Below are 57,671 nucleotides of genomic sequence, written 5' to 3'. Positions count from 1 at the left end.
GTCTACAGACGGCGCGGTAGGTACGGATATAAAAGGAATGCTTACTATAAAAGCTGCGTATCGGGCAATGTCATGCAGCGTTCCCGAACCGAGCGCAATTACCGCTCCTGCGGATTTTATTTTTAGCTCAATCGTCAATTGAACAACTGAAGCTTCATCTGCAATTACATCCCCTTGACCATTCGGCTTGATCCATACATATCCTGCATTTATGCCTGCAACTGCGATCCATTGCTGAAGCTTAGATCCATAGCCCGCCTCCCAGGTTATTGAATCAGCCACAATGACCACGCTTTCATAGCCTGACGATTTCAAATAAGGAATGATTTGTTCAATAGCACCATGCTCCAGCACAACCGCTCCCCTGCTGATGGCCGTAACGTCTGCCCCTTCCATGCTTCTAGCTGTTTCATCCCAAGTATTCCATCCCATTTGCTGCTAACCGCCTCCTTCTCTAGCGCTCTCCTTTTCATTCTGAGAGGCAACACCTCGAGTGTCAACTTGTATACGTATAACAGCAGGCAATTGTCTCACAATGTCCATCTTTTCTTCACGAACCTGTTTCAAATATCGAATCAGTTGCCCTGATTCCAATTACAGGCCATTATGGAATCGTGAAACTGGTTAATTTCAATCATTAGGTATATGATGAACTTAAATTTCAAGTTGAAAGGCGGAAATACATTGACTGCTAACCTATTCTCCCGGCCTCATCTGGCCGATTGCATACCTGATCTCGTGGCCTTTGCACGAGGGGAAAAGAAAGCTACATTGTTCATAAAAGGCGGTACGCTCGTCAACGTCGTTTCCGGCGAGATTTTGCCCGAAACGTCTGTTGCTGTAGTTGGTACACGCATTGCATATGTTGGTCCTTATGTCGAGGGAATGATCGGCAAAGAAACACAAGTGATCGAAGCGAACGGCCGCTACATAGCGCCAGGCTTGCTGGACGGGCACTGCCATATCGAGAGCAGCTTATTGTCTGTTACTCAATTCGCCAATGCGGTGCTGCCGCTTGGAACGACAGGCGGATTCTTTGATCCGCATGAAATTTCCAACGTCCTTGGTCTTCCTGGTTTGCGGATTATGCTGGATGAAGCGCGGCAAACACCTATGGCTGCCTACATGCAAGTCGCTTCCTGCGTACCTGCCACTTCTTCCGAATTCGAAACCTCGGGAGCTGAATTCGGCCCAGAAGAAGTAGCCGAAGCTTTGAGCTGGGGACCCGATATGATCGCTCTTGGCGAAGTGATGAACTTCCCGGGCGTCGTGTTCGGCGATCCGAAGATGATCGGCGAAATTCAAGCTGCGCTGCGTGCAGGCAAACTGGTCGACGGCCACTATACTTGGCCTTCCCAAGACCCGCGGCTATCCGCTTATGCTGCTGCAGGGGTAACGGGTTGTCATGAAAGCATTACGAAAGAGGATGCTGCCGCCAGGGTCAGACTCGGCATTTATGCTAAGCTGCGCCGCGGTTCAGCTTGGCATGACGTGGAGGCGACGATTAAGGCGCATACCGAGATGGGACTAGATTCCCGCCGGATGCTGCTCGTATCCGACGACCGCATTTGTGATTCCTTGAAAGAAGAAGGCCATATGAACTTTATTGTCCGCCATGCCATTCAACAAGGCGTAAAACCGGTAACAGCCTTCCAGATGGCGACATTGAATACAGCTGAACGGTTTGGCGTAGCCCGTGATGTCGGTTCGGTCACACCAGGCTCGATTGCGGACATTATTTTGCTAGATGGAAATCTTGCAGAAGTGAACGTCGTTATGACGATTGCGCGCGGACAAGTTGTTGCGGAGAATGGTCAAATGACGATCGAGCTCGCTCCGTTCGAATATCCCGCATATGCCGTCAACTCGGTGAAGCTCGAGAAAAAACTGAGCGCAGCTGACTTTGTCATTAAAGCTCCGGTTGCATCCGGTACTGCCAAGGTTCGCGTTGCCGAAGTTATCGAGAACAATGTAGAGACAAAAGAAATTGTCGTCGACGTTCTAGTGAAGGACAGCAAGCTGGATATTAAGCCGGAAAGCGGCTTGTCCAAAATGGCGCTGTTCGAACGCCACGGCAAAACGGGAGGCTCCGCATTTGGCGTTGTCGGGGGTGTCGGCTTCAATCGCCCTGCCGCTATTTCCATGACCGTTGCGCATGACAGCCATAACGTGCTTGTCATCGGCAATGACGACGAGCTTATGTCTAAGGCCGCTAATTCTGTAATCGGCATGCAAGGCGGAATCGCTGTAGCAACAGAGGACGGAATTGTAGAGTTTCCGCTTCGCTTGGCTGGTCTTATGTCGACAGAGCCTTATGAGACAGTCGTACAGCAAATGAAGGACATAAGCGGTGCGCTGGTTCACGCAGGCTGCACGATGAATTACGCGTTCATGACGTTGTCCCTCCTTGCACTGGTCGTCATCCCGACCTTGCATATTTCGGACACCGGATTGATCCGGGTATCGGAGTCCGGCTTCGAGCGGGTGTCGCTGTTTGTGGAGTAAGTAATGAGAAAGCCGAATCACGGTTGTCCGTGATTCGGCTTTTGTCGTTTATAGTTTATTTTAACAATGCAATTGCCTCTTCGATCATTTCGTTATTATTGTTCTTTAAGTTTAATTCAATCATTTTACGACATCTTTCTTTTTCATTGTCTGACAGACGATCAATTACGTTTTCTAGTAACAACAACGATTGCATACTCGCCTCCAGGCTATCAACACCAATAAAACTAGTTATTGTTTCTATATGAGAGATATAATCAAGACTCTCTAACGCATACAGTAATGTCCCTCTGCTTCCCTTAGTTTTCGGATGATTTAAAACCTCTATTATCGGTTCAACTGCTGCATAATTACCGATATCAGCAAGAGTTAAAGCGATGTCATTCCTTAATATTTTATTTTCAGTTAATCTCAAGTGCTTTATTAGTATGTTCAAATACGATGCATCTTTCGTTTTACTGACGTATTGAATGATCCGCATGGCTTCTTTAATTTTGCCTTCAGTAATTAAATGATCTAGTCGTTGAATATCCATTTCACCATTCCCTTTGCTTTGACTTACTGAATTACGCCAACATCATCCATCAGTGTAGTTGTCCGTGATGTATTGAATGTACAAGAAACCATTCCTTGTATGAACGTTGAGATATCCGTCCATTTTATCAAGAAATGGTTTCTATATGGGGAAATATCCTTTTTTACTGCTTATACCGTTAGTTTGCTCAAGCTCGTACGTAATGCCATATACAGCGGATGTGGCGGAACTGGGCCAAGCTTCTCTTTATCTATGAGTTGATAATCGTACAGCATACCTTCGTATACAAACTCGAACTGAGCATGCTCTTTAAAATCATTTGGTGTAACCAGTCCCGAGGGACGATCCCAGAGCGGTACACCGCTGCTCTTAAGAGCCTCTGCAACGAATTGGGAGCAAAAATAAGCGCTGTCCGATTTAATCTCCCGCTGCAGCAACACACCGAGCAAACCAATCAAATGATAGCGGTAAGCATCCTGATTCCGCTGAAAGTGACGGATGCAGGCTACCGAGTTAGCATGCTGTTGCTCTGTGACCGGAAGACGAAGCAGCAAGCAGCGTGTATTTGGAAAATGGCGAAAGGTGCCTCTATATATATCTTCACGAACAAAGCCGCCTATAAAAGGATTATGGGCCTCTTTGCGTCCAAAGCTGAAAACTTCATTCAATTCGTCGTCAAATGCAAGGGATGCATGGTTATAAGGTGCTTTTGTAAAACCTTTAATCAATCTCGTAAACGCCGTGCCGGTATCGGTCAGCAGCACATAGATGCTGCGCTGGGAAGGCTTTTTCATTTTCCCGTTCATGCCAATCACCTCAATGGAAGTTCTTGAGATGAATATACCAGTGGCGCTTGTCCGCGAATAGTACTAACTCTGTCTGGTACTGCCGGGTTATGTGGGATTAGGATGGAGAAATTTTAGCAGCGAGAGCCCTGCGCTATTAACGTGAGTTATCACTTCTAACAGAAATTCTCCATGTAGTAGTGAATTGACCAACTATAAAAAAACCACATGGAGTCGTTGAACTGAACTGTAACCCGTAAGATGGACACTTTGAAAAAAGTGACCTCTTTCGGGTTTTTGTGTTTTAATCATACTAACGACATTATTCGGGGAATGAACATCATGAGGAAAATCGGAACAGGATTTAGTGAAGCGGAGATTAGGTTGTTGGAATCGAATCCGAACGTAAGCCGCGTATCAGGCAGGAACATTTCGTATGCTCCAAGCTTTAAACTCGCAGCAGTGCAAGCTAATCAAGCGGGAGAGCCGCCAATGGAGATTTTCTTGAAAGCAGGCTTTAATATGGAACTCATCGGGCAGAGAACACCTACAGAGAGCCTCTATCGCTGGAGAGAAACCTACGCTAAGTACGGTGAGGATGGCTTGCTAGAAGAGCGCAGAGGCATCGGAAGCACAGGCAGACGATCGAAGAGTGAACTGTCAGCAGAAGAGAAACTGAAACAAGCTGAAACTCGGATTAAACTCCTCGAAGCGGAGAATGAACTTTTAAAAAAGCTAGAAGCGCTCGAAAGGCGAAGCAGTAAGGAGTTGGAGCCTTCCGAGCGCTTCCAGCTCATTAACCAGACGATTCGCAAGCATGACTTACGACGTTTAACACGCTACTTATGTGAGATTGCTGAAGTAAGTACGAGCGGCTATTATCGTTGGTGCAGCGTTGAAGAAATACGTCAACTGCATGAGATAGCCGATCAAAACGACTTCGAGCTAATTAAGGAGCATTTTGTAGCTTTGAACGGTAAAGTAGGCGCATTGGTCATTAAAATGCGGCTAGAGAACCTGCATGGTATTGTCATGAATCATAAAAAGATTCGTCGTATCATGGGTAAGTTCGGGTTAGTAGCTACGATCCGTCAAGCCAATCCCTATCGCAAAATGGCGAAAGCTACGCAAGAACATCGTACATGTCCTAATCTTTTGGAGCGCAAATTCGATCAAGGAGAACCAGAGAAAGTCCTCCTTACCGACATCACATATATGCGCTATGGCAGTGGTCAGTGGGCGTATCTTTCTTGTGTGAAGGATGGTGCTACGAAGCAGATTTTGGCCCACTATCTCTCTTCTTCTTTGGAGTTATCATTGGTTGAACGGACAATGACTCGCTTGCTCAAACGACTGGACGGCAATATTCATCCTGATGCCATCTTCCATTCCGACCAGGGTATGCACTATACACACCCTAAAAACCGGCTCCTCATTGCTGAAATCGGGTTTAAACAGTCAATGTCTCGTAAAGGAAACTGCTGGGATAATGCATCAATGGAAACGTTCTTTGGTCATATGAAGGACGAACTTAACTACAGGGACTGCACATCTCTTCATGAATTACGTCTAAAAGTCAATGAGTACGTCAACTACTACAATTCAGAACGCTATCAGTGGACATTAAAAAAGATGACTCCTGACGAATACAGAAGTCATCATCTCCTAGCTGCTTAAGACTATGTTAACCGTTTTTTATACAGTGTCCATAAATGGGGTTACAGTTCATTCCTCGCATGGTAATTTATAAAATGTAGTTTACTTTTTCTTATCAGTAAAATAAAAAAATGAAACAAGAGCTGCTATACCGATCAAACTAAAAAATACCTTATCCTCTTGACTCAAATTAAATTCACTAGAAGAGCCAAAATAAATAACAAAAATAACGATATTTATGGAGGCAATCGAAAAAAAAATTTGATTTCTGTTGAATTTTGAAAAGATGACCATCCGAAACAATGCTCCTGCGTTGGCTATTATTATTATAAGTATTAGAATTTCAGTAGTCAAAAAACTCCCCCTTTTAGTAATCGCCGCGCTTGTCGTAAGCTCCTGTTGCAACCATAAAATTTAAAAGCGCATTATTGATGTCTTCTAATTCTGACTTTGTTAGATTATGAGTTAAGTTCCCATTATTATAACTGTATTTTAAATCACCAGATGCTACCATTTCCCTAATTAAATTAGAAGCAAAATAATACCTTAAAGTTATTTGCTCTCGTCGATTTGATACCATTAGACCAGGGGATACAAGATCCTCAACTAGCCATGAAATATCACCATCTGCTATATATTTTCCAACCTCGATAGTTTGGAAAATAAAAGATCCATAACCTGCTGCTTTGCCCAGAGCGTTCTTTATCTTTGAGGAACTTATCCCTCCAAGTAAATCCACTACGTCTAAACCAGTTGATACTTTCAAAAGTTCTTTTGCTCTTTTCATGTCTTTTTTGCTGATATCTGTAAAATACTTATCTCTAAATGTATCATTCAATGCCTTTGCCCCAAAATCAATCATTGAATAGAAAGGCATATAACCGAGTGCAAACTGTGCGGTATCTAGAAACCGAACTGAAGCCGCATAGCTGTACTCCTTCTTTTCCTTGTCATACCAAATCACAGGTTTGTTACCGCTAGGATCACTATAAATCAACGGATTATTATGCACATAGGTATAAAGATTCAAACTCAGCGGATTATTAATCTCCCCTTCATACGTATCCTCATTAATAAACCTTCCTATACTTGGATCATAGTGCCGAGCACGAAGATAATACAACTTACTTTCTTCATCATAGACCTCGCCTGTGTACTTAAAGGGATTAGACATATTCTCTGTCTGAGAGAGTATATTGCCCCAGATATCATAATTATACGTATTAATAGCATTTCCGCTGCCATCCGTTATTTTTATTACATCACCATGGCCATTATAAGAGTAATAACCTTTCTTATTAGCAACATAGTCATGCCGATAGAGCAATTCATTTCCCCAGACATTCCTTGCTTTTGTATTTCCATTAGCATCTAGTTCCTCTATTATATGCCCATTTAAATATACATACCGGCTTAACTTTCCATTTACCGTTTTTGTTGCTCGCAATCCATCACCGTAATACGTATACGAAGCTTGCTTATTTCCCGAAGCATAGGTTTTGAGCATATTAAGCGGATTATACGTGTAAGCCGATTCTTCCATATCTAATCCAGGTAAATCCCCTGAAGCAGTAAGACGATTCCCGCGTTCATCGTACGTATAGGTACGTTCACCTTCAGGTGTGCTCTCATCTTTGATACGGTTTAGTCCATCATAATGAAAAGTCAGATTCGATCCATTTCGATTAATGTTCGATATATTACTGAATCCATCGTGACTAAAGATTTCACTCCAATTCGAAGTGTTGTTAGTCGTTGAACTTTGGACATACGAAGTGAGCTCGCCAAATGAGTTCATCTTCCGTGTCTGCACAAGACCATTAGGATAAGTTAATTTATTCGTATTCTCATTAAGGGCAATCGTATAGTCATACTGAACGACCCCCATATTCGGAGACGTTACCGAAACAATACGATCCAACACATCATAATTATACGAAACTAACTCGCCATCCGGGTACTTAAGAGATTTCATACGATCGTAATTATCATATTGCATATCATAATTACGATTTGCCACCGTTTGACGATTTAATCGGTTCCACTCATCATAGTTATATCCTTGATTTTCCCCTTCCCCATTAGCTATCCCTGCAAGCAACCTAGTGATTGGATTATAGCTGTACTGCTGCCAATAAACTTCTGTACCGCTCGCATTCAAGACAGACTGGCGGTTTACTTCATCGTAAGGAGTATACGTATATTTATGGGTTTGATTCATTTTATCGGTATACGAATCCAACAATCCCGTATTCGTATACTGATATTTATCTTGCTTACCTTCAGCATTGGTTTTGAGCAATTGCCAGCCTACTTGATTGTATTCGCTTTGTTTTTGCAATTGATCATTCGTATACGTAGCAATCACTTGACCAAAGCGGTTGTACACATAACGGTTGACATTATTCTCATGATCTTTCAGATATATCAGATTGCCGGCACTATCATATTTATATTGTGTTGTTTGTGTCTCTCCATTAGCGCTTACTTGCATTTGCGATAAAGCTCCCAGTGGAGTATATGCATATCTGGTTGTTCTCGTTTTTACTCCGTTGGTCTCCACCTGCTTAGTCGTTCTTCCTGTCTTGTCTTGGTAAGTCCATGTTTCTTTTCCATCAGGAGAAACTACCTTCGTCGTATTTTGCAAATAAGACGATGAGCCATCTACTTTGGATGCACGATTGGCATAATAGTAATTAGTAGAACCCAGTGGATCAGTCGATTTTTTAATCTGACCATTATTCCCGTATTCATACTTGACTTCCTTGGCAATATCCCCATAGGGTTGCGAAGATTTTATCAATGTCCCCGAAGAATTAATAGTATTTTTCAAGACGGTTCTAGTTTGAGAACCAATAGACTGGGTCTGTAATTCTATAGCACCGTAAGGTGTATAGGTTGTAGATACTTTTTTCCCATCTGGCAGCTCTTCCACAATTAATCGCTGCGCGTCATTATAGCTGTAGCCTTTTGTACGAGCAGCCCCAGGATTAGATGGAGATGGTGTGTAGGTTTCTGAAATCATACGATTATTCAGATCATATTGATACGTAGCCATACTTCCATCCGGAAATGTCTGTTTAATCAACCGATCCCGATTATCGTAATTATAAGATACGATAAGTGGCACAGCAGCTTGCCCCTTGCTTAGTGTTACATACGTTTTCTCTTCAATGACATGCAGATTATCTGTATCATACCGCAAGTCAACTATCGATTCCAAAGGCTGACTTCCGTATTGGCTTCCCGAGCTTACTGTACGAATTCGTGTAGGCTGCTTATTTGCATTGTACAAAGAATACTCCGTCACTACTTGATCCTCTTGCACCAGTGCCGGGTTGTTAGGATCGCGATAATACCCTTTTTGCACTGAGCTTGACAGGGTACCGTCTGCCTGATAAGCATAAGTAGTTTCACTCTTTGTTAATCCGTCTGAGGCGGTTTGTTTCTGTACACTGACTTGATGAAAAGGCCCTCCATAAGTAGTCTCTACTTTATTGCCGTACGGGTCCTCTTGATAAATGACAGCGCCATATGCGTCATATTCTGTCCGGTAAAGTGTTGCGTATTGAGCTAATTGACCGGGCAAATTGCGATCATTGCCATACCATAAAAAGTTATTCATACCTGCAGGTTTATCTGATAAGTCAAATTGTTTGGATAAGTAAGGTTTATTTTTATTAGTATCATACTGAAAAGTTTGTATTTCCAGACCTGATCCCCTATAATCCACTCCATCATCTACATTCTGTATTCCATTACTTAAAATTCCTGGCTCCTTATACTCATAGTTAGTTACAAATAGTCCTCCACTGATAGGGCTATATTCACTAGAGAGGACTTCGCTATAATCTCCAAAATGATACTTAATGCCTGTCCGTACTGTTTTTGGCCGAAAACCATTACTGTTTTTCAATCGGAAATTCTCTACTCCACCGGTTTTTGGTGCTGTTGATATTTCTAGTGCCCCATTTGTATTAACGGTTACATCTTGAATCAGCAGCTTTTGCTCGCCTGTGTTCGTTTTATATTTATAATAGACATTCGAAACCTGATGATATCCTACATAAGATAGCATCCAAGGATCCATATATAGCCTTGTTGTCCCTCTTCTTAGCTCACTATCAGAATCATTATTCTCGTGGAACCAAGCCCAGTAATAGTTTTGATATTTAAACTGAGTAGTTAATCCCGTTGTATCCGTTACCTCGTTTAGTAATAAATAAGGAATTGAACCATGAGTCGCCTTATTACGATCGACAACGGATCTGGCCTCTGCTCCATTATAATAATCCAGAATCGGCACTCCATTAGAAGTCGTATAATAATAGTCATCCTCAAAGTTGTAATCTGCAAGCCTTGTAATATCAGGCGTATAGTACGAATAATCCTTTAATGTCTTATTATTATCAACCACATCAATAACTGCATTCAATTGAAGATACGGTGAGGATTGATCCACATAATTGTACGCATTAAAAGTAGACATATCATATGTTCTAACTTGTGATACAGCATCATTCTTATAAGTTAAATCATATTTAATTTCGTGTGTCTTGACACCCAGCCTATCTCTTACAATAAATCCGGAATAACCGGAATACGTAGGTTTTATTAATTCAATTGTTCTGCCAACAGAATCGGTAATAAGTATTTTATCGCTGCTATATGAGTAAGTAATCGTGTCTCCCCACAAATTACTTTTTGAAACCAGCTTACCGGATTGGTCAAATTTAAAGGTGATTTTGTCATCCACTACTAAATCATAAGTGCCATTACCAATATTGTATTTAACATTACTATAAGGATGGTTATAAGGAGTAGTTCCACCATGGAATTCATATGAAGTTCCGTCATCCAAGGTAAAAGTAATATAATCGTAGTAATTACTATAAGAGCGGTAGTAATAATTCACATTGGTATTTGTTTCAGCAGATCCTGTCAACGCCTGAATAGATCCTTGCTGCATTTTTGGAATATTCAAAGACCACCCTACAGCAAGAAAAGTAGGATCTTTATGAATATCATAAATATACGTAATAGGCGTATTTCCCAAACAATCAGGCAATCCACTCTCATACAAAACATTATAAGGATTACATAAAGAACTTGCACTCATATTGCCGTCGTGTGTCGGCAGCATAATCTTGGCATTTAAAGAACTATAGGATCGAGTAATAGAGAAGTCGAGACCATTACGTCCTGGCAAATATAAATCAACTTCGCGTTGATTACTTGTCTTGTATATAGGATCGACGTTTGAACTGGTATCAGCACTGTAGTGAAAAGGATTATTAGACTCATCAAATCGATAAGGGTTACTCGCATTTTTCGCAAATTGTTTTGAGGTTAAAGCTCCATATGTAGCACCTGTAACCGTTTCGTCGTACTCTTTGAGCATAGTGTCAATTACTTCATTTGCTTCAACTTGCACATTCATTTTTTCTAACGTTTCTTCCCGATTATTATCAAGATCATATTGGTTCATTACTACCGGAGTCCAATTTCTTAAACTTTCCCGATCATTCTCAGTTAAAGTAGCAATAATGGATGAGATCTCAGATCCATCCCACTCCAGCATTGAAAGTAATTCATTTGTTTCCAATAGAGGGCTTAATTCAGAATAATAGAAAGCTGCTAATTTCTTCATGGTAATAGAGTAATACTCTCTGATATAAGTAACATCATCATCAGAAAATCTGCCCCATTTATAAACTGAGTCTGTTACCGTAGTTTCATCATCCAATATTTCGGGAAGGTATACGGATTTATTTACAGATTGTGAAATGTTGTTGTTGCTGGAAGCAGCATAGGCAAACAAGCCTTTACTATCTGAAAAAACGGTTAAAGCCATGCTTACAATTAAGATTAAACTTACGATTCTTTTCACTTCGTTGTTCTCTCCCTTATTATTTATGTTAGTTAATGCGAATCAGCTTAAAATCGTCTACTTGGATATCTGCTGAAGATGTTGCTGCTGTTGTTGATGTAACGTGAAGATGAATCCTTGCCCTTGCCGCATCGATTGGGGCTGTTAACGCCCCCTGAATATCTAACCAGCCATTCGTTGTCTGATTCAATTCGAATGGCGTAGCGCTTCCCAAAAACATTCCTGAGGCACTATAATAGTGAACTGCGACTTGGAATCTGGCATTCGATAAAGCAGCAATATTTATTTTCCCGCTGAGATTGTACTTTTTATTAGATAATAGATATACCTCTTGGTAAATATTGAAATAACCCAATGGGCCCATTCCATTAACTGCTAGTCTCTGACTTCTCCCACCTGTAGAGGGATTTTCAACGGATTCATAGGCAGCCAAACCTGCTGATGCATCAAACTTGGCCCAACCGTCTGCCGCACCGTTGGTTCCCGTGTATTCATCAAACCCTCCGTTATTGAATACATTCGCTTCAGTTCCTAGTGAAAGTGAAACACTATCCATATAAATATCAACTGAAGAATTAGCTGCAATCGCAGTTGCATGCAAATGAATTCTTGCTTTTACCCCATTCGCAGGAGTCTTTAATATACCGCTCACACTGAGCCAGCCATTAGTTCGATTGTTATATTCAACCGGAGCGTCCGCACCAACAAATTCCCCCAAAGAATTGTAATAATGAACAGCGACTTGGAATCTGGCATTAGTAAGGGTAGCTATATTAATCATTGCATTAAACGCATAATTACTGTTCTGATTTAACCGAACATCCTGATAAACATTCAAGTACCCTGTGGCACTCATATTATAAGCAGTTAGTTGTTGACTATTAGCCCCTGATACAGCAAGTGTCTGGTTTACATTGAACACTCCCCCAACTCCAGAAGCATCAAATTTGACCCATCCGTCAGCAACCCCTGTCGTCCCTGTATTCTTCTCAAAGCTGCCATTGACAATAATGTTTTTTTTAACTGCAGCTATTTGTTTGGTTACCTTCTTCAGTAAATTCCCATTTGAATCATAAATATAATCCGTTTGATAAGTGAGTGCTCCTACCAGCCTTATAGTCTTTACTAGTCGGTTCTGTGCATCATAGTAATAAGTAGTTTCATCACCATTTGCATAGGCTACTGAATTTGTAAAAACCATGCCGTTTAGTAATAAAATCATTAATAAGACTTTGAGAAAATAATTCTTGATTTTATACGGCTGTTTTATAAAAATTAAAATCCACTCCTTTATAATTCTGTACTCGCATTATTACTGTGTAATACCGAAGTTTATTTTCAAACGGACTATAATCAAGATAGAAACATGACTATTTAATGAAAGCATACGTATTGTTCTAAGTATCTCTTCTTTTATTTCATTTTTCGACCACTAAGTAATACTATATAATACATATGCCATCCATTTCAGTAAGATAAAATGTCGAATTAACATTTATTTTGTCGAATTATGAAATTTAGACAAAAGAAAACTTTATTCACTTAAATTTATAAATCAAATTTAATTATTTCGATCTAGATCTTAATAATCATGAAAATTATTAAAACATTGACAGACAGTAATAATATCAAGTTAACTATTATTAATTATTGTTATTCATCTTTAAATTACTTTATAGGAGGAAAAAATGAAAAATAAGGTTGCGCTAATGTTTTTTATTATACTTATATTGTTCTCAGCCCCAACAATCACAACAGCAGCCTCAGTTAATGGAGAGTCATCTAGCATTAACGGCAGTTTTGAAATTGATTCAAATGGCAATAATCTTCCTGACTTCTGGGAGCTTGTTTGGAGAAATGGCACTAGTTTCAATCCGTATGCTAGTTTGGCTCCATATGAGCCGATGATAAAAAAGCATCACTATAGACTCTATAGCGGCACAGGCGATAAAAATGGATACCACTACGTTCTATCCGATCCGATACCAGTGAAAGCTGGAAATACTTACAATTTAAATGCCTTACTGCGCTACACCATTCCAGAAGGACGAGCTACTATGAGCATTGTAGAGGGAGATAAAACTGGACAGAACGTGGGAGAAATTCATTATGTGTACAAAAATGGAGGGGGGAAGTGGCACTCCAAGAGCGAACAGTTCGTCACCAATCCAACAACTGATTTCATTCGAATTCGATTTGAAGTAGGTGGTGAAATTGGTGGTTATCTTGATATTGATCAGGTTAGCCTGACACCAGAAAACACACCAAATGACCTGCCAGATATTAATGGTAATTTTGAGAATGATTCTAATAATAACAGCCTACCGGATTTTTGGGAGAGTAGTTGGAGATATGGTACTAATCAAGACTCATATGCTACGCTGATCCCCTATACTCCTGTTGGAGGAAATAACTATTACAGATTGTATAATGGCCTAGATGATGTCAATTCCTATCAATATGTAATTTCTGATCTAATACAAGTAAAGCCAGGAACACCTTACCAATTAAATGCTATGTTAAGATACACTTTACCTTATGGACGATCTGCTATGAGTATTATCCAAATTGATAAAGCTGGACAAAACATTGGAGAAACCCATTACGTATATAAAAATGGTGGTTGGAAGTGGCACTCCAAGAATGAGCAATTTGTAACCAAACCAAATGCAGATACGGTTCGGATACGTTTTGAAGTCGGTGGAGAAGTTGGGGCCTATCTTGATGTTGATCAGGTAAGTCTGCTAGAAATTGATTTAAATAAGGATTTTGAAAATGATATTAATTTAAATACCCTTCCTGACTTCTGGGAAGCGGTCTGGCATACCGGCTCTAGTCAATACAATTATGCCACTATAGCACAATTCGTACCGAAACAAGGGAAAAATCACTATCGGCTTTACAATGGTGTTGGTGATATAAATTCATATCAGTTTACTTCATCTAAATCAATACCTGTTATAGGAGGCTCAGCCTATCAGTTTGCAGCCTGGTTAAGATACACCCTGCCAACTGGATATGCAAAATTAAAAATAACTCAGTTCGATTCAAACGGAGCAGTGCTGGATGAAAGCATACAGCAATTTAATAAAGGAAATTGGACATGGAAATATAAAGAGTTATTCTTTGTTACCCGTCCAAATGCGACTGCAGTAAAGGTTCAATTTGGAGTAGGCGGTGAGGAGCAAGCCTATTTAGATATTGATCAAATCGAATTTAAACTCATAAACACGACTGGTAACCTAGATTTTCTAAATAAAAGAGTCCAATATTTCTACGATATCAATGGCAGACTATCCAAGGTATTATATCCGAACGGAGTTGTCCTTGAATATGAATATGATGCTAATGGAAACCTGATTAAAGTAAAGAAAACAAATAATTGAACAGCAGAGGTCAGTTACAGCTGAATCAGAGCCTACAAAATATACACTAAAAGAAAAGTGATGTGCACCCATTAAATTAGAAAATAGCTCCCTTGGTTTATTTGGCTGCCCCCTTAGAATAGACATTGGAATAAACCCCTGGTTTTATCCGATGAAATTCTAGGGGGTGCTTTTTTATGGCAAAGAAGGGACAAACGTATAAACATTATCCAGGGAGCTTAAAGCGTGAAGCCATTCGACTACGGGTTGAGGAGAATTGGACGTATCGTGCGATTAAGAAACAATTAGGCATCTATGAAGCGAATCGAGTGAAAACATGGATGGCTACCTATCGCAAGAAAGGTGATCGCGTGTTTGAAGATCGCAGAGGAGCGCCTTCTTCGCCAAGAGACGGAACAAAGTCGCTATGTGAAGCGATTAGAAATAGAGAATGTGGGGCTAAAAAAGTGGTTGGCGATCTTGAATCAGGAGGTGTCTGGGGAAAGCGGCTCGTTGTAGAATCGTTTGTTGGAACCTATACCATCAAAGGAATGTGTACGTTCTTAGCTGTTTCCCGTAGCGGATGATATCGTGCTCGCAAGTGCATGGCGATTATCGTCGTATCCAAGCTCAGAGGGATGGCTTGTGAATCATAAGAAGGTGCTTCGACTCATGCAGGAAATGAATTTGAAATCGATCATTCGGCGTAAAATTTAGGCAAAGCCCCACGGAGAAGGACTTCCTCCGCTTGTCGCAGAGAACCTGTTGAGCCAAAACAGAAGTGGGTCACGGACATCACCCAGTATGCGGTCGGAGAAACCTGGCTTTACCTCTCGGCGATTAAATATGTCAGTATACGTCCCATGCATACCGCAACATGCTGAACCAGGTTAGCGCCAAAATCAGCATGTCCAGACGCGGCAATTGTTACTACAACGCCGCTATGGAGAGCTTCTTCTCTCATTTGAAAGCAGAAGCTCTCTAATCCCTATTCTATCGGTTCATTGGAAGATGCTCAAGAGCGAATCCATGCCTTTATACACAGGTCTTGACCAATTCGATAAAATTCTAAAGGGGGGCATTTAAATTATTTTTTTGTATTGCAACTTTTTTGATATTATTCCACCTATACAAGATAGTATTATAATAGATAAATCAAAACATATATTTATATAGAACATATGGGTTTCATAATTGTTAATACCAGTCATTGTACCAACAATATTATACAGGCTGATTAAGACACCGACTATTATACTATTTATTAACTTGTTCTTGTTGCTACTGAATGTATTTGTACAATATCCTGCACAGAGTATTACAATCGAAATTAAAAACAAATCGAGCACTAATTCGGCTATTGGACTAAGCAAAAGAACTAATTCAAATTTAATAGTAACAAGGAAATATGTAAATGCTAATGGAAAAATAAAACTTCCTATAAAATAAACAATTACACCAATTAAAATTGCTTTAATATCAATTTTATTTTTCATATACGGATACCTTTCTTTTGTAATAATGATAAAAAAGCAACCACATGGAGGAAATATACTCTCATGTGGTTGAGCACACTTAAATCAATGAATCAATGTAATAGCCTGTCGTCTCCCAGTAAAATTCATTCTGTATTAACATGCAAGCAATATCTTTCATTGGTTCACCGTATTTTTTTTGTAGTGAACTTAAAACATCATCGAAAGTATTTCCTTCAAATACAAATGAGGAGTATGAGTAGGAATCAGGTAAATAAATAGGATTCCCCACCATACCTGCAATCAATAAACAATCTGCTCTAACTTCCTCTCTAGTTTCAGGAAATTTCAAAAAAGCAAACCAATCTACCTCGCTTTGCAACTCAATTAGATTCGAACTAATATTCAATAAATCCCCATTAGAACCCATTAGTCCTACGTGTCCATATCTTTCAAAATGCTCTTTGGGGTCATCACAATAAATTGTAGACCAATCTAATGAGTTATCTTCACTTCTTTTTTTACTCCATTCTAATTTCAATTTCCTTTTTAGATTTTCGATTTTCTCAAATGTTGAATTATTATTATTAAAAATTGCGGTAAACTTCACTCCCATTCTACATGCTCCTTTCTAAAAATATTCCATTCCTATACCAATGTCACCAATATTCCATATATACATCCCATCTCTTGTCCAAACCTGCATTTCCATATAATCGTAGAGAGGAACTTTATTTCTTTGAGCTTGCACTAGCCCATAAAAGAGCATATCAAAAGCCTCAAACTCCGAAACATTCTCATATTTTCTTGCATCTAATATAACTGTACCCGCTTGTTTTAATCCACTTGCAAGTTGTCCTGCTCCGGTCGTTAAATTCAATTTGTCACCATTTAACGTTTTCAGTTCCGTTACTACTCCGTCCACTTTGTAATCAGGATTTTTATATGGTTTACCTGTAGCAGGGTCATTCCCTGTTTTTTTCGCTAAATGAGTAACATCTTGTCCCGTCCATGACAATATAGTTGCGACTCTAGTCTCATCTAAGTTCGGTCCTGCGCCTTTTTGATAAGAAACAGTACCTACTTGATCATCATCGACTATTGCATCGTCCCAATCAGTAAAACTCATTCCAAGAGAATCAAACATTTCTTCTACTGATATATCACCATCTAATCGTGCTTCAAGTATATTAGCTATCTCAATGCTACCATATCTTTGTAAAAAGCTTGCCCAAGTAAGGTCTAACCCTTTTTTAGCTTTGTGCCCAGATGGGTCAGAGTATAGTAATGGATTATTCATTACATACGTATACAAATTCAAACTAAGCGGATTATTAATCTCCCCTTCATACGTATCCTCATTAATAAACCTACCTATACTAGGATCATAGTACCGAGCACGAAGATAGTACAATTTGCTTTCTTCATCATAAACTTCCCCTGTGTACTTAAAGGGATTGGACATATTCTCTGTCTGAGATAGAATATTGCCCCAGATATCATAATTATACGTATTAATAGCATTCCCGCTACCATCCGTTATTTTTATAACATCACCATGCCCATTATAAGAATAATAACCTTTCTTATTAGCAACATAGTCATGCCGATAGAGCAATTCATTCCCCCAGACATTCCTTGCTTTCGTATTCCCATTGGCATCTAGTTCCTCTATGATATGCCCATTTAAATATACATACCGGCTTAACTTTCCATTTACCGTTTTTGTTGCTCGCAATCCATCACCGTAATACGTATACGAAGCTTGCTTATCTCCCGAAGAATAAGTTTTGAGCATATTAAGCGGATTATAGGTGTAAGCTGATTCTTCCATATCTAATCCAGGTAAATCCCCTGATGCAGTAAGACGATTCCCCCGCTCATCGTACGAATAGGTACGTTCACCTTCAGGTGTGCTCTCGTCTTTAATACGGTTCAGTCCATCATAATGAAATGTCAGATTCGAACCATTTCGATTAATGTTCGATATATTACTAAAACCATCGTGACTAAAAATTTCACTCCAATTCGAAGTGTTGTTAGTCGTTGAATTTTGACCATAAGAGGTAAGCTCACCAAAGGAGTTCACCTTCCGTGTCTGTACAAGACCATTAGGATAAGTTAATTTACTCGTATTCTCATTAAGTGAAATCGTGTAGTCATACTGAACGACTCCCATATTCGGAGACGTAACCGAAAGAATGCGATCCAATACATCATAATTATATGAAACTAACTCGCCATCCGGGTACTTGAGAGATTTCATACGATCGTAATTATCATATTGTATATCATAATTACGATTTGCCACCGTTTGACGATTTAATCGATTCCACTCGTCATAGTTATATCCTTGATTTTCTCCTTCGCTATTCGATACCCCTGCAAGCAACCTAGTGATTGGATTGTAGCTGTACTGCTGCCAATAAACTTCTGTACCGCTCGCATTCAAAACAGACTGCCGGTTCACTTCATCATAAGGAGTGTACGTATATTTATGGGTTTGATTCATTTTATCGGTGTACGAGTCCAACAATCCCGTGTTCGTATACTGATATTTATCTTGCTTACCTTCAGCATTGGTTTTAAGTAATTGCCAGCCTACTTGATTGTATTCGCTTTGTTTCTGCAATTGATCATTCGTATACGTAGCAATCACTTGACCTAAGCGGTTGTAAACATAACGATTGACATTATTCTCATGATCCTTCAGATATATCAGATTGCCAGTACTATCATATTTATATTGTGTCGTTTGTGTCTCTCCATTAGCACTTACTTGCATTTGCGATAAAGCTCCCAGTGGAGTATATGCATACCTGGTTGTTCTTGTTTTTACTCCGTTGGTCTCCACCTGCTTAAGCGTTCTTCCTGTCTTGTCTTGGAAAGTCCACATTTCTTTTCCATCAGGAGAAACTACCTTCGTCGTATTTTGCAAATAAGACGATGAGCCATCTACTTTGGATGCCATATTAGCATAATAATAATTAGTAGAACCTAGTGGATCGGTCGTTTGTTTAATTTGACCATTACTGCTGTAATCATACTTTATTTGCTTAGCAGGATCCCCATAGGGTTGTGAGAAATATATCAATTTCCCTGTAGAATTCGTAATATTTTTTATGTTTACCCTTGTTTGAGAACCGATAGACTGAGTCTGTGTTTCAACATCACCGTAAGGAGTATAATTTGTATATAATTTTTTCCCGTCTGGCCACTCTTCCACAATTAATCGTTGCGCATCATTATAGCTATAGCTTTTAGTACGAGCAGCTCCAGGATTAGATGGAGATGGTGTATAGGTTTCGGAAATCATACGATTATTCAGATCATACTGATACGTGGCTGTGCTTCCATCCGGAAATGTCTGTTTACTCAATCGATCCCGGTTGTCGTAATTATAAGAGACAATAAGCGGCACAGCAGCTTGCCCCTTACTCAGTGTTACATGCGTTTTCTCTTCAATGACATGCAGATTATCCGCATCATACCGTAAGTCAACTATCGATTCCAAAGGCTGACTTCCGTATTGGCTTCCCGAGCTTACTGTACGAACTCTTGTAGGCTGCTTATTCGCATTATACAAAGAATACTCCGTCACTACTTGATCCTCCTGAACCAGTGCCGGGTTGTTAGAATCACGATAATATCCTTTTTGTACTGAACTTGAAAGGGTACCGTCTGCCTGATAAGTATAAGTAGTTTCACTTTTTGTTAATCCGTCTGAGGCTGTTTGTTTCAGTACACTGACTTGATGAAAAGGCCCTCCATAAGTAGTCTCTACTTTATTTCCATACGGGTCCTCTTGATAAATGACAGCGCCATACGCGTCATATTCTGTTCGGTAAAGCGCAGCATACTGAGCTATCTGACTAGGCAAGTTTCTATCTTGCCCTTGCCATAAGAACTTCCTCATCTCATCAGTTTTATCAGATAAGTCGAACTGTTTGGTTAAATACGGTTTATTTTTGTTAGGGTCATACTGATATGCTTGCATTTCCTGTCGAGAGTTACCGTAATAAACGCCATCTTCAACATATTGTACTCCATTACTTAAGTTACCTGGATATTTATACTCATAGGTAGTGACAAATAACCCTCCGTTAATAGGGCGATATTCACTAGTAATATCCTCTCTATAACCTCCGTAATCGAACGCAATGCTTGAAGGTACAGTTGGTTGTCGGAAATTACTGCTATATTTTAATCGGTAGTTTTCTACTACCCCTCCAGTTTTTGGTGTTGTCCATATTTCTTGTGCTACGCTTGTATAAATAGATACATATTGAGTAAGCAGCTTTTGCTCACCTGTGTTAGCTTTATATTTATAGTAGACATTGGTAACTTGATGATAGCCAACATAAGAAAGGTTCCAAGGGTCCATATACAATCTAATTGTACCTCTTGTTTGCTCGCGCTTAAGACCATTTTGCTCATAGTACCATGCCCAGTTAGAGGTTTGATATTTAAATTGAGTGGTTAGTCCTGTTGTGTCCGTTACCTCATTTAATAATAAGTAGGGGATGGACCCGTGAGTTGCCGCATCACGGTCAACAATAGATTTGGCCTCTGCTCCATTATTAAAATCCAGAATAGGCAATCCATTAGAGGTTGTATAATAATAGTCATCCTCAAAATTGAAATCTGCATTTCTTGTAATATCAGGCGTGTAATACGTATAAGTCTTTAATATTTTATTATTATCAACCACATCAATAATTGCATTCAATTGATGATAAGGAGAGAATCTCCCTTCAGAATCTTCCTTATGCGTATCAATCGTAGACATGTCATATGCTCTGACATATGTAACAGCATCATATTTATAAGTCACATCATATTTAATTTCGTGTGTCTTAGCACCTAGCTTATCTTTTACAATAAACCCAGAATAACCGGAATAGGTAGGTTTTATTAATTCAATCGTTCTGCCGACAGAATCGGTAATAAATATTTTATCGCTGCTGTATGAGTAAGTAATCGTATCTCCCCACAGATTACTTTTTGAAACCAGCTTACCCGATTCGTCAAATCTATAGGTGATTTTATCATCTACTACTAAGTTATAGGTACCGTTATTAAAGTTGTATGTGACATTACTATAAGGATGGTTATATGGAGTACTTCCACCACGGAACTCATAAGAAGTGCCATCATCCAAAGAAAAGGTAATATAATCATAGAAATTATCATATGAACGATAGTAATAATTCACATTACCAGATGTCAGAACAGATCCTGTCAAAGCCTGAATAGTTCCTTTTTGCATATGCGGAATATTCAAAGACCAACCAACAGCAAGAAAAGTCGGGTCTTTATGTATATCATAAATATAAGAGGTAGGCGTATTCCCCATACAATCAGGTAGATAATTCTTATACCAGCTATTCGTTGGGTTACAATAAGGACTTGCACTCATATTGCCGTCCTGTGTCGGTAATAAAATCTTAGCATTCAAAGAATTATAAGATCGAGTAATAGAGAAGTCGAGGCCATTACGTCCTGGCAAATATAAATCAACTTCACGCTGATTACTTGTTTTATACATAGGGTCGACATTTGAACTAGTATTGGCGCTGTAGTGAAAGGAATTGTTGGACTCTTCAAATCGATAAGGGTTACCCGTGCTGTTCGCAAATTGTTTTGAAGTTGAAGCTCCATAAGTTGCGCTCGTCACGGTTTCCTCATATGTCTCAAGCATATTGTCAATTACTTCATTTCCTTCAACGTTAATAATCTGCGGGTCGGCTTGCACATTCATTTTCTCTAACGTTTCTTCTCTATGATTATCAAAATCGTATTGGTTCATTACTACCGGAGTCTGTTTTCTTAAACTTTCTCTTTCTTTCTCAGTTAAAGTAGCAATAATGGATGAGATCTCAGATCCGTCCCACTCCAGCATTGAAAGTAATTCATTTGTTTCCAATAGAGGGCTTAACTCAGAATAATAGAAAGCTGCTAATTTCTTCATGATAATAGAGTAATACTCTCTGATGTAAGCAACCTCATCATCGGAAAATCTGCCCCATTTATAAACCGAGTTTGTTACCGTAGTCTCATCATCCAATACTTCTGGAAGGTATACGGATTCATTTACAGATTGTGAATTGTTGTTGTTGGAAGAAGCATATACTGACACGCTGTTACTATCTGAAAAAACGGATAAAGCCATACTTGCAATTAGCATTAAACTTACTATTCTTTTCACTCAGGTGTTCTCTCCCTTATTATTTATTTCGTTTAAGTTAGTTAACGCGTATCAGTTTAAAATCATCAACTTGGATATCTGCTGAAGAATTTGCTGCTGTTGTCGATGTGACGTGAAGATGAATCCTTACCCTTGCCGCATCAGTTGGGGCTGTTAACGTACCCTGAATATCTAACCAGCCGTTCGTTGTCTGATTCAATTCGAATGGTGTAGCGCTTCCCAAAAACACTCCTGAGGAACTATAATAGTGCACAGCTACTTGGAATCTGGCATTTGATAATGCTGCAATGTTTATTTTCCCGCTGAGATTATACTTTTTATTAGATAAAAGGTAGACCTCTTGGTAGATATTGAAATAACCTATGGTGCCATTCCGTTAACTGCCAGTCTCTGACTTCTCCCACCTGTAGAGGGATTTTCAACGGATGCATAGGCAGCCAAGCCTGCCGATGCATCAAACTTGGCCCAACCGTCTGCCGCACTGTTGGTTCCCGTGTATTCATCAAACCCTCCGTTATTGAATACATTCGCTTCAGTTCCTAGTGAAAGTGAAACACTATCCATATAAATATCAACTGAAGAATTAGCTGCAATCGCGGTTGCATGCATATGAATCCTTGCTTTTACCACGTTCGCAGGAGTCTTTAAGGAGCCAGTTAAACTGAACAAACCACTGATTCGTGGATGTTTCATTAGCCTTAATTACTAATTGTTTAATGTACTCATTGAAAATATGAAATCGTAGGATTCCATAATGTAGCATCATAAGATAGATCTATGATCTTATTTAAAATAAAATAAATTTGATCACCTGCTGTAACGTTTACATTAACATTATGAATAACCCCTACACTGTCATCACCTTTTATGAATGTCCAATCTTGTGCAGGCCAAATTTTTGTGTTGTTCTTCATTATTTTTACTTTCACACCATCACCCAAGAGATTTATTGGGTGCTTGCTAACTTTACCTTTTATATTTATGGAACCTGTACGAGGGGCTACCCATTTAAGAACAGTGTCATTCGTATCAGGATGCAACCATTCTTTAGTAATTAAATTCCAAGCATGCCCGCCACGCCATCTAGTATTCTGAGAGTCCCATACCATGTCTTCATATTTGGTACCATTCCATGATTGATAGAACCAATTATTTACTCCTTGTTGATTTCCAAACTCTGATACATAGGACTCCTTGAACGTGATGATAGGATTCCATATTGTTGCATCGTAAGAAATATCTCCATTCTGATTGAGAATAAAATAAATGCTGTCACCTTCTGCAACATTCAAATTTATATTATGACTCACTCCAATCCCATCATTGCCTTCTATTAGTTGCCAATCAGATTCAGGCCACATTTTCACGTTATTTTTCATAATCTTAACTTTGACTCCGTCACCCAACCGATTTATTGGATGCTTCTTAACATTACCTTTTATATTTATATAACCTTTATGCGGGGCAACCCATTTAAGAACAGTGTTATTTGTGTCCGGATGCATCCATTTGTCAGTAATTACATCCCAGCTATATTTGCCTTGCCACCTTGCTTTTTGAGAATCCCAAACCATATCTTCATACTTCAATCCATTCCACACTTGATAAAACCAATTATTTGCTCCTTGTTCAGACCCAAAAGTATATGGATAACTATTAGACAACCTTTTGGTAACTTTTGAAATCATATTGCCATTCTGGTCATACTGATATTCAATTATTTCTCCTGTTAATAATTCAACTTGTACTAGTCTCCCATTACTATCATAATAATAATCGGCCATAGCATTAACAGAACTGGTAGTTGCACTTGTTATAACCATTGTGATTAAAAAAATAAACACAGCACGAATTAATATTTTATTCATATCCTTTTCCTCTCAAATTCTATTTAATTATCTAACTATCTTTCTACTAACAAATAATCAGATTCTCTTAATTCCCATTGCCCTACTAGATTAGGGGTTTGATCAGGCAATGTCTGATACATTCTGGATTTTATTTCATTCGATGTTAAAGCTCTATTCCAAATTTTAAGTTGTGCCAGTGAACCTTTAAAAACATAAAGATTAACATTTCCTTCCTTATATCCACCCAAGTTAATCTTTTTGCTTGTACGGACTTCCATTTTCGCAGCTCCTTGCAATGATTTTAATGTTTGACGTTCTCCATTAATGTACAACTCGACATTATTCTCATCAGGAACTCCATTGTAGAATACGGCTGCTATATGTACCCATTTATTTTTCAACTGTGCTGAAGAAGCTCCAAGTATATCGCCATTAAAAATATTAAAGCCGATATGTCCCCAAACTAAGTAAAGATCATAATGCTCAGAACTCCAAGCGAATGGCATTACCACTTCTGTTCCATCCCAGTACATCCAAAACTCAACTGTGTTTTTCCCGCCTATAGTTGTATTAACTCCGAGGACTTCTAATTCATTAATTTTTTCTCCAGAAAATTTTGTAGATCCAATTGGTTTATCTGCTAGCTTCCATTCACCAACAAGACCATTTTCGTTACCTTTTAGAATTGAATACATACTGCTGCTAATTTCTGATGAGCTTAGAGCTCTATTCCAAATTCGCAAATCGGCCAAATAACCATTAAACATATAAGAGCTTTCCATATTATATGAAAATCCACCTATATGAGCATTAGAGGAAGCTTGCACTGACCATGATTGTCCGGTGGTAAATGCTCTTAATGTCTGCTTTTTACCATTAATATATAACTCAGTATTGTTCACATCAGGGATCCCATTATAAAAAATGGCTGCAACATGTACCCATTTATTTTTCAGACTCGCCGAAGGTATCCCCAGCACATCTCCATTAAAAATATTAAATCCAAAGTAACCTCCAGAGAAATAAAGATCATATTGAGAAGACCAGGCAAACGGCATTGCTGTTTCTCTGCCGTCCCAATACATCCAAAATTCTACTGTGTTTTTACCACCGATAGAAGTAGTAATATTCAAATCAGAAAGATTGGTAACTTTATTACCTTCAATTTTTTTGGATTGTACCGGCGGATCTGTCAGCAGCCATTCACCAACTAATGTTGGGTCGCTTTTATTCACATTTCTGTACATATTCTTTTGTATAATGCTCACTTCTTGTTTTTTATTCCAAATTCTGAGATTAGAAATTTTCCCTTTGTATGAATAGTAATTACTCCCGCCTGATTTGAATCCCCCGATAAAGGCATTTGTGTCAGCTGTTGAGCTAACTGTAGGAGAAGTTCCTATAATAGCTAGACGCTGCTTTATCCCATCAATATACAATTCACAACTTTGTGCATCTGCAAGACCATTATAGAAAACTGTCGCAACATGAACCCATTTATTCACAAATGATGATGAAGGAACGCCTAAAACTTCACCATTGAATGTGTTAAACCCAAAATAACCATATTGAAAGAATAAATCATATCCCGATTTCCATGAGAATGGCATGACTCCTTCAGTACCATCCCAGTACATCCAAAACTCAACTGTATTTGCATTGCCTATCTGAGTATTTATTGCCAAGTTCGAGAGCTCGATCACATTATCTCCTGTAAAAGGAAGTGAATGCTCTGGCACTAACGAAACTAGGTTCTTTTTAAGTAAATTCCCGTTATTATCGTAAATATGTTTCATGAAATTTCCTGTTGGCAAATGAATATAATCCAACAATCCAGATTGGCCATATAAATATTTAGTTCCTAATGTAAGTGTAGTGGAATTTTGCTTCGACTGAACGTTCTTTTCTGTTTGCCGATCGTTTTGAATAACATTTTTTTCAATTTCAGGTGCTGCATATGCGGGTAAAACAGTAAACATGCTAAAAAAAACAAAAAGAGTAATTGTTGTAATCTTAATCAATAGTTTAATTTTCATTATTCTACATCCTTCATTATTATTTTACATAGTTAAACTATACAGTACCTTACAAGCTAATTTCAGTAAGAGATAATGTCGTATTATGTTGCATTATGTCGAATGAATTTAAAATCTATTAAACCATTCAGAATGTATGATTTTATTCATCAATAAAAAAACGGCAAAGCCGTTCCCTCCGGCCTGCCGCTCTACTATTTTTCCGCTTACATCCACTTCTTCTGATATTCCGCGATATGTCCGTACTCCTCGGAAAGCAGCCGCGACATCCGGACGAATATCCGGCTCAGCTCCTTATAGCGCTCAACATTTTCTTTGTTCGGCAAATGCTTATGCGAGGTGCCCATCATCGTCGAAACGACATGCAGCGAGTCAACCTCTCCTAAGCTGTACAAGCCAAGAATCGCAGCTCCCAAGCAAGAGCTTTCGAAGCTTTCCGGCACCTGTACCTCCTGATCGAAAATGTCCGCCATCATCTGGCGCCACAGCTCGGAGCGTGCGAATCCGCCTGTCGCCTGGATTTTAGTCGGATGACCGATCAGCTCCTCCAAAGCCATATAGACAGTGAAAAGGTTGAAAATCACACCTTCCAGCACAGCTCGAATCATATGCTGCTTCTTGTGATGCAGGCCAAGGCCGAAAAACGAACCCCTTGCATTAGCATCCCATAGCGGAGCCCTCTCCCCCGCCAAGTACGGGTGGAATAACAATCCATCTGCACCCGCCGGAACAAGCGAGGCAATTTCGGTCAGCAGCTCATAAGGCTCTTTGCCCAATCGGAGCGCTGTCTCCGACTCAGAGGAGCAAAGCTGATCGCGCAGCCAGCGGAAAATCATTCCCCCATTATTAACGGGGCCGCCGATTACCCACATATTCTCCGTGAGCGCATAGCAAAAAATTCTGCCTTTTGGATCCGTTACCGGACGGTCTGTTACCGTGCGAATGGCACCGCTCGTTCCTATAGTGACGGCTACCGTACCCGGATCGATGGCGTTTACGCCCAGATTGGACAAAACGCCGTCGCTCGCCCCCACCACAAAAGGAATAGAGGCCGGCAAATTCATATCGGCAGCCCATTTGGTGTCCAATCCGCGAAGCTGGTGCGTGGTCGGAACCGGTACAGACAGCTTGTCCGCTGTTACGCCTGCAACCTGCAGCGCTTCCTCATCCCATGCCAGCCGTTCCAGATTAAACAAGCCGGTGGCGGAAGCGATCGAGTAATCGATGACATATTCGTTGAACAGTTTGTAAAACACATATTCCTTGATTGAAATAAATTTATGCGTCCGGTTGAACAGCTCCGGCTCTGCATGTCTTAGCCACGTCAGCTTGGACAGCGGGGACATCGGATGGAGAGGCGTTCCCGTGCGCAAATAAATCTGATGTCCGTTCATTTCGTTTTTGATTCGCTCCGTCCAGAGTGTACTGCGGTTATCTGCCCAAGTTATGCATCGTGTCAGCGGTTGTCCGCTCCCATCCACTGCAATGACACTGTGCATAGCGGAACTGAACGAAACGCACAGAATGCTGGAAGGCTGAACGCGACTATCTGTGACGACTTGTTTGATCGTGCCGATAACAGCCCGAAATATCTCCTCAGGGTCCTGTTCCGCAACATCCGGCTTTGGTGAATATAACGGGTATTCTATGGTATGGCTTGTCAGAAGCTTGCCCAACTTATTGAAAAGGACGGATTTGGTGCTGGTCGTACCGATATCGACTCCCATTATGTATGAATCAGTCACTGCTCTTTCACTCCTGTTTGTATCAATCTTCAGGCAAGACGAGACTCGGCGTCCACGGAACTCATTGCGGAGCAGCGCTATCACCTGCCGGAGAGGGTATTTCCATTTGTTCTTCTATAAAGCTCCTCTCCGCTAGCCTATCCCATCTCTGCCTCTAGATCAAGCTGTTCAATACCAGAATAAGCGCAAGCGCAACGACTGAAATAATGGTCTCAAGGGCAGTCCAGGTGAGCAGCGTTTCCTTCACGCTCATACCGAAATACTCCTTAATAAGCCAAAAGCCCGAGTCATTCACATGCGATAAAATGAGCGAGCCGGAGCCGGTAGCCAGTACTAACAGTTCGACGCTGGTGCCAGGCATAGCCTCAGCAATTGGAGCCACAATTCCTGCGGCCGTCATCATCGATACGGTGGCTGAGCCTGTCGCAATACGAATCATCGCCGCAATTCCCCAACCGAGCAGTATGGGAGAGACGTTGGAGGAGGTTGCCAGATCGGCAATGTAATCGCCAATGCCGGAATCGAGCAGCACTCGATTGAACGCACCCCCTGCGCCGATAACGAGAAGAATAGTCGCTGTAGGTGCCAAGCAATCATTCGTAAATTTCAATACCTTGTCCCGGCTGATTCCTCTAAAATAACCTAAACTGAAAAAGGAATACACCGTAGCGATCAGCAGCGCAACGACAGGATCGCCGACAAACTTGGCCGCCAGAAATAGAGCGTCGTCTTTAGAGAGCGTACCGCTTTCGAGAAAAACGTCCGCAAACGTCGCAATCAGCATCAAGAATACCGGAATCAGAATCGTAATCAATGTATTGGCGAAGCCCGGAAGCTGCTTCGTATCCGCATTTTCGGTTAAATGTTCGCCCATTCCCTTCGGGACCTCTTTATGTATGCGGCTGCCGATCCAATTGCCGTACAACGGGCCAGCGACAATAGCAGTTGGTAAACCGACGATGACGGCATATAAAATCGTCAGGCCGATATCCGCATTAAATATGCCGACAGCTGCCATCGCTGCAGGATGCGGTGGAACAAGGCCATGAACGACAGACAAGCCAGCTACGAGGGGAACGCCTATTTTCACCAGTGAGAGTCCAGTTTGCCTGGATATCGTGAACAGAAGCGGAATTAGCAATACGAAGCCAACCTGAAAAAAAACCGGAATGCCGACGATAAATGCGACGCACATCATCGCCCAATGAACTCTGCGTTCACCGAACAAGCCGATGAGCGTTTTGGCAATCCGCTCTGCTCCGCCCGACTCGGCCATCATTTTGCCCAGCATGGTGCCTAATGCCAAGACAATTGCCAGAAATCCAAGCGTATTGCCCATCCCTGTCTTGATGGAATCGATAATGCCCGGCTGATCCTCTGTAGCCAAGATCGGCATGCCAGCGGCGAGTCCCGCTCCAATTGCTGTAATAATCAACGCGACGAAGGGATTAAGCTTTGCAACCGTAATAAGCAATAGCAGCACAACGATAGCTGCAAGTACGATGAATAACAACATAGTGTGTGAACCTCCTGATTTATTTGTAAGCCGGATGTATTTGAAGTCTATACCAAATACGACAATTTCGCGGTTTAGTGATAAACAACGATAAGGGGAACCAAACCTTCGACCTACCTATTATTACCTGAAGATCCGACAGATATTTGCCAAAATTAAGTGAGCATAGACAAAAAAACACACCGGAAATCGGTGTGCTCTTATTATTGTTTGCTTATATAGACTATTTTTTGGAAAGGAAATATCCCGGCCCCTTGTTTCTGACTCACATAGTCACCGTAGTTCGAAACCGTCAAATTGATACTCTCACCTTGAACATCGAAATCTATGTAACAAACTTATTTGCTTATCTGAATGTTTCCATGGAAATACCTTTCATCCATATAAACCTCCATCTTCTTCATTTTATATACAAACCATGTGCGTTTATGAATTTCCTTCTTCAAAAGGACTTTAGCAAAATGCGTACGTCTAAAAGGAAATTTATCTGAACGAACAAAGCTCATCTTCTGAATCTCCCTTCCGTTTGATACAACCACATTATGTTGTTCAAAATCGATACCATCTGTTGAAATTCCATATTTCATTAAATTTTCATCATCTGAATTAGCAGCCATAAACCACCATGTACCCGTTAAATCAATACTAGAATCTATGCTCACTGGTTCTTCTAATGTTATTAAATTACTATTTTCAACATAGAAATAACCAATAATAGAAACCATTAATAGACAAAGAGCCAGTAAAATCATTATAACTTTTCTAATAACAAGCCCCCCTGTTACTTATTCTTGTTTCCTCTTCAGTCTATTTCTAATCTATCATTTTTCTCGATTCATTATCCCTTGCTCCATAATTTGTTCTCAGTTAGAAAGTGATCGTTAAGCTCGCTATATGTAATTTCAAATTCTGCATGGTCTCCAAGTGCATGTGGTACGTTAAAGCTTATGCCTAGCGAATCTTTCGTAAAATAAGTGAATACGCTTAATTCATTCGTATCGCTTATTACGTCAGACTGATTGAAGAATGCAATCAGTTGCTCGTTAGAATAGCTGCTTAATTCCTCCCTTGCTTCTTCCTCAACAACTAATTCAGAATCATACGGAACATACTTCGCTCCTCGCAACAACGCAATAAACTCATCATCTATTCTCACGATGTCCTTCAAGACTATCTTTTTCTCTTTCGTTAAATCTAGATTCGTTGTAACGAAAATACTTCTAGGATACGCTCCACCCTTTACATAGCTTGATCCTGTATAAGCAACACTGATTAATTTATCCCCCAATAGCTTGGAAAAATAATCAGCATCCAACTCGTTCGATTGTTCATTTCCACCAAAGTAATCTACTATTTGCATGGCATCACTCTTCAAAACTTCATTCAACTTTTCAGTCTGTTCTGGTCTATCCAGATTCGTAATTTCAGGATAATGAATGGCAGCTTGTTGGTTCGAAAAACTCACTTTATTTATCATGGGAACCACTGAGGACAAATCCTGCGTATTGCTCCCGCAAGCACAAAGCAATACGATCATTAAAAAAGCCAAAGTCACTTTCATATACTAAATCTCCTTTTGATTGATTTGAATCTGCCAATAAAATATGGGGAACACAAGAACCACATGGCTTCATTATACGCGTTCAGTCATATAGTTTTTACTATTATTTGAAAGTCCCTCAATCTTCCTAGAATCGCCAATTTTAATAGAAAGCATATATTACTAGAAGCTGATATAAGGGAGGAACTATCATGCTCAAAAAAGTCAAAAAGCACCGTAAATCTGGCATTTCGATCTCTATATATCAGTCTTGTATACTCATCCGTAAAATGGGATTACAGAGTCTATAAAAAAATACCCATAGAAAGAACACTTTTTTCAAGTGCTCTTTCTATAGGTAATGATTGGTTATCGATAAGCCAATCTGTCCGTCACCGCCGTATTGCTTATCATTGATAAAATGATATAACGTTAATCGACTCTCGCCAACCTCTTGAAGAAATGTGTAATTTATTACTTTACTATCACAATAGTATAGCTATACATAAAAGTGATATTGTACAACTGCAAACTTAATAGTGAATTGTTATCTGATTAAGAATAAGAGAGCCCGCAATTCGCGTATTAGCGAACTACGGGCTTATATGCATTAAAATCTCATTGTCGATACAACGAGCTATCTTTCCTTAATTCTAACAACCACCTTCCCTTTCGCACTGCCACCCTCCAAATAATGAAGCGCCAGCGCGGCATCTTTAAAATCAAACACCTTATCAATGACAGGTTTAATTTGACCCTTTTCGATAAATTCGCTGATTATCTTTAATTGCGCGCCGCTTGGTTTCATAAAGAGGAAGTGATAGGTCGTTCCGCTTTTCTTCTCAAGAGCTGTAATTTTACGGCTAACGATGGATAAAAGGAATGTCTTTAGCCAGCCTATTTTTGCTTCTTTTCCGAATCTTGCGTTTGGCAAGCCGGACACCGATACGATTTTCCCGTTTGGTTTCAGTACTTGAAAAGATTTTTTCAATACTGTACCGCCTAACGTATCATACACAGCATCGTATCCAGACAGCAATTCTTCGAAATTTTCTTTCCGATAATTAACGATTTGATCAGCACCAAGTGATTGGACTAAATCATAGCCTTTATCGCTGGCAGTTGTCGCTACGTAAGCTCCCATCAATTTAGCAAGCTGGATGGCAAACGTGCCTACGCCTCCTGATCCGGCGTGAATTAATATTTTTTGGCCTTTTTGGAGCTTCATGATATCGTGAAAAGCTTGATAAGTCGTAAGTCCAACCAGCGGTATCGATGCCGCTTCTTCGAAGCTTAGGTTCCGAGGCTTCAGCGCAATATCCTCTTCATGAATAGCAATATATTCGGCTAATGTCCCGATTCTGCCTTTGCGGGGTCTGCCGTAAACTTCATCTCCTGGCTTAAACGCACTTACCCTCTCACCAACCTCGACTACAACTCCGGCAAAATCATTTCCTAAAATTAATGGCAGCTCGTACTTTAGCAGAAATTTTGCTTTTCCCTCTTTGATTTTAAAGTCGATAGGATTTAAGCTTGCTGCATAAATTTCGACCAACACATCATGTTCTCCGATAGTGGGCATTGGCTTTTCAGACATTGTTAAAGGAACATTTTTTCCGTATTTCTCAATGATCATGGCCTTCATGACAATCACTCCATTTATGATTATTCGTTTAAACATATAAACCAAATGAAGAAAAAATATTCTTCTTAGTCATTACTGCTTAAGAAGAACTGTTACACTGGGCTTCAATGGCTGCAATTAATAATTTAAGCTGTTCAAGTGGTTTGCGCAGCGTTAATGTATAGTGATTTTCTACGCTCTTTTTTTCATAGCTCACATAGCCTGACTGCTTTAAAACCTTCAAATGATGGGAGATGGCAGGTCTGGACAAATTTATTTGCTCCGCTATAGCATTAACATTAAGTCCCGCTTTATGCTGTGCAAGCAATAAAATGATGGCTTGACGTTTTTCATCAGTCAGCACTTCCAGCAGCGGAATACTTTCCTTGAATTGTTGCACAATATGCTCCGTACTCTCGCTCATATTCCGCCCCCTCTCGTTCATTTGTTTAATCACATAAACCTATTATAACCAACTTATTATTAAAATCAAGCACGAGCCATTGTGTGAAATCAATGCACTTTATTAGTGCCTTCACTTGGTTCAGCACCCATACCTGTTGTTTGACTACAATCATTTCCGATATGCCGTCAACCTGCTCCGTTAATTGTTTCATTGCTTGTGCCTTTTCCTTCTGAATTTGACTCAAAGCTTCATCCTTTAACAACACCGTTTCATTTTTGGCGATTTGAACTTAAAAAACAACCACACGGAGTATACACTCTCATGTGGTCGTCTTATCAGTTCGTATTGGTCACACGTTCAAGAAACAAAGTGGAGTTGATGACCAGATTTTCTACAGGGTACGTTCGTCCTGCAATCTGCCAGCCCATTTCATTCAACTGCGACTCATCCACTGCTTCATACATGATCTGCCGCATCCCCTCTGCCGTACGAACAGCTACTAATGGAGCGGATGAAGTGCTGCTAATTTGCCTCAGTACAGCCCGCTTGTTTCGGACGAGACTAGCCACAAAGATCCGGCTATAAGAGCTATAATCGAACTCGGATCCATTCTCCATTACAACCTTAACTTTATTCGCTAAACCTAAATGCTCAAGTAAGGTACAGGAGGCATCATAAGCCACAGCATCTATTTCCAGGCAGATAACCTCCACATTACCGAGCAGGTGCAGAATAATAGGACTTAACGGCATTGGCCCGCTGCCTACGAAAACAACGGGCGACTTCCCTATATGGGGATTCTGTTGAATGATCTGACGCAGTATGGACAGTTCCTGGCTAACCAGAGCCATGTAAATGTTCCAATTCGGCAACCTTGTCACACGATCCAAGCCGGGAACTTCGGACTTGCAAAAGTGACGGCAATCGCTTATCTCAGTTAGAAATTCAGCTTCTGACAACTTGTTTTGCAAGCTTCGCTGGTTCAATTGAATATACGCATGGCTTAGAACAGCTTGTACTTCCTCAGGTAAATAGCTGGATCGCAGCTGAAGTGAAAGATGGCTAATTATGCTTTTAACTAATGAATTATCAGGAGACAGATCTGATTCCGTCTGAAGAAGCTCATTTGCTTGCCGGATAAAAGCGATAAAATCTTCAATCCTTTGCATACTCAGCGCGTTACCTGTATATAAAGCAGAACCAGTCGAATAAGCCTCCACTTTCCCAACTCCTTCATCAATCTTCATCCGATTTCTTACTACGAAATATATTCATAAGATCATGGATGTAGAAGGATATTGGGGTCACTTAAACGCCAAACTGCTTTAAATGATGATCCAAGTGCTTATAGATACAGATGCCCCACTGCTCGCTTGTGAGCTTACCAAAGAAAGGATGGGGATAAGTCGTACACCTCTCTGGTCCATTTCGCTGAAATACGTCTGTTTTTTGTTTCAGTAATTCTTTTTCCTTTTCAAAATCTCTTTTGTCTGCAATTAAAATGGTCGGAATTGTTGACATATTGCGAGGTAATGGCTTGTCATTATAAACAATCGATTTCGCAAACCCTCCAACAACGACCCCTAACCAGCTTCTCTTTGGGAAAGTAACACCGGAGGCAATGTCCTGGAATGCAGAGCAGTGCGCCAGCATTTGAGCAACATTCATCTTTCCCCAATGAGGCTCTGAATGAGCGTCCAGCTTATTGATACGAGCTAAAATTTCATTCGTATGTTTGCGGTCAAATATATTTTTCATCCTTTGCCGTCCCCTCTTCTAGAAACTCTAAAAATGTGAGATGAGAAACGGCTTAGCAGGTCATCTGGCTTTTCAGTCGAGTTTGTCATGATTGCAGATTAACATTTTGACAGCTTGATATCAAATGACAAGGATAAATAAACATTTATATGGGCAAGCACAGCCAAAAAAAAGCTGAGAGATTAAGCGATCTTAAATGCATAAGTATTTCATTCTCGATACAACGAGCCGCGAACGTTGCCAGCTTCATGCCTTTTCCGGTGTTATCGAATTTTTTGACAATGTACACATGAAACGATGTAATTACAAAAAAATAAACCATTCACTGTCAAAAGACAATGATTGGTTTATTCAACTTGTAGCTATTCTTCTTTTCAATTGGAGTTCAATACTTCGTATCCAATCCGGCAGTAATTTTTCATAATATTTTATTGTCGCTCGATTAGCTTCCAATATAATTTCGCCTTCAGTGCTGCTATTGTCAATAACAATTAATTGATCAATTAGATCCAAGTGTTCAAGTAGATTTTCCAACGATGTCTGATGACGTCTTAGAATGTCAGCGGTTTCAATATGATGACCACCATTTCGAACTCGAGCTGCAACACGTTCAATGTTTAGACGAACATCACCAAGTCCCACATAAAACATAATGATTTCAAATCCATTTGCTTTCGCATCACGCATCTGACGAATAACATTGCCACCTGCGAGTGTGGTTTCAACTGTAAAGTCTCTACGGTACGCTATACATTCCCTAACTAACTTGATTGCATCTTTACCAGCTGAAATTTTACGCCGATCAGGATTTTCACTGTCAATTCTTCGAGCCAAGGCATCAGGGTCGATATTTACACTTACACCAAGTCGATCTACAATAAGATTTCTGATTGTACTTTTGCCGCTTCCGTTGTTACCGGCAAATACAAACATTGTTGCGGTTGGTTCATTCATGTTTAGAGCCTTGTTCATGCATACGCTCTATTTCTCCACTGCTGTATTCCTTAAAAAACTCACCTTCACGTGTCTTATATACAATGTAGGTACCATTTGCTTTTGCATCCAACTTGGCTCTGTCTCCAGTTAATTTAATAAACTTACTTAAATCTTGAATTCGATTCAAACCTCTCACCATCCAATCGCAATCATATACCGAAAGTATAACATATCTAAATTGTAATGTTCGAGTGTGATACAGCTTTATCAGCACCTGTAACTCAACTTAGTATTCTATTTCTTCATGTTTGTTTCAAAATCAATCCCGTGACTTTACTGCGTGGTACTGTAAGATCATGATGCACAATGTACACCTTGCAAATAGAATCCTCCCACACGAAACAACATTAAATTTTGTACAAGTATACTAGAAAGAAAGAACTTCTACGATTTCCCCAATATTTGTCTATATTCTATTAACAGAAATTCCTGTTAAGTTGAATAAGTACCATCTCAACAGGGGATTCCCTTAGTTATTTCTTTTCGCCTTATAAAATTCACGATACAATTTCATCAGCGCCCACTTCTCAACCCGCTAATCCCGAGTTCATTCGCAATCTTCAGCTGCACACGGTCCACGACATCATCGGCTTCCGTGCCAAGGATATCGATCAACGTGATCTCGTTCCCCTCTTTATCCGTACCAATTGGATCATGCAAGGAAACATTCTTGCGCGTCTTCTTCAGTGACCTCAAGTGCATAAGTATTTCGTTCTCGATACAACGCGCCGCGAACGTCGCGAGCTTCGTGACTTTCCCCGTCTGGAAGCTCTCAATCGCTTAATCCATCCAATAGTGCCGGTAGAGATCAGATCATCGAGGTCTTCTCCGGTGTTGTCGAATTTTGTGTTACTGTAAAAAAGAAACGATGTTTCTAAGATTTTTTTGAGTTTTCCCTTCTCTGTCTGACATGGTTGTATTCACAACCCTCACTGGCCCGGATCCACCGAACTTATCCAATACAAAGTTGTCCGGATCGCCCGATGCATGAATAAGGTGTTAGATGAAGAGAATGTCTTCAAAGAGACTTTCATAAAATTAAAATTTTTCATGCATCCAACTGTCTAATAAGTTTATCTTACTTATCTCTAAAATTTCACTTTTTTCCTCATTACTTAATGCACTTGCAAGTTTCTTTCTTAAGAAGAGATATTCTTTTACAATAGAAGATAGAAACAGGATTCCAATTTCTATAGAAATAAACGCTAATCCGACATTATCAAGGTGGTCTCTCACGTACACGTTAGAATAGTTATTTAATCCAAATGGATACGAATGAACAGAATTGGACAACAGGTTATACACACCTGATTCTTGTTTCTTAGTTATTGGAGTAATACTTTTACTTATTCTTTCAAATAGGAATGCATGTTTTCCTTTTAATATCTCTCTCTTCTGAACCTCCGAAAGAGTGCTAAACACAGTGCTACTTTCTAGATACAATTTAATAGTAGATTGAACAAAGTCAGTACTAAACAAACCATTTTTCGGAGGGATTCCAAGTCGATCAATTATTCTATCTTGTGTCATTGAACTATGATAACTAGCAAGATACATTCGAAAGTTGAATTCTTCTTCTGTAATATTCCTCTCACAAAAATAATTAAATACGTGATGAATCTCAATTAAGTTTCTAGTTAAACTTGCAATTGAACTTACATCAAGATATTTATATCTCTCCTCGTCATTATTAGAAGGTATTAATTTCGAAATGCTAATAGCATTGAGTAATGATTTCTCAAAAACCAACTGTGCATAATAAGTTCGTAAAGAAGTTGTTGAACTGACAATAGTTTGATTTTTATTTGATATCTTTTTTATTATTTCTAATAATTTTAGAAATTCACTTATTCGAAATTTCACTTCACTCATTTAAACATCCCTTTCATCTAACAACTGGCATTAACGAACCCCAGAGCTTTAGATAGCTCTTATCTTAGCCGATGCAGGGTTGTATACTGAATCTACTACCCCAAAACACCGTTAGTAGACTGAGATTTGCAGTTCGATGGGTGAATGGGGTGTTAGCTGATGGTCACAACTTCACGACAAACTAGCAAAATCTCTAGTATCTTTGATCCTAATTTATTTTTTTCTATTTTATACTTTTCCCATTTGTCATTTGATTTTACTGGATTTGCTGTAATCCTATAAAATGATTTATATGTGTCTCCAGCTTTCTTTAAAAATGCATTGGATTCAAATTCTATTGATGGTACAAGCCAAATAGTCTCAACTTCTAAACTAATCTGATTAAAATAAAGAAATACAATGTAAAAATTGATATGGGAATTAAACGTGTTAATTCCAACGTTTTGAATGAATTTTCCTTTAGAATTTAATGTGTATCTGCTTTTTACTTGAATAAACAAAGGATTAAACTTCCCTTTTGGATTTACTATAATATCAATACCATCATCATCTGAGTTTGGCATATAACAAGTTAATTGTCCCCTTGAACCAAGAGTAATCAATTCTACAACCCTGTTCTCAGTTATATTTCCTTTTTGTTTGGAACTAATAAAATTATCATTTATAATTTCATTCTCCAGATCATTAATTGCTTCAATCTTATCAATATTTTTCAAAAATAATCACTCCATATTTATTAATTTTCGGGGACTTTCAGCTAACGTTGTTGTGTTCATGAAGTCGATCCCTTTAGCTTGTTCTAATCTTAGGGGATTCGGAAGTTACCTCTCTTCATTAACTAATCTTAAATAAGCTCTCTTCCGGTACTCCGTTTTGTTTAATAATCAATTTATATTCTTTATTCTTATCTTCTAATTTAACTAATTCATTATTTACTTTGAAGGAAATTGTATGATTCGATGCCTTTTTGAATAAATTAGTGTCATTCTTTTTTCAACGATCGAATTAATAATTCAATAGAGACTGATATTAAGAACACAGTAAAAATTACTACTCCAAAAACCTTCATTAAAATAATATCTGTCTCTCGTATTCCTATATATCCTGTTTCTGTACCCAATTCTTCCACAAAAGTGTGTTTATTCCTATCTAATTCAACAATCTTATATATGATTCCACTTTCATTAATTTCACTACATTCAATAGCAGAAATATCAAATTCGACATATTTGAAAATAATTCCCCATAACGTTCTTAATCGCCCATCTTCTCCAACGTATTGTGCTCCCCATTCTTGATCATCTTCACCTATAGTCATAAATCCTGTTGGCACATTTTCTATCCTCACCTGATTAACTCTAATGTTGCTATTACAATAACTAGTTAAATAATTCTCTAAAGCTACCCGTATTTCTTTTTCCATCTTCCCTTGTTCATACCAGTCAGCAAGCATGCGGAAACCGCCTATCAAGTAAGGCAACAATAATATAAGAACTATTATTAATGATACTTTTATTTTCATAAGTCCTCCATTCTTTGCACTTTTTTATCTAACTTTGTTATGTTCACGACTTCCGCCGACCTATACGCCGGGCGAGATGCGCTTAATAAGTGCAGATGTGCCTTGATGCTTCCTTCTGCCTGACTTAGGGGCTTGTCCCCAATGCCTGACTCTCATCATTCCGAGATGCCCATATACTCACGCCCCACCCTTTCATTATATCATTAACCTAATTATGGAAAGAAAAGAAAAAGAGCACTGCATTAACACAGTGCTCTCAAAGTCTATTAAGTCCTTAGGACTTCTATATTTTTATATGGAATAACTATCTTGAATGAGAGTCTTCACGACACGCTTCACGACATCTTGTGCTGCTTCCTCAATCGAAGCAGCAACTTCGATTGGCAAAAAGGCTTGACCAATTATGTCATGCGCAATGGCTTGTTCATTGTCGTTCGTAGAACCGGCAGGTACCAATGCAATAAGTCCTGCATCGTTTAGCAAGGTGGCATAAGCCGCGATTTGCTGCACAGATTCTCCTGATCTATTATCGATCAACATCGTGTGGTAGCCTCTCGCTACCAACCGTTTCTCGATTTCCTTCGCAAGAGCCAAGTTGTCCAGAACGGAACTAGTAAGCCATAGCGTTAATGGCTGCTGTCCTTTTTGCTGGGCACGAGCATCTCTAGTGATTTCCGTATCGATCCGGACGACGTTGTCAGAACTTTGAAGAGCTTCGTCAATGACGCCGCAAGCGGATGTCATATTCGTTACGCGATCGATGAGAATAAATCCACCGATGCTTTTATTTTTTTCAAACGAGTCAAAAACAATACCATCCGATAATGAAAATTCACATTTAGCCATTTCATTCTTAACTACATGATCAGCTGTAACCGTGTTGCCTGTATTAACATCGATTTTGTAATTAATTGCTGTCACAGTACCTGGAAGAACCTTCGTACCTACCTTCACCAAAACATCTTTGCCCGGCGTCAGGACAGAATCATCCATCCAAAGTATCGTAGCGCTAAAGCTGTCAGCCTCTTTGAGCTGATTGTCCTTCGTAAACACACAACCTCGTGAAACGTCGACTTCCCGATCTAATTGAATAGTCACAGGTTGTCCGGCATGAGCCGAATTCCTATCTTGGTCTGTTACTAAGATTCTTTTAACCTTCGCCTTCTCACGGCTAGGCAGAGTTATCAGTTCATCGCCAACTGCGATTCTGCCGGCTTCAATCTGGCCTTGGAATCCGCGGAATGTGTGATCCGGTCGGCATACCCGCTGAATAGGCATCATGAATGGCTTCACGTCGTCGCTTGTATGAACATCAACACTCTCCAAATACGGCAGCAAAGCAAGACCCTTGTACCAAGGTGTATTGGGCGATTTCGCCGTAATGTTATCCCCTTCTGTTGCAGAAACAGGGATCACCTGAATGCTCTCAAACCGGAATTCAGTGGTGATGCGAGAGAATTCTTCTTTGATTTCAGCAAATTTAACCGTATCAAAATCCACCAAATCCATTTTGTTTACCGCCAAAACCAGATGTTTAATCCCCATGAGGGCACAAATCCGGGTATGGCGCTTCGTTTGAGTAATAATCCCTTTGGTTGCGTCCACAAGAATAACGGCAAGATCAGCAAAGGATGCGCCTACGGCCATGTTACGTGTATATTCTTCGTGCCCCGGGGTGTCCGCAACAATGAACGAACGGTGATCCGTCGTAAAATATCGATAAGCCACATCAATCGTAATCCCCTGCTCACGTTCCGCAATCAGCCCGTCAAGAAGCAAGGAGTAGTCAATTTTGCCGCCACGGCTGCCCAACCTGCTGTCTAGCTCGAGCGCTCTCTCCTGATCGGCGAACAGAAGCTTAGCCTCATAAAGCATATGTCCAATCAAGGTGGATTTGCCGTCATCTACACTTCCACAAGTAATAAATTTAAGCAGACTCTTCATCTTAGAAATAGCCCTCCCGTTTACGTCTTTCCATGCTTCCCGCTTCTTCTTGGTCGATAACCCTTGTTGTCCGTTCGGATGATACCGCACCAAGTGTTTCTTCGATGATAGTATCCAGCGAGTCCGCTTCTGACAGGGCGCCGCCAGTCAGAGGATAGCAGCCTAAAGTGCGAAACCGCATCTTCAACATTTCAATCTTCTCACCTGGCTCAAGCCTCATACGCTCATCATCCGCCATGATGATCTGTCCATCGCGATTGACGACTGGTCTTTCTTTCGCAAAGTAGAGGGGGACAATATCAATGTTCTCTCTGCGAATGTATTGCCAAATATCTTTTTCCGTCCAGTTGGAAATCGGGAATACGCGTATGCTTTCACCCTTATTAATTCTGGTGTTGAAAAGCTTCCACATTTCCGGCCGCTGATTTTTCGGATCCCAGGCATGATTCTTATTACGGAATGAGAAAATCCGCTCCTTCGCACGTGATTTTTCTTCATCACGTCTTCCGCCGCCAAAAGCAGCTGTAAATCCGTATTTGTCCAAGCCTTGCTTCAATGCTTGGGTTTTCATAATATCTGTATATGCGGAACCATGATCGAATGGGTTGATCCCTTGCTCAATCCCTTCCTGATTGGAGTGAACAAGCATTTCGATTCCGAATTCTTTCGCCTTGCGGTCGCGGAATTCAATCATCTCTTTGAACTTCCACGTCGTATCAATATGCAGGAAAGGAAACGGCGGCTTCTCCGGATAAAATGCTTTCAGCGCCAAATGCAGCATCACAGAGCTATCCTTACCGATCGAGTACAACATCACGGGATTTTCACATTCCGCCGCTACTTCTCGAATAATATAAATCGCTTCAGCCTCGAGTTGATCCAGATGTGTTGCTGCATCTATGGAATCAAGCATCAATTTGTCCATGAAAAAGTGCCTCCCTTTAATCCTTACTAAATCTATAGACTATATTCTATATCATATATCGTATCAGATTTTTACTTTTATGCAAAGTGAAATAAAGTATTTTCTTTTATTTAAGATTGTACAGGCAAAAAAAAGGCGGATCGAGTGATCATCTCGAATGCGTCCTTTTTCTTCAATAGTATAAGGTTACTTCTTCGCCTTATAAAACTCATGATACAGCTTCATCAGCGCCCGCTTCTCAATCCTCGACACGTAGCTGCGGCTGATCCCCAGCTCCTTCGCGATTTCCCGCTGTGTCCGCTCATCCCCGCCATGATCCAGGCCGAACCGGCCGCGGATCACTTCCTGTTCCCGATCGTCAAGTATATCCAGATTGCGGTAGATTTTGCTTTTCTCGATCTTAAGCTGTACCCGGTCTACGACATCATCGGCTTCCGTGCCAAGGATATCGATCAGTGTGATCTCGTTCCCCTCTTTGTCCGTACCAATAGGATCATGCAAGGAAACATCCTTGCGTGTCTTCTTCAGCGACCTCAAATGCATAAGTATTTCGTTCTCGATACAACGCTCCGCGAATGTCGCGAGCTTTGTGCCTTTTCCCGTTTGGAAACTCTCGATAGCTTGATAAGACCGATCGTGCCGATGGAGATCAAATCCTGGAGGTCTTCACCGGTATTGTCGAATTTTTTGACATTGTGAACATGAAACGATGTAATCGTTAATCAAAAATTCATAGTCTGAGAATTGATGTTTCGGTCGACTTTGCCAATGCAATAGACCAACAATATTACCGGCGGTAATCACAATCCTATTTTTTCAGACCTAAGATTCCTCTCCTTCAATCCCATACTTACTACATAAACCGATTTTAATATCGTAACATGTCTCAACTAGCCCCTCAGATGTTAGACGGTATTTTACTAACTCTTCCGAACCTTTTGTTAGTACGATGTAATATGATCTACTTCCCGTATCAGGTAGCCAATTAAATAGTTTTATTAAATTAACCTTACTCAAGCTTTCCGTATCAGCTAGCTGGAAATAGAGTACGTAAGTTCCATTTACTTCACTCGTTCCTAAAATACTCTTCTCTACATTAAGCTCAAATGGCAAATTACTACTTTTAAAAGAAACTGAAAGTCCATTAATATATCTCTCTTCTTTCTCAGACTCAATACGCTCCTCGGTATAATCTTTCTGACCTTGAATAATTTGGCTAATGATAATCGGTGAAAAAAAAGCTAATATGAAGAGAACAATACTGATAAAACACAGTATTACCTTCTGCTTTCTCAGCTTCATTAACAACCATACATAACTAGCACTAATTGCTACTAAAAGAATTCCCGAGAAAATTGATTCCGCCATATTCCCTGTTTCAATCCAGACCCCACTAGAAGGAAATTGGAAAATGAGCATAAGCAGTAAATAATAAGACGCCACTCCTGATATAATGCTTAGTACGATAATCAAGATACTTTTTAACCTCACTTAAATCCCTCCCTCCAAAATCCAATTTCCGAAATATAATATTATATCGACAAGGGCAAAGGATTTTTGAGGTATTTTTTCTTGATTTTAATATATTTTGAAACGCTTGTAGCAATATCATTTTGTTGATACATTTTGTATACAACGTGTTCTCAGAAATCAGCATCGGGAAGAAATTAACAAAAAAAGTGTAGCACCATTTATTAATGGGCCACGTCTTTTTCTTACTTCTATTTCATGTCGAATAAATGCCTCTGCTGTATGACCCTTCCTTATCCAACCGACCTCATTGGATGTGGTCCACCCAATAGTTTGACCAATCAATTGGTACAAATAGGAGGAGAATACTATTATGTCATCATTCCAAGATATCTCAATCATCACGTTCCCACTTTGTACCTGATTTTTGGAAACAAAAAGAGCTCACAATCGTCGCTATCGACATTGTAAGCTCCCGATACTTTCGTGTTATCTACCGCTTCGCCTTATAAAACTCATGATACAGCTTCATCAGCGCCCGCTTCTCAATCCGCGATACGTAGCTGCGGCTGATCCCGAGCTCCTTTGCGATTTCCCGCTGTGTCCGCTCATCCCCGCCATGATCCAGGCCGAACCGGCCGCGGATCACTTCCTGTTCCCGATCGTCAAGTATATCCAGATTGCGATAGATTTTGCTTTTCTCGATCTTAAGCTGCACACGGTCCACAACATCATCGGCTTCCGTGCCAAGGATATCGATCAGTGTGATCTCGTTCCCCTCTTTATCTGTGCCAATTGGATCATGCAAGGAAACATCCTTGCGCGTCTTCTTCAACGACCTTAAGTGCATAAGTATTTCGTTCTCAATACAACGAGCCGCGAACGTCGCGAGCTTCGTGCCTTTTCCGGTCTAATATATTTTTTCATACCTAATTTCCCTCTCCTTCAATCCCATACTTACTACATAAACCGATTTTAATATCGTAACATGTATCAACTAGCCCCTCAGAAGTTAGACGGTATTTTACTAACTCTTCCGAACCTTTTGTTAGTACGATGTAATATGATTCCCCCCCCCGTATCAGGTAGCCAATTAAATAGGTTTATTAAATTAACCTTACTCAAGCTTTCCGTATCAGCTAACTGGAAATAGAGTACGAGAGCTCCATTTTTTTCACTCGTTCCTAAAATACTCTTCTCTACATTAAGCTCAAATGGCAAATTACTACTTTTAAAAGAAACTGACAGTCCATTAATATCTCTCTCTTCTTTCTCAGACTTAATTTTATTCTCGGTATAATCATGCCGATTTTCAATAATTTGGTTAATGATAATTGGTGAAAAAAAAGCTAATATAAAGAGAACAATACTGATAAAACACAGTATTGCCTTCTGCTTTCTCAGCTTCATTAACAACCATACATAACTAGCACTGATTGCTACTAGAAGAATTCCCGAGAAAATTGATTCCGCCATATTCCCTGTTTGAATCCAGCCCCCACTAGAAGGAAATTGGAAAATGAACATAAGCAGTAAATAATAAGACGCCACTCCTGATATAATGCTTAGTACGATAATCAAGATACTTTTTAACCTCACTTAAATCCCTCCCTCCAAAATCCGATCCCCGAAGTATTTTTCTACTTTATTCATTGTAATAAAAATCCAGTAAAGATATAAATATTATATCGACCAGGGGCAAAGGATTTTTGAGGTATTTTTTCTTGATTTTAATATATTTTGAAAGGCTTGTAGCAATATCATTTTATTGATACATTTTGTATACACCGTATTCTCAGAAATCAGCATCGGGAAGAAAATTGACAAAAAAAATGTAGCACCATTTATTAATGGGCTACGTCTTATTCTTACTTCTATTTCATGTCGAATAAATACCTCTGCTGTATGATCCCTTCTTATCCAACCGATCTCATTGGATGTGATCCAACCAATAGTTTCACCAATCAATTGGTACAAATAGGAGGAGAATACTATATTAAATTTAAATTTTTTTCTACAGGGGAGCTTCTTGCCCACAATCTCCGAGTCTCTTCAGCTCCCTTTGGCGACCAAAACCCTAATGAGCCAAAAGCACTTAAAACTCCATAAAGAAGCCTTTATCCATTCCGATCAAGGTAGCCACTATACAAGCCCAATCTACCAAGATTTATTGAAGCAAAAAGGACTAGGACAGTCGATGTCACATCGTGGGAATTGCTAGGACAATGCTCCACAGGAGTCCTATTACGGTCATATGAAAGATCATGTGAAGAGCACAAGCTGTGAGACATTTGTCGAAGTAGAACGAGAAATAAATCGCTACATCCGTTATTACTGCCATCATCGATATCAATGGGGACTAAAAAAGATGACTCCTGTACAGTACAGGAATCATCTCTTAAGTGCGGCCTAATACTCTTTTTCAATGTGTCATTGACAAAGGGTCCAGTTTAAGTGATCATCTCGAAGACGTCCTTTTTCTTCAATAGTATACGATTACTTCTTCGCCTTATAAAACTCATGATACAGCTTCATCAGCGCCCGCTTCTCAATCCGCGATACATAGCTGCGGCTGATCCCGAGCTCCTTTGCAATTTCCCGCTGTGTCCGCTCATCCCCGCCATGATCCAGGCCGAACCGGCCGCGGATCACTTCCTGCTCCCGATCGTCGAGTATATCCAGATTGCGATAGATTTTGCTTTTCTCGATCTTAAGCTGCACACGGTCCACGACATCATCGGCTTCCGTGCCAAGGATATCGATCAGTGTGATCTCGTTCCCCTCTTTATCCGTACCAATTGGATCATGCAAGGAAACATCCTTGCGCGTCTTCTTCAGCGACCTTAAATGCATAAGTATTTCGTTCTCGATACAACGAGCCGCGAACGTCGCGAGCTTCGTGCCTTTTCCGGTCTGAAAGCTCTCGATGGCTTTAATTAATCCAATAGTGCCGATCGAGATCAAATCCTCGAGGTCTTCTCCGGTGTTGTCGAATTTTTTCACGATATGCGCAACCAGACGCAGGTTGTGCTCGATCAGCAAATTGCGGGAATGCGCATTGCCTTCCGCCATCAGCTGCAAATGCTTCATTTCGTCATCCTCATGAAGCGGTTGCGGGAAAGCGTTATTTTTGACGTACGATACGAGCATTGACAGCTGTTTGATGAACAGCGCGATTGTCGCAAACAGTCCCATGTACCCTTACACCCCCAGGTCGGATTACCGAGGGGCAGCACTCCCCCCAGCGCACAATGAAGTCGATTCTACATTGTATGAGGGCGAGTGCCTAGAAGTGCATGTACCCGGGCGAGAATGTCATTCAGTCATGTCCTAATCGTTAAAAAAACAGCTAGGTCCACCGAGCTGCCCACAGCTTCATCTCATGGCAAATGACATGAAGGTCATGACCTTTGGGCGTCAGTGTATATTCCACTGTTACTGGCACAGTCGGGAAGACTTTACGCTCCAGCACGCCCTGCTCCTCCAAATGGCGAAGCGTACTGGTCAGAGCCCGCGGACTTACGTTTGGTATGCGACGCTGCAGTTCACCAAAACGGAGCGTGCCGCTAAACAATTCGCGGATAACGAGAAACGCCCATTTTCCTCCTAGCACATCCAATGTTCTTTCAATATTGCATTCAATATGTACAGGTGTTTTCGGAACGTAATTACTCGCTTTATCGGTCGTCTTCACTGGGTTTCCTCCTCATTGCACATAACTATACAAAAGGTTACTATCTATCGTTTCTATAATTAAGTGAAAAACATTTCACTTCTTTAAATCATATAGGAATTTATATAGTATGGAAAGGGAACCACAACTTTTTCGAGGAGGAATGAAACATGAAATATCGGAGATTAGGTGCAAGTGGGCTAAAGGTTAGCGAGATCAGCTTGGGAAGCTGGCTTACATATGGCGGTTACGTTGAACGTGAAAATGCAGTAAATGCAATCAAAACAGCTTACGATTTGGGCATCAACTTCTTTGACACAGCCAATGTCTATGAAAGAGGTGCAGCGGAAGAGCTGGTAGGCAAAGCGTTGAAAGCTTATCCGCGCGAATCCTATGTGCTGGCCACAAAAGCTTTTTGGCCAATGGGCGACGGCCCTAACGACCGCGGTTTATCCCGCAAGCATGTCATCGAGCAAGCCAATGCAAGCTTGAAACGTCTCGATCATGATTATATCGATATCTTCTACTGCCACCGTTATGATCTGGATACTAGACTGGAAGAAACGCTTCGCGCAATTGACGACCTTGTTCGTCAAGGCAAAGTGCTGTATGTCGGCGTGAGCGAATGGCAGGCTTCGCAAATTGCTGAAGGCCTTGGCGTTGCCGATCGCTATCTGCTGGACCGCATCGTCGTCAACCAGCCTGTCTACAACATGTTCGATCGCTACATCGAAAAAGAAGTTATGCCGCTTAGCGAGCGTTCCGGTATTGGACAAGTTGTATTTTCGCCGCTGGCCCAAGGCTTGTTGACAGGCAAATACACCTCCGTCTCCGACATTCCGCAAGACAGCCGGGCTGCTAAGCTGGAGTGGATGCGCAAAGGCATCACCGAGGAAAAAATAGCGAAAGTTCAGCAGCTCGAAAAAGTCGCCGCTGAACTGGATCTCTCCGTCGGCAACCTTGCGCTGGCCTGGATTTTGCGCAATGCCAATGTGGCGAGTGCACTGGTCGGCGCCAGCCGTCCTGAACAAGTAACCGAGAACGCTAAAGCTTCCGGCGTTGAGTTAAGCCAAGACGTGCTTGCGCGGATTGAAGAGATTTTGAAGTAGTATCAAGAAACGCGGCAATAAAACACCTGCAGTTTTAATAACAATAAGCGCAAACGAGCTTACTCCGCTTGATCCATACTTATAAAAAATGACCCTCTTGAGGGGTCATTTTTTTAATATCCATCTATTAAATAGCATGCCGTATGACCGAGAGCCTCATACCACTGCCTATTGCTTAGCATGGATTTCCTTATCCTTTTGCTGTAGCCAGAACGAGAAATAGCCGATTGAATAACTAGATATCACGATAATCGGGATTAACCCTGAATCTTTTACCGTTAACCCCTTACCCACAAAGTAATTTGCCAGCGGATTCATACTAATAATTATAACAATCACCCGCTATCTTCCATGAATAGTGACCGATGGTCCATAACTGGATATTTCGACGAGATTCTCGTCCGGATCGCGAACATAAATAGATTGAATAGGACCAAGTGCGCCAGATCGCTCTACTGGTCCTAATTCGATTTTCACTCCATGTGTATTTAATTGGTCGAGAATGGAACGTATTGAATCACTTGTAATGATGCAAAAATCTCCTGAGCCCGGTGTCGGTGTTTCAGCTTTAGGATCAATTTCCTCACCGAGCTGTTGAAAGTTTATTTTCTGCTGGCCAAATTTAGCCGCTTTTCTCCCTTGACCGAAAGTGATGATTTCCATGCCAAGTACATCGCCATAGAAACGGCATGACGCTTCTACGTCTTTTACCGTCAATACCAAATGGTCAAACCGCAATATCTCCATTGCCCAACATCCCCCTTTCCCGAGCTACATGCAATAATGTTTATTATTTCCTTTTGAAAGAAGAAAACTAGGGTAATTCGGGATTAGATATCAGTTTGTTATGAATATTCACACCTGGAACATCTGCGATGTATATTTCCCCTTCCTTTCCTTCCACTGTGTACTTCAAATACCACATACCGTTTGCGCTAACTAAGCTTACGTCGGGATAAGGAGGAATCAGTTTATATTCCCCCTTACTCTTTTTGTAGTTCGCTTTAAGGATTAAAGTATCTCCCCAATATCCATACTCTTCAATCGTTTTTGGAACTTTAGTGACTTCCGTCAACTCTTTCGGTTGGTCAATTAAATTAATGTATAACACTCTCATGAAAATTTGTGCCGAGCTAACCGGATCATCCTTAAATGAACCATGGACGCGTTCTTCGTTTGGAACGAAAATATCCGGCTGAACCTTAAAAAATAATTTTAAGTTCTTGCTTGCGGAATCATAATCAGCCATCGGTAACGACGTATCTAACACTTCTGTACTTCCTACGTACTTGTACTCAACAAATCTTTTTACAATTTCATCCGTCGGTACAGTTCTATACAGTTGTATTTCATCATGAACGACTGGCCAGATGAATAACCAAATAAAGGGTAAGACTAATATAATCGATACAATGCGTTCTTCCCATTTCCATCCTCTTGCAGCAAACAGTAAATAAATCCCCATTCCCATTAAACAAACCGTTAATAAGAGATCAGGTAGAGACAGCAATACAGCGAATAAAACATACGATTTAGATAAAACAACTATTAATAGCCACAAACCCAATAAAGTATAAGAAAGGTTTAAGAAGGCTCTTCTTTGAGAGGACAATCGAATTCTCCTTCTTCTTTGCATTTTCCTAATATGGTTACATTATATCTTAAATAAAGGCAACTTTCCCTACATTTTTCCAAGGGAAGTTGCCATTTTCATTACTCAATATACAGCCATTTAGGATCAGACCAAAAAGACCAAAGCGTTCCGTCTTTAACTCTTACTTTTACTTGTAATTTTCTGAATGCTGGCAGCGCACTGCTTGCTGTCCAAGAACCGGTCGTGAACCGGCTCATTCCAAGCTGCAAAACGTGCTCATAACCTACCGAACCAGTCCTGAACGGTTCGCTCCAGCTCCGCCTTGCGCTCCGCGAACTGTCTTCGGCGATGTCCATTCGCTCCTGATGGATGGGGCATATGGAACAAGCATCGCTCTCCGTCGAGCAGTCCTTCGCGAGTGAACTGCTGCAGTACATCGGCCACCGATTTGCCGAGCGGCACGATCAGTGCGTCTTGTGCAGCCTGCAGCTCCGCTAACAATATCCTACGGGCATATTGCATTAAAAAAGCGGATTTTACCAGCTCCGGCTGATGGCCGGTATAATTCTCACCGGCTTGGAACACCGGATACCGAACGGCTGATGTCGTATGCAGCAAATGACGCTCCTGTTCAAACAGCGACTTGGTACTTTCTATTTCAAGCGCCTCCGGCAGTCTGATTACATCTAGCATCTCGTATAAATTTTGGCGCATCGTACCTGCAAAGCTAGCAACAGCCTTAGCCCTTTGGTCGATTTCGGGATGTGGTCTATTTTCCAATAGCCCCAGCCTGGCTTGTTCGTAAGCAATCGCCATCTGCGTAAAACCAGGCGTAATGCCGATGATCATAATCTTCGCTTGCTCATTCACATATTCGAATGGAATATAGTAAAGCGACATGTTTTGATGCGAATTAAGCAGCAGCTCCGGTACAAGCAGCTGTTCTTTCGTCAATGCTCCGGAAGGCAGCGACAATATAAAGTCCTTATACTTCATTAATTGGCTCATAACTGTGCATGCCCTCCCATAACGATCATCATTTCTCTAGCACTTAACGCTCGTCCTCTATTAACAATCAGGAGCCACGGATGCCTGCTTCGGCACAAACCGATGCAAATAAGCATGGATGAAAAAGACCGCGACAGAAAGCAGCGATGCTCCCGCTCCAATCCATAAAACAGGCGTTGCGCCCGTATGATCATACACATAGCCAAACAGCGTAGGCGCAATCATCCGGCCCGCGCTGCCGAATCCGCCGACGACCCCCATATAGAAAGGAGCGGATTTGCCGGCATTTTCGGATAAAAAGGCCGGTATGACGGGCAGCAGCAGCATTTCCCCGATCGTACATACCATCATACCAAAGACAAGATACCAATAGGAATCATGTAGAAAAGCAATAAAGGTAAAGCCAATCGAATAACAGACCGAGCTTGCTACTATTTCACGACTGATTGATCCGGCCAGCATCTTCTTAATCGCGTTCGTCACCGGCTGGCCAACAAAGATAACAATACCGTTAATACTCCACAACAGACTGTACATGGTGAGGGAATGGCCGCCATCGGTCAGAAACGGCGCAATGCCGTTATTCCAAACCATGAGCGAAAAGAAGAATAGCAGCGAACCGATACCCAGATACAAATACATACTCGTGTTCATCAGCTTTTGACCTAGCGTCGCTTCCTGTTCTAACTGTGCTCTTCCGGCCAGGCCGCTAGCTTGCGGCACAGTGCCACTCGCCGTCTCCATCGCCGCCTTTTCTTCCGCACTGCTGCCCGTACGCATGATGAGCATTAAATAGAGGCCGAATACAAGCGTAGATATTGCGGTTGCAGCATACGTCAACGTAAAGGAAAAAGCAGCGATCAGACCGCCGACAGACGCTCCAATTGCCAGACCTGCATTGTTGCCGACGTAAATCGCATTGTACAGCTTTCGGCGATGGGCCTTCCAGCGAAAACCGATATAAGCGTTGATAGAAGGCACCGCTAGATTGTTCACCAGACCGTACAAGCTGGTCAGAACAATATAGACGATGTATTCCCGCGTAAACACAACCGACGCGATAAGCGCCGCTGACAGCAGCATCGAACCGATGACGAGCCGTTTTGGACCTAGCCGGTTATAAAGCGCACCTCCCGCAAACTGGCCGATCAGGCCCGCCAATGCCTGGAATAGGAGCACCATGCCTGCCTCAGCGTAGGTACGCCCAAGCACTTGATGTACGTATAGCGTCGTTAGCGGCCAAAGTATCGAATTTCCGGTTGCATTAATAAAGCTTGCTGCAATAAAGGACAATGCGTCCCTGGGATAATTTTTCTCCAAACGTACGATTAAAGATTCAATCCATTGCTTCACTTGCGAAATACCACCTTGTCTGAAAAGAAACCTGTCTTTCCTTGCGAATGCATACTTCTCGTATCATACGCCATTCTGAACATCGTTTCCACGTTAGTTCCTTCCATCACCATCTATTCTTCCGGATAAAAGAAAGAGATGCCCTGCGCCGGTATGGCAACAGTTGCATCTCTTCTCTAATGCTAGTCATTCTATTTATTTGGCAAACACATGATTGCCGATTTTCACGGTAACTTTTCGGGATTCTATCCATTTCGATTCCGTCGCCTTCGGGTTGTAGAAGTAATAAGCCCCTTTGGACGGATCGACCCGCCTTGCCGCTTCCTTCGCCGCTTTAAATGCAGTAGCATTGGGCGTTAGCCAAAACTGCCCGTTGCTGACGGCACTAAAGGCATTAGCGGCAAAAATAACGTCGCGGATCTTGCTTGGGAACATCGGTGACTTCGCCCGGTTCAGGACGACCGCCGCTACCGCCACCTGTCCTTTATAGGTCTCGCCTCTCGACTCCGAGTAGACGATCCTCGCAAGCCGCGACAGGTCCGAACGGCTGACCGTCACTTTGTTCAAGGCATGCTGCGTCATCGACCCTGCCACGCCATCCTTAGGCAGTCCTGCGCCTCGTTGAAAGGCAGCTACTGCATTTTTCGTGGATGCATTGAACTTTCCGGTAATGCTGCCCTTGTAGTAATTGAGCATATAGAGCCGCTCCTGCAAATCTTTGACGCTCTCGCCGCTGCTTCCCATCTTCATCGAAGCCGCGCTTGCCGCACCGTTCATGCTAAGCATAAATACAATGACGGCCAGTAAAAATACACTTGCTGTTTTTTTCATCACTTTCGTTAATCCCTCCAACTGGTTGTGTTATGGATTCTCGCTGTATTGCAGGGATCCGCCGCGAAAATGATTTTACCATAACTTAACTTCCGTTTTGGGGATTCAAAGATTTTTCTAATTGATTTCTAATGTTGCCCGCTAAGCATCTCAAACCGTCTACTGAGCTTTTTTCTCCCTAACGAAGGGAAGAAGCAAATATTGCAGCAAAGCAGCACCGAACAGGACGATCGCCAGCCAGGCCGACTCCGTATCCTTCGCCAAAGTAATCATCGCCGCGATTGAAATGATTCTGCCCGTATTGAGGAACAGCTCCCGAATGACGACCGATTCCACACGAAGCTGTCCTTTTAACGGCAGCAAGCTCATCATACGGAAGTAAAACGAATTGAGCGTATTGACCGTAAGCGGATTGCAGATCGAGAATAAGATCATAAAGATCACAACCGACCATAGCTTCACGTCAATGAGCAGCATAGCTGCACCTAATAGAACACCCGACACGGAATAAAGCAAGTACTTGCTTACATTCTCTTTGCCGCTTCTTTTCGTAATGGCATAGCCGGTAGCTACAGTCAACGCTGAGAAAAAGACGCCCAAATAGCCGACCCAATCTTCCCGCCCTACGGTCTGATAGAGAAGAATGTTCGGAAGAAACAGCATAACGCCCTGGAACAGCCCCATTAAGAAAAAGCTGATCAGCGCCTTCAGCCAGCGCGGGTGCTTCTGCATAATTAATAAAGTGAATTTCAAGTAGTACGCTTTATGATGCGACTTCATTACCGGAATGCGGAAGCTGATGAGCGCCGCTATTAAGAACATGACGAAGGCCAGCATAAAAATAAACATATAGCCTTGGAGCCCTTGGCTCCGTTGAATAATAAAGCCCGCAAGCGCCGGACCCGCTAGACCGGCCGTATTGAATACAATCATATTGACGCCTAAGTAACGGAGCCGATTCGCCTCGGTCGACACATCGTACTGCATAACGAGATAGCCAGTCCAGTAGAAACCGCTTGCAATACCGTTTAGCAATGCGAACGCAATATAATAGTGTGCAACTTGTTCCTGTGCAATGACGACAAGCAGATAAAACATCGCATTCAGCGCGATGCCAATCCGGTAAGTCAGCATTTTGTCCCGCCGCTTGGCAATCCAGCCGCCAAAAGCAAACACAAACGGGGTAGTCGCAAATAAAAGGATGTTATAGAGGCCGTTAACCGCCAAGTCTTGCGTCAATCGCCATAAGTAAAGATTGAGAAACAACCCCGACATCGAGGCGCCAAACTGGAAAAAACCGTGAATAATGATTGAGACCACTGCATTTCTGCTCAATCTTCTTTCAGGTGGCAGCAACATTCTGCCCTTGCTCAATTGAAATCTCGATCCTAAGCCGCCCAACATCTGATGCTTCCGCCTCCTGCTATTGTAGTCTTGGCCTGCACAAACTAAGACTGTTGCGTCCATTTTAACACAGCGGCAAATTCAGGCATATGGAGGCCATATGGGCTCCCAGTCCTAAATACAAGCAAATGGCCCGCTGAGGGGCCATTTGCTAAGCATCACTGCTATTTATCAGCGTCATTCTGCCATTATCGGCTTATTTCTCCGTCACCACAGAATAATGTTTAAAGCGCTTAATTTCATACCGGGACTCGTCCTCGGGAAGAGGATCTCCGTTCGCGAAAAGATAAGCAGCCTTCTCACCGTCATGAATGACGGGCTGCTCAAACCGGTAGCGTCCAAACGACTGGACCTGCTGAAATGCTCCGCCAGGATTGGCATAAACGACACTTTCGTTAAATTCTCGCGGATCGATCTGCTCATTCAATAGTACGTAAATATAGGGCATGTTGACTCTGTTTGTAATATAGACCGTACCGTCCGTTACATCCGATGCGTACCGTATCGCCTCACCGAAGGATTCGAAAAAAATCGGACTGATCTGCTCCGGGAATTTCCGGACATATTGATTCGCAAACAGGATGAAATAGGCGGCAAATAAGGCAATAGCAAAGCGGGTTGCCCACTTCTCTTTTTCCGAAAGCCATACTACTCCCGCAACGGTCAACAAGATCAGCGGATAAAAGATTACGTTGATGCGGTTAATGTTGGCATCGCTAATAATGAAAGCCATCGCTACCGAAATCGCCAGCCATATCAAAATGATGAGCTGTATCGGATCTGCTTTACGCTGCAGCGCACTGATCGTCGTTGCAAGCCCCAATATAATGAGCGGTAAAGCGATCGGATACAAATAGCCGTATTCCGGCAGCGCATTCCAGATGAGACCGTCGTTCTGGCTTATTATAATTTCGAAAAACCGCTTCATATGGCTCAGCCCGGTCGACATCATATCCGAGCCAAAAATGCTCGACTGCTGTTCGACTCTCGGAACCGTAAGCTTCGGTATCGTCACGAGAGCTGTAATGGCGTTCATGGAGTAGCGATTAATGATGACAAAGAGCAGGATAGGAAGCGCCAGTATTGTGAAGGTTGCTCCATTTACTAGAATACGGCGCAAGGAAACTAGTCTCTTGACGTAAAACACGACATAAGTCGAAAGGACGAATAGCGGTGCGAAAAAATAGGCGGTTCCATAGGCGTATAGGGACAGCGCCATCGATATCGAGAACGCCAGCAGCCATTGCGGCCGCTCTATCGCTTTGCAAGCAAAGTAGACAGCTAGCAGCACCAGAGCAGGCATCAAGTTGGATTCCAGCGCCCAGCGCGACATCATAATATGCCATGGGCAAATCACGATTATAAAAGCCGCAATAAGCATGACACGGCGATTGTCTGGAATGAACCTTTTTGCGATCGCGTAGAACAGAAACAACGTGATGACTCCGGCAATCGCGCTCACGATTCGTATCGAAAACGTGTTCAAGCCAAAAAGATAAATGAACGGCATCGACAGATACGCGTACAAAGCATTTTGCCCGCTGCCCCAAGCGATCAGGTGAATAGGCAGAAAGCTGCCGTTCCGGTCTACACCGTAGTGCAGGATCGCATATGCGTCGTAGCCTATCGAGGCTTCATCTTGGTTCAAGCCGGCCGGCAGTGACGAGATAGCCACCAGTCGAATGAAAATTCCGATGCCGAATAAAACAGCCAGCAGCGGATTGTTTTGTAGCCAAGTGACGATCTGCTTCATCCTGGCCAAGAGATCAAATTTACTCGTACTGCGCCTCTGCCTTCCCACATTCGTTTTCAATTGCGGATTCAATGTTGTCCCCCTGCTTCCTCTTTGTATACAAACATTCTAATTGGTAAGTATTATGCTACAATGCTACAATCGTATCAGGAACTCCTCGCCGAGACTAAAAGCTCGACGCACAATATACGCTGGCAAGCAAACTACCCTCTAATCCACTCATTATGGAACTAGAAGGCAATACTGGGATTATAGTATGTTTAGCTGATTCTAGCAATAAATATCTTGCTCACACTGCTCTCATCATCGGTAACTCCAACTCTATGAACTATTGAATCTACGAACATTCAGAATGTTCTCCTTAGCTTTGATTATGAGCTTGTCTCCCTAATTTTAAATTTTGTAATTAACCTGACCCATGCTCTGCCGACTATTTTTAAAAACAAAATGCAAAAGTGCAGGTTGTTTAGCCATTTCATGGCCGATATGGGCATCAAAATGTAAAAATGCAGGCTGATCGCAACTTTTCGGGTCATTCTGGCCCAATTGGTTGATTTCAAATGTATTTTTGCATTTTGAAGGCTGTATGCAGCCTTTTTGACTAAATCAAAATGCACTTTTGCATTTGAAAGACAAGGGCAGTTTATTCGGCTTGTCATATTAATTAAATTGGGTAGGGTTGGACTTACTTTTAGCGATTGCTGAAGCCAAACATCAGATTTACTGGGAAAAAGTGTGGGTTGCATGGAGGTTTTGAGATACTTTGGATCGTTGAGTGGGTACCCGCAGTTTGAATATAAAGCAAGATGCAGTATGGCATTGAATAAAGACCGCTATACGCTATAAATAACCAGAGACAACTTGCTCGCGCAAAGTTATTTCCGAACGTTTTTAACCATAATAAACAAAAAAGCCTGCCGCAAACATGCGGCAGGCTTCTCGTGCTTGGCGACGTCCTACTCTCCCAGGACCCTGCGGTCCAAGTACCATCGGCGCTGGAGGGCTTAACGGTCGTGTTCGGTATGGGAACGCGTGGTTCCCCTCCGCCATCGCCACCAAACGGGATTTTTCGCTGAATGCTCTACTTGAGTTGCCTCAGAAAAGATCCAATAATAAATCTGCTAGGGTTTTGCGCCCTGAAAACAGGATGCGAATTGAAATGATTGCTTTAGCGTCCCCTGTATCGGGGTCCCCGGAAAGTATTCGGAATAAGCTGCAACGCTTATCTTCACTTTTTGGGGTGTATTTAGGATAAGCCCTCGACCGATTAGTATTCGTCAGCTCCACACATTGCTGTGCTTCCACCCCGAACCTATCAACCTC

45 protein-coding genes, 1 rRNA gene and 5 pseudogenes (1 of these 51 running past the window's edge) are annotated in these 57,671 nt (G+C 41.2%); 8 read left to right on the top strand and 43 right to left on the bottom strand.

The window, feature by feature from the left end:
* Positions 1-432: the 5' portion of an iron-containing alcohol dehydrogenase gene (locus tag IEX98_RS29390; RefSeq protein ID WP_268237844.1), read on the bottom strand. The gene continues 171 nt to the left of window position 1, outside the view; the window shows 432 of its 603 coding nt (coding positions 1-432); it begins with the start codon at positions 430-432; its stop codon lies off the left edge, out of view.
* Between the two features lie 216 nt (positions 433-648).
* Between IEX98_RS29390 and IEX98_RS25370 the strand changes: the two genes are divergently transcribed.
* Positions 649-2,505, top strand: a complete 1,857-nt coding sequence (locus IEX98_RS25370) for an adenine deaminase (protein ID WP_188892526.1) — start codon at positions 649-651, stop codon at positions 2,503-2,505.
* Between the two features lie 55 nt (positions 2,506-2,560).
* Here the strand turns inward: IEX98_RS25370 and IEX98_RS25365 are convergent, their stop codons facing one another.
* Positions 2,561-3,040: a HEAT repeat domain-containing protein gene (locus IEX98_RS25365; protein WP_188892490.1), complete on the bottom strand. Its 480-nt coding sequence runs from the start codon at positions 3,038-3,040 to the stop codon at positions 2,561-2,563.
* Between the two features lie 170 nt (positions 3,041-3,210).
* The gene (locus IEX98_RS25360; RefSeq protein WP_229692392.1) at positions 3,211-3,846 is read right to left on the bottom strand and encodes a hypothetical protein; all 636 of its coding nucleotides are present in this window, start codon (positions 3,844-3,846) and stop codon (positions 3,211-3,213) included.
* Positions 3,847-4,167: 321 nt separating this feature from the next.
* Here IEX98_RS25360 and IEX98_RS25355 point away from each other — a divergent pair, with 321 nt between their 5' ends.
* A complete protein-coding gene (locus IEX98_RS25355) occupies positions 4,168-5,502 on the top strand; it encodes an IS3 family transposase (protein WP_188892489.1) in 1,335 nt (444 codons plus the stop codon).
* A gap of 81 nt (positions 5,503-5,583) precedes the next feature.
* Here IEX98_RS25355 and IEX98_RS25350 read toward each other — a convergent pair whose 3' ends face one another.
* The 3 genes from IEX98_RS25350 to IEX98_RS25340 are packed head-to-tail and all read right to left on the bottom strand — an operon-like array spanning position 5,584 to position 12,593.
* On the bottom strand, positions 5,584-5,835 hold the full coding sequence (locus tag IEX98_RS25350; RefSeq protein ID WP_188892488.1) for a hypothetical protein: 252 nt from the start codon (positions 5,833-5,835) through the stop codon (positions 5,584-5,586).
* Between the two features lie 13 nt (positions 5,836-5,848).
* Positions 5,849-11,371 (bottom strand): RHS repeat domain-containing protein, encoded by a 5,523-nt coding sequence (locus tag IEX98_RS25345; protein ID WP_188892487.1) that lies wholly within the window; start codon positions 11,369-11,371, stop codon positions 5,849-5,851.
* A gap of 28 nt (positions 11,372-11,399) precedes the next feature.
* Positions 11,400-12,593 (bottom strand): carbohydrate binding domain-containing protein, encoded by a 1,194-nt coding sequence (locus IEX98_RS25340; protein WP_188892486.1) that lies wholly within the window; start codon positions 12,591-12,593, stop codon positions 11,400-11,402.
* A 466-nt stretch (positions 12,594-13,059) separates the two neighbouring features.
* Here IEX98_RS25340 and IEX98_RS25335 point away from each other — a divergent pair, with 466 nt between their 5' ends.
* The 4 genes and pseudogenes from IEX98_RS25335 to IEX98_RS29640 all read left to right on the top strand — a co-directional run.
* Positions 13,060-14,757, top strand: a complete 1,698-nt coding sequence (locus tag IEX98_RS25335) for an RHS repeat protein (RefSeq protein WP_188892485.1) — start codon at positions 13,060-13,062, stop codon at positions 14,755-14,757.
* A gap of 176 nt (positions 14,758-14,933) precedes the next feature.
* Positions 14,934-15,323: a transposase gene (locus IEX98_RS25330; protein WP_188892484.1), complete on the top strand. Its 390-nt coding sequence runs from the start codon at positions 14,934-14,936 to the stop codon at positions 15,321-15,323.
* Positions 15,324-15,327: 4 nt separating this feature from the next.
* On the top strand, positions 15,328-15,453 hold the full coding sequence (locus IEX98_RS29585) for an IS3 family transposase (RefSeq protein WP_188892483.1): 126 nt from the start codon (positions 15,328-15,330) through the stop codon (positions 15,451-15,453).
* A gap of 133 nt (positions 15,454-15,586) precedes the next feature.
* Positions 15,587-15,712: pseudogene (locus tag IEX98_RS29640) on the top strand (IS3 family transposase); the annotation flags it as partial.
* A gap of 599 nt (positions 15,713-16,311) precedes the next feature.
* On the opposite strand, the gene IEX98_RS25315 reads toward IEX98_RS29640, so the two are convergent.
* From IEX98_RS25315 to IEX98_RS25190, 26 genes and pseudogenes are all read right to left on the bottom strand, one after another.
* Entirely contained in the window at positions 16,312-16,827 is a 516-nt protein-coding gene (locus IEX98_RS25315) for a hypothetical protein (protein WP_188892481.1), read from the bottom strand.
* Between the two features lie 15 nt (positions 16,828-16,842).
* Positions 16,843-22,419 (bottom strand): RHS repeat-associated core domain-containing protein, encoded by a 5,577-nt coding sequence (locus IEX98_RS25310; protein WP_188892480.1) that lies wholly within the window; start codon positions 22,417-22,419, stop codon positions 16,843-16,845.
* Between the two features lie 360 nt (positions 22,420-22,779).
* Positions 22,780-23,028 carry a hypothetical protein gene (locus IEX98_RS25305; protein ID WP_188892479.1) on the bottom strand — a complete coding sequence of 83 codons (249 nt, stop codon included), beginning with the start codon at positions 23,026-23,028 and terminating at the stop codon, positions 22,780-22,782.
* A 113-nt stretch (positions 23,029-23,141) separates the two neighbouring features.
* Positions 23,142-24,287, bottom strand: coding sequence for an RHS repeat domain-containing protein (locus IEX98_RS25300; protein WP_188892478.1), 1,146 nt, complete (start codon positions 24,285-24,287; stop codon positions 23,142-23,144).
* 35 nt (positions 24,288-24,322) lie between these two features.
* Entirely contained in the window at positions 24,323-26,305 is a 1,983-nt protein-coding gene (locus IEX98_RS25295; protein WP_188892477.1) for a LamG domain-containing protein, read from the bottom strand.
* 206 nt (positions 26,306-26,511) lie between these two features.
* Positions 26,512-28,032: a gluconokinase gene (gntK, locus tag IEX98_RS25290; protein WP_188892524.1), complete on the bottom strand. Its 1,521-nt coding sequence runs from the start codon at positions 28,030-28,032 to the stop codon at positions 26,512-26,514.
* Positions 28,033-28,204: 172 nt separating this feature from the next.
* Positions 28,205-29,566 (bottom strand): GntP family permease, encoded by a 1,362-nt coding sequence (locus IEX98_RS25285; protein ID WP_188892476.1) that lies wholly within the window; start codon positions 29,564-29,566, stop codon positions 28,205-28,207.
* Between the two features lie 338 nt (positions 29,567-29,904).
* Positions 29,905-30,318 (bottom strand): hypothetical protein, encoded by a 414-nt coding sequence (locus IEX98_RS25280; RefSeq protein ID WP_188892475.1) that lies wholly within the window; start codon positions 30,316-30,318, stop codon positions 29,905-29,907.
* 86 nt (positions 30,319-30,404) lie between these two features.
* Positions 30,405-31,127, bottom strand: a complete 723-nt coding sequence (locus IEX98_RS25275; RefSeq protein ID WP_188892474.1) for a hypothetical protein — start codon at positions 31,125-31,127, stop codon at positions 30,405-30,407.
* A gap of 616 nt (positions 31,128-31,743) precedes the next feature.
* Positions 31,744-32,751 (bottom strand): NADP-dependent oxidoreductase, encoded by a 1,008-nt coding sequence (locus IEX98_RS25270; protein ID WP_188892473.1) that lies wholly within the window; start codon positions 32,749-32,751, stop codon positions 31,744-31,746.
* A gap of 79 nt (positions 32,752-32,830) precedes the next feature.
* Positions 32,831-33,154, bottom strand: coding sequence for an ArsR/SmtB family transcription factor (locus IEX98_RS25265; RefSeq protein ID WP_188892472.1), 324 nt, complete (start codon positions 33,152-33,154; stop codon positions 32,831-32,833).
* A gap of 317 nt (positions 33,155-33,471) precedes the next feature.
* The gene (locus IEX98_RS25260; RefSeq protein ID WP_188892471.1) at positions 33,472-34,356 is read right to left on the bottom strand and encodes a nicotianamine synthase family protein; all 885 of its coding nucleotides are present in this window, start codon (positions 34,354-34,356) and stop codon (positions 33,472-33,474) included.
* Between the two features lie 88 nt (positions 34,357-34,444).
* Entirely contained in the window at positions 34,445-34,894 is a 450-nt protein-coding gene (locus IEX98_RS25255) for a DUF1569 domain-containing protein (RefSeq protein WP_188892470.1), read from the bottom strand.
* A gap of 184 nt (positions 34,895-35,078) precedes the next feature.
* A pseudogene (locus IEX98_RS29580) lies at positions 35,079-35,180 on the bottom strand (RNA polymerase subunit sigma-70); the annotation flags it as partial.
* Between the two features lie 65 nt (positions 35,181-35,245).
* Complete coding sequence (locus tag IEX98_RS25245) at positions 35,246-35,848, bottom strand: zeta toxin family protein (protein WP_188892469.1); 603 nt, start codon at positions 35,846-35,848, stop codon at positions 35,246-35,248.
* Positions 35,841-36,017 (bottom strand): hypothetical protein, encoded by a 177-nt coding sequence (locus IEX98_RS25240; protein WP_188892468.1) that lies wholly within the window; start codon positions 36,015-36,017, stop codon positions 35,841-35,843. Before IEX98_RS25240 ends, IEX98_RS25245 begins: the two co-directional genes overlap by 8 nt.
* A 342-nt stretch (positions 36,018-36,359) precedes the next feature.
* Positions 36,360-36,735 (bottom strand): annotated as a pseudogene (locus IEX98_RS25235) (sigma factor); the annotation flags it as partial.
* A gap of 193 nt (positions 36,736-36,928) precedes the next feature.
* Positions 36,929-37,762 carry a hypothetical protein gene (locus IEX98_RS25230; protein WP_188892467.1) on the bottom strand — a complete coding sequence of 278 codons (834 nt, stop codon included), beginning with the start codon at positions 37,760-37,762 and terminating at the stop codon, positions 36,929-36,931.
* Between the two features lie 152 nt (positions 37,763-37,914).
* Positions 37,915-38,478, bottom strand: coding sequence for a hypothetical protein (locus IEX98_RS25225; RefSeq protein WP_188892466.1), 564 nt, complete (start codon positions 38,476-38,478; stop codon positions 37,915-37,917).
* 266 nt (positions 38,479-38,744) lie between these two features.
* Complete coding sequence (locus IEX98_RS25220) at positions 38,745-39,284, bottom strand: hypothetical protein (RefSeq protein WP_188892465.1); 540 nt, start codon at positions 39,282-39,284, stop codon at positions 38,745-38,747.
* Positions 39,285-39,575: 291 nt separating this feature from the next.
* Positions 39,576-41,228: a GTP-binding protein gene (locus tag IEX98_RS25215; RefSeq protein WP_188892464.1), complete on the bottom strand. Its 1,653-nt coding sequence runs from the start codon at positions 41,226-41,228 to the stop codon at positions 39,576-39,578.
* A gap of 1 nt (position 41,229) precedes the next feature.
* Positions 41,230-42,153: a sulfate adenylyltransferase subunit CysD gene (gene cysD / locus IEX98_RS25210; protein ID WP_268237843.1), complete on the bottom strand. Its 924-nt coding sequence runs from the start codon at positions 42,151-42,153 to the stop codon at positions 41,230-41,232.
* A gap of 186 nt (positions 42,154-42,339) precedes the next feature.
* Positions 42,340-42,869, bottom strand: a pseudogene (gene sigK / locus IEX98_RS25205) (RNA polymerase sporulation sigma factor SigK).
* A 106-nt stretch (positions 42,870-42,975) separates the two neighbouring features.
* Positions 42,976-43,644 (bottom strand): hypothetical protein, encoded by a 669-nt coding sequence (locus tag IEX98_RS25200; protein ID WP_188892463.1) that lies wholly within the window; start codon positions 43,642-43,644, stop codon positions 42,976-42,978.
* A gap of 472 nt (positions 43,645-44,116) precedes the next feature.
* A pseudogene (locus tag IEX98_RS25195) lies at positions 44,117-44,533 on the bottom strand (sigma-70 family RNA polymerase sigma factor); the annotation flags it as partial.
* Between the two features lie 95 nt (positions 44,534-44,628).
* A complete protein-coding gene (locus IEX98_RS25190; protein WP_188892462.1) occupies positions 44,629-45,222 on the bottom strand; it encodes a hypothetical protein in 594 nt (197 codons plus the stop codon).
* A 655-nt stretch (positions 45,223-45,877) separates the two neighbouring features.
* On the opposite strand from IEX98_RS25190, the gene IEX98_RS29310 reads away from it, so the two are divergent.
* On the top strand, positions 45,878-46,036 hold the full coding sequence (locus IEX98_RS29310) for an IS3 family transposase (RefSeq protein WP_229692391.1): 159 nt from the start codon (positions 45,878-45,880) through the stop codon (positions 46,034-46,036).
* Between the two features lie 83 nt (positions 46,037-46,119).
* Here IEX98_RS29310 and sigK (IEX98_RS25180) read toward each other — a convergent pair whose 3' ends face one another.
* Positions 46,120-46,818 (bottom strand): RNA polymerase sporulation sigma factor SigK, encoded by a 699-nt coding sequence (gene sigK / locus IEX98_RS25180; protein ID WP_188892461.1) that lies wholly within the window; start codon positions 46,816-46,818, stop codon positions 46,120-46,122.
* 154 nt (positions 46,819-46,972) lie between these two features.
* Entirely contained in the window at positions 46,973-47,317 is a 345-nt protein-coding gene (locus IEX98_RS25175; protein ID WP_188892460.1) for a winged helix-turn-helix transcriptional regulator, read from the bottom strand.
* Positions 47,318-47,466: 149 nt separating this feature from the next.
* Here IEX98_RS25175 and IEX98_RS25170 point away from each other — a divergent pair, with 149 nt between their 5' ends.
* The gene (locus tag IEX98_RS25170) at positions 47,467-48,405 is read left to right on the top strand and encodes an aldo/keto reductase family protein (protein ID WP_188892459.1); all 939 of its coding nucleotides are present in this window, start codon (positions 47,467-47,469) and stop codon (positions 48,403-48,405) included.
* A gap of 342 nt (positions 48,406-48,747) precedes the next feature.
* Here the strand turns inward: IEX98_RS25170 and IEX98_RS25165 are convergent, their stop codons facing one another.
* From IEX98_RS25165 to IEX98_RS29305, 9 genes are all read right to left on the bottom strand, one after another.
* The gene (locus tag IEX98_RS25165; RefSeq protein ID WP_188892458.1) at positions 48,748-49,152 is read right to left on the bottom strand and encodes a VOC family protein; all 405 of its coding nucleotides are present in this window, start codon (positions 49,150-49,152) and stop codon (positions 48,748-48,750) included.
* Positions 49,153-49,219: 67 nt separating this feature from the next.
* Entirely contained in the window at positions 49,220-50,017 is a 798-nt protein-coding gene (locus IEX98_RS25160; protein ID WP_188892457.1) for a hypothetical protein, read from the bottom strand.
* A gap of 258 nt (positions 50,018-50,275) precedes the next feature.
* Positions 50,276-51,007, bottom strand: coding sequence for a uracil-DNA glycosylase family protein (locus IEX98_RS25155; protein ID WP_188892456.1), 732 nt, complete (start codon positions 51,005-51,007; stop codon positions 50,276-50,278).
* Between the two features lie 60 nt (positions 51,008-51,067).
* A complete protein-coding gene (locus IEX98_RS25150; RefSeq protein WP_229692390.1) occupies positions 51,068-52,360 on the bottom strand; it encodes an MFS transporter in 1,293 nt (430 codons plus the stop codon).
* 195 nt (positions 52,361-52,555) lie between these two features.
* Entirely contained in the window at positions 52,556-53,191 is a 636-nt protein-coding gene (locus IEX98_RS25145) for a cell wall hydrolase (protein WP_188892521.1), read from the bottom strand.
* A 159-nt stretch (positions 53,192-53,350) separates the two neighbouring features.
* The gene (locus tag IEX98_RS25140; protein ID WP_188892455.1) at positions 53,351-54,595 is read right to left on the bottom strand and encodes an MFS transporter; all 1,245 of its coding nucleotides are present in this window, start codon (positions 54,593-54,595) and stop codon (positions 53,351-53,353) included.
* Between the two features lie 196 nt (positions 54,596-54,791).
* Entirely contained in the window at positions 54,792-56,420 is a 1,629-nt protein-coding gene (locus IEX98_RS25135; protein WP_188892454.1) for an ArnT family glycosyltransferase, read from the bottom strand.
* A gap of 871 nt (positions 56,421-57,291) precedes the next feature.
* Positions 57,292-57,408: ribosomal RNA gene (rrf, locus tag IEX98_RS25130) — 5S ribosomal RNA — on the bottom strand.
* Between the two features lie 35 nt (positions 57,409-57,443).
* Positions 57,444-57,671: hypothetical protein (locus IEX98_RS29305; protein WP_229692389.1), on the bottom strand; the 228-nt coding region annotated here is incomplete at its 5' end.

The sequence above is a fragment of the Paenibacillus radicis (ex Gao et al. 2016) genome, assembly GCF_014641555.1.
Classification (GTDB): domain Bacteria; phylum Bacillota; class Bacilli; order Paenibacillales; family Paenibacillaceae; genus Pristimantibacillus; species Pristimantibacillus radicis.
Note: the sequence above shows the minus strand (reverse complement) of the source record. Positions and strands in the feature narration are given on the sequence as shown.

Bases quoted from the DNA above. Each gene is read 5' to 3' on its own strand.
- IEX98_RS25370 (WP_188892526.1), top strand. From the start codon at position 649: ATGAACTTAAATTTCAAGTTGAAAGGCGGAAATACATTGACTGCTAAC.
- IEX98_RS25365 (WP_188892490.1), bottom strand. From the start codon at position 3,040: ATGGATATTCAACGACTAGATCATTTAATTACTGAAGGCAAAATTAAA.
- IEX98_RS25360 (WP_229692392.1), bottom strand. From the start codon at position 3,846: ATGAACGGGAAAATGAAAAAGCCTTCCCAGCGCAGCATCTATGTGCTG.
- IEX98_RS25355 (WP_188892489.1), top strand. From the start codon at position 4,168: ATGAGGAAAATCGGAACAGGATTTAGTGAAGCGGAGATTAGGTTGTTG.
- IEX98_RS25340 (WP_188892486.1), bottom strand. From the start codon at position 12,593: ATGATTTTATTACTAAACGGCATGGTTTTTACAAATTCAGTAGCCTAT.
- IEX98_RS25335 (WP_188892485.1), top strand. From the start codon at position 13,060: ATGAAAAATAAGGTTGCGCTAATGTTTTTTATTATACTTATATTGTTC.
- IEX98_RS25330 (WP_188892484.1), top strand. From the start codon at position 14,934: ATGGCAAAGAAGGGACAAACGTATAAACATTATCCAGGGAGCTTAAAG.
- IEX98_RS25315 (WP_188892481.1), bottom strand. From the start codon at position 16,827: ATGGGAGTGAAGTTTACCGCAATTTTTAATAATAATAATTCAACATTT.
- IEX98_RS25305 (WP_188892479.1), bottom strand. From the start codon at position 23,028: ATGCATGCAACCGCGATTGCAGCTAATTCTTCAGTTGATATTTATATG.
- IEX98_RS25300 (WP_188892478.1), bottom strand. From the start codon at position 24,287: ATGAATAAAATATTAATTCGTGCTGTGTTTATTTTTTTAATCACAATG.
- IEX98_RS25295 (WP_188892477.1), bottom strand. From the start codon at position 26,305: ATGAAAATTAAACTATTGATTAAGATTACAACAATTACTCTTTTTGTT.
- gntK (WP_188892524.1), bottom strand. From the start codon at position 28,032: ATGGGAGTCGATATCGGTACGACCAGCACCAAATCCGTCCTTTTCAAT.
- IEX98_RS25285 (WP_188892476.1), bottom strand. From the start codon at position 29,566: ATGTTGTTATTCATCGTACTTGCAGCTATCGTTGTGCTGCTATTGCTT.
- IEX98_RS25280 (WP_188892475.1), bottom strand. From the start codon at position 30,318: ATGATTTTACTGGCTCTTTGTCTATTAATGGTTTCTATTATTGGTTAT.
- IEX98_RS25275 (WP_188892474.1), bottom strand. From the start codon at position 31,127: ATGAAAGTGACTTTGGCTTTTTTAATGATCGTATTGCTTTGTGCTTGC.
- IEX98_RS25270 (WP_188892473.1), bottom strand. From the start codon at position 32,751: ATGAAGGCCATGATCATTGAGAAATACGGAAAAAATGTTCCTTTAACA.
- IEX98_RS25265 (WP_188892472.1), bottom strand. From the start codon at position 33,154: ATGAGCGAGAGTACGGAGCATATTGTGCAACAATTCAAGGAAAGTATT.
- IEX98_RS25255 (WP_188892470.1), bottom strand. From the start codon at position 34,894: ATGAAAAATATATTTGACCGCAAACATACGAATGAAATTTTAGCTCGT.
- IEX98_RS25245 (WP_188892469.1), bottom strand. From the start codon at position 35,848: ATGAATGAACCAACCGCAACAATGTTTGTATTTGCCGGTAACAACGGA.
- IEX98_RS25230 (WP_188892467.1), bottom strand. From the start codon at position 37,762: ATGAGTGAAGTGAAATTTCGAATAAGTGAATTTCTAAAATTATTAGAA.
- IEX98_RS25220 (WP_188892465.1), bottom strand. From the start codon at position 39,284: ATGAAAATAAAAGTATCATTAATAATAGTTCTTATATTATTGTTGCCT.
- IEX98_RS25215 (WP_188892464.1), bottom strand. From the start codon at position 41,228: ATGAAGAGTCTGCTTAAATTTATTACTTGTGGAAGTGTAGATGACGGC.
- cysD (WP_268237843.1), bottom strand. From the start codon at position 42,153: ATGGACAAATTGATGCTTGATTCCATAGATGCAGCAACACATCTGGAT.
- IEX98_RS29310 (WP_229692391.1), top strand. From the start codon at position 45,878: ATGAAAGATCATGTGAAGAGCACAAGCTGTGAGACATTTGTCGAAGTA.
- sigK (WP_188892461.1), bottom strand. From the start codon at position 46,818: ATGGGACTGTTTGCGACAATCGCGCTGTTCATCAAACAGCTGTCAATG.
- IEX98_RS25170 (WP_188892459.1), top strand. From the start codon at position 47,467: ATGAAATATCGGAGATTAGGTGCAAGTGGGCTAAAGGTTAGCGAGATC.
- IEX98_RS25165 (WP_188892458.1), bottom strand. From the start codon at position 49,152: ATGGAGATATTGCGGTTTGACCATTTGGTATTGACGGTAAAAGACGTA.
- IEX98_RS25155 (WP_188892456.1), bottom strand. From the start codon at position 51,007: ATGAGCCAATTAATGAAGTATAAGGACTTTATATTGTCGCTGCCTTCC.
- IEX98_RS25145 (WP_188892521.1), bottom strand. From the start codon at position 53,191: ATGAAAAAAACAGCAAGTGTATTTTTACTGGCCGTCATTGTATTTATG.
- IEX98_RS25140 (WP_188892455.1), bottom strand. From the start codon at position 54,595: ATGTTGGGCGGCTTAGGATCGAGATTTCAATTGAGCAAGGGCAGAATG.